Origin of the sequence: Pelomonas sp. Root1237 (assembly GCF_001425055.1) — a bacterium.
Lineage (GTDB): Bacteria > Pseudomonadota > Gammaproteobacteria > Burkholderiales > Burkholderiaceae_C > Pelomonas.
Genome location: NZ_LMDK01000016.1, coordinates 1 through 55,291, shown reverse-complemented (window position 1 = coordinate 55,291; position 55,291 = coordinate 1). Strand labels below are relative to the sequence as shown.

Sequence of the window (55,291 nt, the reverse complement as noted above, 5' to 3'; positions counted from 1 at the left end):
CTGTGCCCGAGCGCGACGCCCACCATCACCAACACCGGCAGCCCGGTCAACGGCTTCACGCGCGACCAGGTCTGCAACCAGACCATGAGCTACTGGACCAAGTCCCCGGACAACAGCTTCCTCAAGCCCGAGAAGTCCAAGGGCTGGACACTGGGCCTGGCGCTGGAGCCGACCAAGGGCCTGCTGATGACGGCGGACTACTGGGGCATCAGGCTGACCGACATGCTGGGCGCCGTGGCCATCGCCGAGGTGCAGCAGCAGCCGGCCAAGTACGCGACCAACATCATCCGCAAGGCCGACGGCACCATCGACTACATCATCGCCAGCCAGGCCAACCGCGGCGACACCAGCATCCGCGGGCTGGACCTGTCCATGATGTACCGCGTCGCCACGCCCATCGGCCAGGCCAGCTTCATGCTGGACGGCACCTACTACGAGAGCTACCGCTTCAGCGCCGAGAAGAACGGCGAGGTGCTGAGCAATGTCGGCATCATCACCAACGACGCGCGCTACGGTGGCGCCGGCGTCAACTCGGGCCTGGCCGGCATGCCCCAGATCAACCCTCGCTGGAAGCACACCGCCTCGGTGGGCCTGCGCAACGGCCCGTGGTCGGGCCTGGTCTCGGTGCGCTACAACACCGCGCTGACCGACATCACGCCGCGCGCCGGCTCGACGGTGAACCGCGTCAGCCCCTACAGCCAGTACGGCGCCAGCCTGGCCTACTCGGGCTTCAAGGGGCTCAAGCTCAGCCTGGCGGTCAACAACATCACCAACGCGACGCCGCCGATCACGGCCAACAGCCTCTACGTTGGCTACATCACCAGCATGGCCGACGTGCTGGGCCGGGCGTACAAGGTCACCGCCGACTACAGCTTCTGAGCATGAGGCATCTTCATTCTCCGGGCCGTCGCGGCCTGCTGGCCGGTGCTGGCGGCCTGGGTCTCATGGCTTGGCTGCCTTCGGCCGTTGCGCAGGCCCCGGCCTCGGCGGGCATCGTCACCCGCGGCTGGACCGAGACCCAGGGCGGCCGCGGTGGCCGCGTCATCAAAGTCACGACGCTCGCGCCTGCAGGCCCCGGCAGCCTGAAGGAGGCGATCGAGGCCAGCGGCCCGCGCATCGTCGTCTTCGAGGTCGGCGGCGTCATCGACATGGGCGGCCAGCCGCTCAAGATCACGCAGCCCTTCCTGACGCTGGCCGGCCAGACGGCGCCCGACCCTGGCGTCACCGTCATCAAGGCCGAGACGACGATCTCGACCCACGACGTCGTCATCCAGCACCTGAGCTTTCGGCCCGGCGAGTTCGGTCGGCCCAAGAGAGGCGGCGGCGACCAGGACGGCATCTCGGCATTGGGCGGCGCACACGACGTCATCGTCGACCATTGCAGCTTCTCCTGGGCCACCGACGAGAACCTGTCCGCGAGCGGCCCGCGCTTCGAGGGCAAGACGCTGGAGGACTGGCGCAAGGCCACGTCCCACCGCATCACCTACACGCACAACCTCATCTACGAGGGGCTGGGCAATTCGGTGCACGAGAAGGGCGAGCACAGCAAGGGCAGCTTGATCCACGACAACACCAGCGGCGTGCTGATCTACGGCAACGTCTACGTGTCCAACCGCCAGCGCAATGCCCTCTTCAAGGGCGGGGCGCAGGGGGCGATGGTCAACAACTACATCTTCAACCCCGGTGATCGGGCGGTGCACTACAACCTGCTCGCCAACGAGTGGGAGGGCCAGCCTTATCAGAGCGGCCGCCTCACGCTGGTGGGCAACGCCATGCGCCACGGCCCGAGCACGGTGGCGGGCACGGCCTTCTTCATGCTGCTCGGCCAGGGCGACCTCGAGCTCTACATGGCCGACAACCTCGCCCACGACGCGCAGGGCACGCCGGCGCCGCTGCTCGGCCGCAATGCGACGACGACGGCCAAGCTGATCGTGGCCAGCCAAGCCTATCTACCGCCTGGCCTGCCGCCGCTTCGCGCTGCCAACGCACTGGCGCATGAGCTGCCCGCCCTCGTGGGTGCACGCCCATGGGCGCGCGACCCGCTGGATGCGCGGCTGCTGGCGGACATGGCGCAAGGCAAAGGCAAGCTGATCGACTCCGAAGTCGAGAACGCCCTCGGCTACCCGCGCCACGCGCCAACGCGCCACGCCTTCAAGCCCGAGGACTGGAACCTCGACGACATGAGCCCCAAGGCTGGTTGGCCAGCCCTCGCAAAACCATGAAGCTGTCCGCCTTGTTCCTTGCCCTGCTGCTGACCGGCAGCGCCGTCGCTCAGACGCCGGCTTCATCGCCGGCTTCCGCGCCGCGCGGCGAGACCACCGCCAATGTCGCCACCGACCCCCGCCTCATCCTCGTCGGCGACTCGACGATGGCACCGCGCAGCGGCTACGGCAATGCGCTGTGCGCGCGTTTCCAGCAGGTCGCCTGCGTCAACCTCGCGCGCGGCGGCCGCTCCAGCATGAGCTTCCGTGCCGAGGGCCTGTGGTCCACGGTGCTGGCCCTGCTGAACGAGGGCGGCCCCAGCAAGCAAAAGACCCTGGTGCTGATCCAGTTCGGCCACAACGACCAGCCCGGCAAGCCCGGCCGCTCGACCGACCTTGCCACCGAGTTCGGACCCAATATGGCGGGCTATGTGAAGGACGTGAAGGCGGCCGGCGCCGAGGTGCTGCTCGTCACGCCGCTGACGCGGCGCACCTTCAGGGACGGAGAGCTTGGCAACGACTTGCGCCCCTGGGCAGAGGCCGTCATCAAGGTCGCGGCGGAACAGGGCGTGCCGGTGCTCGATCTGAACGCCATCAGCCACGCTGCAGTCGCCGCCATGGGCCAGCCGGCCGCCGACACGCTGGCCGAGGCACCGCCGCGCTTCGATCGCACCCACCTGGGCCCCAAGGGCGCGGCGCTGTTCTCGGAGCAGGTCATGGAGGGGCTGTTGAAACTCAGGCCGGAGCTGGCCACGGCGCGCACGCTCGAGAGGTGAGTCAGGGCAGCACGACGGTCACGAGAGCCATGGCGTCCTCGAGCGCCAGCACGTCGTGCACGGCCTCTCGGTCCAGGTAGAGCAACTGGCCTGCCTGCAACTGATGGCGGCCGGCGTCGGTCGTCACGGCCAATGCGCCAGAGATGCACTGGATGGTGATCTCGTGCGCCACCTTGTGCGGCGGCAGCGCCTTGCCGGCGGTCAGCACGAGGCGCATGACCTCCAGGTCGCGTGACTTGAACAGCGCCACCGTCCGCGCACCATCGGGGTCGTCAGCGCTGGGGCGGATGTCGATGGCTTGACCGGGGGTGACGTGCGGGATGGCCATGGCAGCGAGTATGCGCCTCGTGCCGCCGCCGCCGCCATGGGGCAGCCGGCCGCTGACGCGCTCGCCGAAGCACCGCCGCGCTTCGATCGCGCCCACCTGGGCCCCAAGGGTGCGGCGCTGTTTTCGGAGCAGGTGATGGAAGGGCTGATCAAGCTCAAGCCGGAGCTGGCCAGCGCCAGGACGCTGGCGCCTTGAGCGAGCGGCGTCGACCGGTCAGTCCGCCTTGGGCAGACAGGCCTTGACCTGCGCCAGCGCCTGGTCCCTCAGCCGCTCGTAGTCGGCATAGGTGGCGAAGTCGCGCTGCGCGGCCGGCTGGTTCAGCAGATAGGCCGTCACCACCATGTCGGCATGCGGCAGGAACAGCGTATAGAAGCCCAAGGGACCCCCGCCGTCCAGCGAGGGTTGGTCCAGCCCCAGGGTTTCCACGCCGCCGCCTTGTTCGCGCTTGAGGGGTGGGCTGCCGGCCGGTGCCTGGCTTACAAAGCCCTGCATCTGCCGGCGGATTGCGTCACGGTCTGCTTCGGCCTTGCCGGGCGCTGAGCGTTCGAGCTTCAGGTTGACGAAAAGCTGGCCCTGCGCCGTGGCCATCAGCACGCGGTAGCCGTCCAGCACCGACACCTGCAGTTCCGCTCCTCCGGGGACGGTGATGGATCGCGCCGTGGCCGGGATAGACCGCTTGGTCTCCACGCCCTTGATCGGGCCCGCAGATATGCATCCAGCAATGGCCTGCAGTTCGATGGTCGACGAATTCGCCGAGGCGGTGGTGGCAGCCAGCAGCAGGCTGGTGATGGCAGCAGTGATCAATAGGGGCCTCCATGAAATGCTTGCGGCGCAACTATGCGGCAGGAATCGCCGGTGGGCTTTGAAGGCAGGACGTGAAGATGCACGGCAGGTCAGGGAGCAAGCGCTGTTGCCCGGCGGCGGGCCATGACATCGACCCGATCCAGTGCCCGTCTTGGAGTCCGCTAGCGTCCGGTGACGGGTGCAGGCAGGGCCTCATGCTCGCAGAGCGGTCCGGTCAACCTGGCCCAGGGCGGCCGCTGCCCAACGAACAACGCGTCCGTCGGTGCGAATGCGCCCGGGTCGTCCAAGCTACCCGCGTAGATCGTCACCATCTCGGGCGCCGATTCGGGCGTGCCGAACAGCAGGCTGCCACAGTCGCCACAGAAATTGCGCACGGCTGGCAGCCCGCTGCCGCCGGCGATGCGCGACTGCTTCACCGGGCCCTGGCAGGTGAATGAGGGCTTGGGCACTCCGAGGATCGGGACGCCACCGCTGCCGGAGGCACGCTGGCAGTCGCGGCAGTGGCAGACGACGGCGAAAAGGGCGGGGCCAGGCGAGCCGTAGCGCACGGCGCCACACAGGCAGCCGCCGCTCAGCCGAGTGCCATCACTACTGGCTTCGCGGTCAATGGTCAGGTCCATTCACCGGCACTTTCACCCCGCGCTTGAAGCGGGCCGCTTCAGCGAGGCCAGGCGTCGCCAGGCCAGGCCCGTCAGCCCGCCCAGCAGCAGCATTGCGGTCGTTGGTTCCGGCACGGGCGACACATAGGCGTTGCGGAAGTCGAAGCCGCTGCCCAGTCCGATCATTGAGAAGTTCGCCACGGGCGTGCCGCCGGCGTCCCATACCTGCTGCATGCCGCCCCAGGCCAGGGTGTGGCCCATGTCGACCACCGAGTCCGACGTTGCGGCGCCGAGCCCCTGCACGAAGGCACCTGCGAACGAAGCGGCGTTGGCCGTCATCTCAAACACGAGGTTGGTGCCGCTGGGAATCGTGAAGGACAGCTGTGCCGCGCCGGTCGGGTCGCCGACGCAGTTCGATTGGCTGGTGGCCATGGACCAGCTGCAGGCGCCTTGCCGCGCGTACTGAATATGGGTGCCTGCGCCACTGAACAGCCGCAAACCGGCCTGCCACGACGCATTTGCCGTGACGAAGCTCGGCGGCGCAGCATTCAGCAGCAGCCCCTGCGCGGCGTACAGCACCGCAAGGTCGATGGTGGCCGACACATTGAACAGCGTCCCCGGCGCGGCGCCGGGCACGTTGAAGACGACCACGTCGCGGAACAGTGAAGCCACCGACGACGTGCCCGAGCCGTTCGGGTTGGGGTTGCTGAACTCGAATGCGTTGACGGATGCCTGCGCCTGCGTCGAGACATGCAGGCCACCGGTCTGCGCCCACGCGTACGCCACCGCCCGGCCCTGGACGTTGCCCGGCACCAGCGGCCCAGCGATGTCGGCTTGCTGGGTGATGAAGGACGGCAGCAGCGGCATGGGTGAGTTGACGGTGGCGCCCGCGGCAGGCGGCTGCACCGGCGGCGCGAAGCCGAAGGCGTTGGCACTCACGTTGGTCTCGGTGAAGTACAGGCTCTGCGCCGAAACGGCGCAAGGGGCCGAGCAAGCGATGCCAATCAGGGCAAGCAGGGCTCGACCGAGAGGGGTGCGGTGGGTCATGGCGTTACCTTCGGGTTGCCGACAGGGATCGGCTGGCGCCCGCCACCCGAAGGCCGAATGTAGCGGCGGCCCCGGCAGCCGGGCGGTCGGCGCGTCCCCTGGTGGCAGCCGCAGCGCCCCGTGGTCGGGGGGCTCAAGGACTGGCGATCCGGCCCCTATTTCTTCTGCGCTGGCCTGTGGATCATCGTCCGCTGGAACCATGCTTCGTTCATCCGCGCCAGGAATTGCACATTGATCGGAAAGCCACAGCCATCACCCAGCACGGCTTCGGAGCCGCAATGCGGGCACATGGCTGTCTGTTCGCTGATGGCCTTGGGATCGTCGATGTTCTGCACCGTCAGGCCGGTCCAGCCGACGATGTCATCGGGCTTGAAGATGCCGACACAGTTGCAGCAACCGCAGACCTTGCTGGCCTCGATCTGGGCGTAGTTGTTGGTCGTGTAGCGGTAGGCGGCGAGCAGTTCGTTCATGGCAGGTCCGAGGACAGGTTTGAGCTGGAGTGTGGCGCCGCAGCGCCTGATTCGCCATCGCGCTTGTGTGGATCCGCTTTCAAAGATCGGCCGCCGGCGCCACTGATGGGTGCGGCGCGCCTTGCAGCGCCACCAGCGAAGCGTGGATGGCCTCGGCGACCCAGGGTGTCTCGGCCATGGCCGCCTCGGCGATGCCCGATCCGAGCAAGGGAATGCTGACTGACGCCGCCTCGACGATGACTGCCGACATCGTCCTCAGTGTTTCCTTCAGCGCCGCGTCGGCGTGATGCGCCCGTGGCGACGCATTGAGCACGGCGACCGGCTTGCCCACAAAAGGCTCGAAGCTGACCAGCCAGTCCAGCAGGTTCTTGATGGCGCCGGTGACGCAGTGGGCGTACTCCGGGCTGGCGATCAGCAGCGCATCCGATGCGGCGACCTGGGCATGCAACTGGGCGACGCTGGGCGGCAGGTTCGCCTCCAGGTCCGGGTTGAAGAGCGGAAGCTCACCCACCAATGTGCACACACTGACCTCCACATCTGGCGGCGCCAGGCACTGGGCCGTGCGCAGCAGCGCGGCGTTGATGGAGGCGGTGCGCAGGCTGCCGCAAACCGCCAGAACTCTCACGACGCGCTGTCGCGCTTCTTCATGGCGCGCCGACCGGCCATGACAGCGAGCACGGCCAATGCAAGGGCGTAGCCGGCCACTTCGAGCTTGGCGAACTGCCGGGTGGCCACGAGCGTGCCCATCACGAACACGGCGCAGGCAAAGAACAGGGCCGCGATGACAAACCACAGCCCGGGCGTCAACAGCGAGCCGTGTCGATTGGGCCGATTGAAGCTCATGCGACCGCCCACCGAGACAAAGAAGGCCGACAGGGTTCCGATGACCGCGCAGAAGATCAAGGCCGGGGTCAGCGTCGCGCCGCCGCGCGCCGCCAGCGTGAACGTGCTGAAGGCGAGGAGCACCGCGAGCGTGATGCCCAGGAGCAGGGTCACGGCACCGACAGCGCGCTGGACCCACAGGCCGCCGGGTTGATCGGCGATCGGGATTTGGAGGTTGTGGGATGCACGCATTCAATGCTCGCAGCTGTGATGGAAGGACTATGCCAACAAAGTCAGGGTCGGCAGGATGTTGCCGAGGTGAAAACTCCGCCTTGTCGGGCCGCGCCCGGGCCGTGCTGTCCGTCAATGGCGCTGACTTGCCAGCCATGTCGCCGCCGCCCGCTGCTGCTCGACGTCGAACAGGTGCCCACCGGGCGTGGCGCGCGTCTGCAAGCCGGCCCCTCGTCCCCAAGCCTGACCCAACCGTCCCCAAGCCTGCTGCACCGCATCCCACGGAAACAGCTTGTCGTCCGGCGATCCGAACAGCATCAACGGCCTCGGCGCAATCAGCGCTGCCACATCCGGATGATCCAGCTCCGCCGCCAGCCCCGGATGGGCCATGCTGAAGGCGGACTGCCCCACCAGGGTGTGCTCTCCCGGCCGCAGCAGCCCTTCGCGCGTACACATCCAGTGCGCGGCGACGCAGGCCGACACCTCCTCGCAGACGGCCGCCAGCTGCCAGGCGCGGAATGCGCCCATCGAGAAGCCCAGCACCGCGACGCGTTTGCCATCCACTTCGGGCCGCTCGCGCAGCCAGCGGTGCGAGCGCAGGTCGTCGCTGGCGATGAGGCCGGCCCAGCTGTGGCCGAGCTGCATCAGGTGGCTGGCCAGAGCCTGCTGGTCGTCGCGCGCCAGGCCGGGGCGGCTGCGGTCGCCCCAGCCCAATGCGTCAATGGCCAGCACGGCAAAGCCGGCTTCAACCAATGTGTCGCCGACGAAGCTGCCGCCGTAATAGCGCTGCGCCCAGGCCTCAGCCGACGGGCTGGGCTGGAGCGGCCGGATCAGCTTTTCCTTGCCGATGTCGAAACGCGCACCGTGGTCGTGCATGACGGCGACGGCGGGATGTGGGCCGGCGCCCTTGGGGCGCAGATAGAGCGCCGGTACGCGGTCGCCGAGTGCGCCGCGCAGCGTCAGCGCCTGGGCCGTGTGGCTGCCGCGGTCTTGCTCGCCGAGCACTTCAGTCGCGAAGTCGTTTCCGACGTCACCCGGCTGCAGGATCAGCCGACGGGCGTTGGCCAGGGCTTCGGCGCGCCAGCCGGGGCCGGGGCGCCAGGCCAGGCGCGGGTGCCAGCGGCGCTGCAGGCCCGCCAGCGTCTCGTCGAGGGCTTCGGCACGGGCGAACACCGGCCACGTGGCCAGCGCAGCAAACAGTTGGCGACGTGCAAGGTTCATGGTCGCCAGGGGCTGCCAAGCTGGCGGCGCTGTGAGAGAGTCGGGCGATGCGCCTGCGCCGCCGCGATGCCTGTCTGCTGCTCCTGACCCTCCCAGATGCGATGGCGTGGGCCGACGACAGGGCGCCGCTGCGGATCGGCTGGAGCGACTACCCGCCCTTCCAGAGCAAGGGCGCTTCCGGCAACCCGCAGGGCCTGGACGTGGAACTGCTGGAGTTGATGGCCCAGGCTTGCGGCGAGCATCTGCAATGGTCGCGCCGGCCCTGGGCGCGGCAGGTCCCGGACATCGCCCAAGGCGAACTGGACCTGATGTCCTCGGCCACGCACACGCCGGAGCGGCTGGCGTTTGGCGACTTCACGCTGGCCTACCGCAACGAACGCGTGGCGCTGATGGGCTTGGCGGGTGCAGCGAATCGGCCGCGCCGGCTGGCCGACCTGAAGGGCCGCGCGGTCAAGATCGGCATGATCCGCGGCGTGTCCTTTCCGCTGGCCGTGCGCCGCGAGCTGGAGGACCCGGAGCTGGCGGGCCAGCTGGTGCCGCTGCATGCCAATGACCTGACGCTGTCGGCCCTGCGCGGGCGGCGCGTGGACTACGTCATCGACGACCCCGCCACGCTGCTCTACCGCGCCGCGCGTGAGCCCGGTGAGGCGGTGGAGGTGGTGCTGGAGTTGGCCGTGAGCCCGGTCCATGTCTACGTCAGCCGGCGCACGCTGGAGCGGCGGCCGGACCTGATGCAGCGCCTCAACCTGGGCCTGCAGCGGGCGCGCCAGCAGCCCGAATGGAACCGGGTGCTGGCGCGTTATCCAGGCTACTAGCCACCCACCCATGCCGGTAGCGCCATCGACAGCGCGGGGATGTAGGTGACGGCCAGCAGTGTGGCCAGCAGCGCGCCGTAAAAGGGCGCGATCGAGCGCATGACCTGGCCGACGCTGACGCCACCGATCGCGCAGCCGACGAACTGCGTGCTGCCCACCGGCGGCGTGTTCAGGCCCAGCGCGCAGTTCAGCAGCATGACGACGCCGAACTGCGTCGGGTCCATGCCGGCCTTCATGCAGATGGGCAGGAAGATGGGTGTGCAGATCAGGATGGTGGCCGCCATGTCCAGGAAGGTGCCGAGCACGAAGAGCAGCACGTTCACCCACAGGAAGATCGCCCACGGTCGATTGCCGCTGAGTTGCTCCAGCCATTCACCGGTCTTCTGCGGCACCTCGTACAACGCCATGAAGTAGCCGAACGCGGCCGAGATGCCGATCAAGAGCAGCACGACGCCCGTCGTCTTGCAGGCCTTGGCGCAGGCCTCCAGGAAGCCGCGGCGGCTCAAGGATTTGTAGGCCAGCCCAGTGACGATCAGCGCCCAGCAGACGGCCGTGGCGGCCGACTCGGTGGCCGTGAACACGCCGCTGAGGATGCCGCCCAGGATGATGACGATGACCAGCAGGCCCGGCAGTGCCGCGACAAAGGCCGAGAACACGGCTCCCCAGCCGGGAAAGGCGCCGTGCGTCGGGTATCCGCGCTTCACCGCGACGCCATAGGCCGCGGCCAGATTGGACAGCGTCAGCAGCACCGCCGGGATCAGGCAGGCGAGGATGAGGTTGAAGACGCTGACCGCCGCAATGCCGGCCGTGGCCAGCACATAGATGATGAGGTTGTGCGAGGTGGGCATCAGCGCGCCGACCAGGGCGGCGTGCGTGGTCACGTTGACCGCGTAGTCGGCGTCATAGCCCTCGCGCTTCATCAGCGGGATCATCACCGAGCCCATCGCCGACACATCGGCCAACGGTGAGCCGGCCACGCCGCCGAACAGCGTGCAGCCCAGCACATTGCTCATGCCCAGGCCGCCACGTACATGGCCCACCAGCCGGTTGGCGAAGTTGACGATGCGCTCGGCGATGCCGCCGTGCAGCATCAGCTCGCCGGCAAAGATGAAGAACGGGATGGCGAGGAAGGAGAAGATCTGCATGCCGCCCACCATCTTCTGGAAGACGATGGCCATGGGCAGGTCGGCCGCGAGCGCCGTCGCCACGGACGACAGTCCGATGGCAAAGGCCACCGGCACGCCCAAGAGCAGCAGCAGCACGAAGCTGCCGCACATGATCCAGAGTTCAAGACCCTCCACCTCAGACTCCCGCTTCTTCTATGGTCTGGTCGCGCCACAGCGCGATCAAGTGCTCGATGCAGAACAGCACGATGAGCACGCCGGAGATGACCAGCGGCAGATAGTCCAGCCCCTCGGACATGCCGAGCATGGGCTTGGGCTCGGCCCATTTCAGCGTCAGCCACTCCCAGCCCGCGACGGCCATCAGCACGGCGAAGACGATCACGCAGAGGTGGATGAGCGCCTCGGCCACGCGCTGCGCGCCCTTGGGCAGCAGCACCACGATGGACTCCATGCCCAGGTGGCCGGCATCGCGCACGCCCACCGCCACGGCCAAGGCCGTGATGTAGAGCACCAGCAGCAGCGCGAAGGGCTCGGTCCAGGTGGGCGAGTCGTTCAGCAGGTAGCGGCCCACGACCTGCCATTGCACGCAGATGACGAGGACGACGAGGCCCAGCACGGCGGTGCGCAGCGACCAGCGCGACAGCGCCGCGCAGAGCTTGGTGTAGGCGTTCATTTGGTGTCTTGAATCGCTTTGACGAGGGCTTGGAGTTCCGGCGTGTTGACGAACTTGGCGATGACTGGCTGGACGGCCTGGCGGAAGGCTTCGCGGTCCGGCTCGACGATCTGCGCGCCGGCGGCCTTCACGGCGGCCAGGGCCTTGGCTTCCTGCGCGTCCCAGCGTTCGCGCTCGACGGCGACCGAGGCCTTGGCGGCCTCGCGCAGCTGCTTCTGCTGGTCGGGTGTCAGCTTGTCCCAGATGCGCTTGCTGATGAACAGCCCCTCGGGCGTCATCGAATGCTCGGTGCGGCTGTAGAACTTGGCCGCCTCGAAGTGGCGGAAGCCCTCGTAGCTCGGCACGTTGTTCTCGGCCGCATCGATAAGGCCGGTCTTGAGCCCCGTGTAGACCTCGCCGATGGGCATGGGCGAGGGGTTGGCGCTCAGCGCCGTCATGGCGGCCACCCACAGGTCGGTCTGCTGCACGCGGATCTTCAGGCCCTTCATGTCGGCCAGTGCCTTGATGGGCTTGCGGGCATAGACCGAGCGGGCGCCGGAGTCGTACAGCGCCAGGCCCACCAGCCCCGAGTGCTCGCAGGCCTTGAGGATCTCCTCGCCGGCCGGGCCGTCGAAGGCATGGCGCATGTGGGCCGTGTCGCGGAACAGGAAGGGCAGGGAAGGCACCAGCGTCTTGGGGCACATGGCCGTCAGCGGCGCGAGGTTGACTCGTGTCATCGCCAATGCGCCGAGCTTGACCTGGTCGATGGTCTCCTTCTCGCTGCCGAGCGCGCCCTTGTTGAAGACCTTGACCGTCAGCGCGCCGCCGCTGCTCTTGGCGAGCAACTGGCCCAGGTGCTTGACGGCGACGACGGTGGGGTAGTCGTCGCTGTTGTGCACGTCGGCGGACTTCAGCTCCAGGGCCCAGGCTGCGGGGCTGAGCAGCGCCGCAGCGATCAGCGTGGTTTGGATCTTCATGAGGTCTCCTTAGTCGAGAGCGCGATAGCGCAAGTTCGAGAAGCGTGCTTCGCCTTGACCCGCCGCGTAGATCGCCGGGCGCAGGCTGGCGAAGCCGCCCGCTGTGTTGTGGTGGTAGCCGCTGACGTCCATCTGCACCGGGAACTTGGCCCAGGGCTGGCCGGCGTCGGCACGCGAGTACAGCGTCAGCACATGGCGCACGCAGCGCAACCTCAACTGCATGCGCCGCGAGATGCCAGCGGGCTTGGGCACGGCGCGGATGTCCTGGCCGTAGCGGTGCAACTGCAAGCTCTTCGCATTGGCGCCCATGCCGGCGTACAGGCGCGGGCTGTAGAACATGACGAGGCCGGCTTGCACGCCTTCGTCGAAGTCGAGATCGAACTCCAGCTCGAACGCCGGGTCGCCCTGGATGAAGCCCAGCGGTGGGCTGTCGGCCGGGCCTTTGCCGGTGGCGGTGAGGCGCAGCTTGCCGTCCGCAACGCGGGCGCGCTGCGCCTGGTTGCTGCCGCTGAGGAATTGCCAATGGGTTTTCAGCGTCGTGCCGGAGAAATCGTCCGACAGCGCCAGGCCATGCGGTACGGCGTCGCCGCCCTTGGGTTTGGGCAGCGGCGCGCCGTCGTCGGCATCGACATGGAACCAGCCATCGGCACTGAAGCGCGCCGGTGCCAGCAGCATCTGTCGGCCCAGCGTGTGGAAGCTGTTCTCGTAGCCGTGATACAGCATCCACCAATCGCCCGCGGGGCCTTGGACCAGGCTGCCATGACCGCGCGACCACCAGCGCTCGCGCGGTGAGCGGGTGCGCATCAGCGGGTTGTGCGGCGCCTGCTCCCAGGGGCCGTCAAGCGTGCGGCTGCGCGCGGCGATGACCATGTGCCCGGTCGGTGGCCCGGCGGTGCCGCCCACCGCCAGCAGCATGTGCCACCAGCCGCCATGGCGCAGCATCTTGGGCCCCTCGGGCGAGAAGCTTTCGACGTCCCAGTCTTCGGGATAGCGCCAGGGGTCGTAGACATGCTCGATGGAGCCGGCAAGCTTGAGCCCGTCCTCACTGAGGCGCACGCGGTCGCCACCACTGAGAAAGAGCCAGCGTCGGCCGTCTTCGCCGACGACATGCGTCGGGTCGATGTGCTTGCTCAGCCCGAGCGGCACAGGCTGGGACCACGGCCCCTCGATGCGATCGGCCCAGCTGACGAGGATGTCGTTGGGCGAGGCCTTGACGGGCAGATAGAGGTAGTAGCGATCGCCGTGCTTGCACAGGTCCGGCGCCCAGACGCTGCCCACCGCCTCGTGCAGCGCGTTGGCCACCGGCCGCCAGTTGACCAGGTCGCGTGAATGCCAGATCAAGAGGCCCGGCACGGCCTCGAAGCTGGAGTGGGTCAGGTAGTAGTCGCTGCCGTCCTTCAGCACCGTCGGGTCGGGCCTGTCGCCGGCCAGCACAGGGTTCAGGAAACGACCATCACCCAGGTCGGCCTTGCGCTGGCCCTCAATGCCCTTGGGCCAGGGCTGGCAAGGCGGCAGGTAGGGCTGGCCGGGCGCGTCGGAGCAGTCGGCGGCGCCCCAGGCCGGTGGGACCGCCAGCAGTGCCAGCAAGCCGCGGCGGTCCAGGCTCACTTCGAGACCTGCGTGAACAGCGATTGCCAGCCCGCCTTCGGCGCCATGTCGGCGAGATTCCAGTCGGCCTCGACAAAGGTGCGCTGCGTCGGCTTGCGCTTGGGCAGGCCCTCGGGGTTGTTCTGGGTCTCGTCGTCGATGAGCTGGCCGCGGTCCTCGGCGATGTCGGACAGCTGCTTGAAGTCCAGCGGATCGCGCGCCCAGGGCCGCGAGCCGACGTACAGCGGCAGCAGCTTCTCCAGCTCGCGCGGTGGCAGCCAGTTCAGGCCGGCAGGCAGATAGGGCTGGCGCACGGGAATGATCTCGGCGCTGGTTGTGTAGCGGCCCGTCATCGGCAGGGGTTGGCCCTGGCGGTCGACGGCGAGGTTGTCCTGTTCGTAGAGCTGCACGTCGCCGACGCCGCCCAGTGTGAAGAAGGGCAGGTTGAGCGCCGTGCCAGGGCCGGCGCGGTAGACGTTGCCGGCCAGCGTGATCTTGCCGACCTGGTAAGGCCGGCCCACCCATTCGTGGGCGATCAGGTTGTAGTGCACCGCCCGCCAGCCGGGGTTGTAGATCAGGTTGTTGACCATGGCACCCCAGACGCCGCCCTTGAACAGCGCGTTGCGCTCGCGGTTGGACGCATAGACGTTGCCCAGCAGCAGGATCTGCGTGGCGTTGTCGTGGATCAGCGAGCCCTTGCTGTGCTCGCCCTTGATGTGCACCGCCTCGTTCAGCCCCTCGTAGATGAGGTTGTGGCTGTAGGTGATGGCATGCGAGGTGTGGGCGCGCCAGTCGTCGGGGGTGGCGCCCTCGAAGCGATGGCCGCCGACGGAGAGGTTTTCGTCCGTTGCCCAGGAGAAGCTGCAATGGTCGACGATGACGCGCTCGGCGCCGTCGCCGGTGGAGAAGCCGTCATGGTCGTTGCCGCTGCGTTTCGGCCGCCCGAAGGCGCCGGGGCGGATGCTGATGTGCTGCAGGATGACGTCCTTGGCAAACACCTCCAGTTCGCCCTTGACCAGCGTGATGCCGGGGTCGGGCGCCGTCTGGCCGGCGATGGTGATCCGACCCTCGTGCAGCTTCCAGCTCTTGCCCGCCAGGTCGATGACGCCGCCCACCTCGAAGACGACGATGCGCGGCCCCGGCGTATCCAGGGCCGCCTTCAGGCTGCCCGGGCCTTCCGCCGCCAGCGTCGTCACGCGGATGATCTTGCCGCCCTGGCCGCCGGTGGTCTGCGCCCAGCCGGCGTGCACATAGGTGGCCGGATGCAGAGGTGCCGTGTTGGTCTGCGCATGGCCGAGCCCGGCCGCCAGGGCCAGCGTCCAAAGAATTCGCATATCGCTTCTTTATCCCATCAGGTCTTGCATCGCCTCGCGCGGGATCAGCGCGCCCGGATGCTGGATGACACGGGCCGCCACTCGGTTGCCGAATGCCGCGCCTGCTGCCGGCGTGGCACCGCGCAGGCGCTGGCTCAGGTAGCCGGCCGCGAAGGAGTCGCCGGCCGCGGTGGTGTCGATGACGCGCGGCACCGCTTCGGTGGCCACGTCCTGCCAGACATGGTTGAGGCCGACGCGGGTCGACAGTGCGCCGCGCTTGATCGCGATCTCGGCCACCGGCAGCGCCTGGGCTGCGGCCACGGCGGTGTCCAGGTCGGCCAGGCCGTGCAGGGCCTGGTGGTCGTCGGCAGTGATGAGGGCGACGCTGGCGGCCGCGAAGGCGCGTTGGTACCAGTAGCGCGCATCGGCCAGCGAATCCCACAGCCGCGGGCGGAAGTTGTTGTCGAAGGCGACCAGCTTGCCCGCGGCACGCATGCGTGCCATCAACGCCAGTGCACGCTCGCGTCCGGCCTGCGGCAGGATGGCCAGGCTGATGCCCGACAGGTAGAGGGCGTCCAGCCCGTCGGCCTGCTCCTCCAGCGCCGTCGTCGCGGTATCGAAATAGGCGCGGGCTGCGGCCTGGCCGCGCCAATAGTGGAAGCGTCGCTCACCGCCCTCGTCCAGCTCGATCAGGTACAGGCCCGGCAGCCGGCCGGGCAGGCGCTGCACGAGACCGGTCTGCACGCCTTCGGCGGCCCAGCGCTCGAGCAGGCCGGCGCTCAGGGAGTCATCCCCCAGGGCGGTTGCGTAGCGCACGCGCAGGTTCGCCCCGCCGCAACGGGCCAGGTAGACGGCGGTATTCAGCGTGTCGCCGCCAAAGTTCTGGCGCAGCTGGCCGAAGGCCTGACCCTGCAGTTCGAGCATGCATTCGCCCAGGGCGGCGATGGACACCGGCCGGGAGGCGGGCGAGGAAAAAGTGTTCACGGATAAAAATGAAACAGCGGTTCAATAAAGATAGCTTACCCAGTTCATTCCGGGCCACATGGTTTACCCCGGCTGGCGCTGAGGTCGCCCGGCCTGCCTTAGAGTGCGCGCCGCGCGCTCTAAGGCGTGCCAGATCATGAAGCCAGGGAGAGCAGATGAAGATGAACCAAGTGCGCGCCGCATGGGCGCTGCTGGCCGCAGCCTTGAGCGCCGCGCCGGCCTGGGGTGACTGCAAGCTCAGCCAGCTGGAGATCCCGGTCCGCATCGTCAACCATCGCCCGGTCGGCACGCTGAACCTGAACGGCACCGAGGTGCCCATGCTGATCGACAGCGGCGCCTTCTTCAGCTTCCTGACGCCGTCGGTGGCGGCCCAGCTCAATCTGCGGCTGAGGAGCCTGCCCGCCGGCCTGCGCATCTGGGGCTATACCGGCTCCGTCGAAGCGCGGGCGACGCGCGTGGAGAAGGTGATTTTCCAGGGCACCACACTCAACAACGTCGAGTTCATCGTCGGCGGCAACGAGCTGGGTTCGGGCATCCAGGGCGTCCTGGGGCGCAATTTCCTGTCCATGGCCGATGCTGAATATGACCTGGCCCACGGCGTCGTGAGGCTGATGTTCCCCAAGGGCGATTGCGACAAGACCAACTTTGCCTACTGGGCCGGCGAGGCACCCATCATCGTGCTGCCGCTGGAGGGGGGCTCGCGCGGCCATGACACGGCCATCCAGGTGACCGCCCGGGTCAACGACCGGGACGTGAGGGCGCTGCTGGACACCGGCGCGCCGCGCACCTCGCTGAAGCTGCGCACGGCCAAGCGTGCCGGCGTGAAGGAGTCCGACCTCACGGAAATCGGCCGAGTCGGCGGCGCCGGCTCGGGCAAGGCAAAGGCGTGGACCGGGCCGATCGAGACCTTCGAGTTCGGCGGCGAGAAGATCCACAACAGCCAGTTCGTCATCGATGAGGCCAGCGGGGCCGACCAGGACATGCTGCTGGGCCTGGACTATTTCCTGTCGCACCGCATCTATGTGTCGCAGCTGCAGCGCAAGCTCTACGCGACCTGGAATGGCGGCGCGGTGTTTGCTCGCACCACGCCCGGACAGTACGACCCGCGCTATGCGGCGCGGCCTGATGACATCTCGCCCGACGACGCGGCCGCCCTGGCGCGGCGCGGCGAGGCTTCGGCGGCCCGCGGTGAGTATGAGCGCGCGCTGGAGGACCTGAACCGCGCCTGCGAACTCGAGCCCCTTGCCGAGGCTCACTTCCTGGCGCGGGCGCGGGTGCATCTCTCCATGCGCCAGTTCGCCAAGGCCCAGGCCGACCTCGACGAAGCCCTGCGGCTGCACCCTGCGCTGGACGAGGCTCTGGCCCTGCGCGCCGCACTGCGGGTGTCCAAGGGCGAACGCGACGGCGCGCTGGCCGACTTGCAGGCTCTGGACGCGGCACTGCCGCCGTCCTCGCATCTGCGTGCCGGCATGGCTGACGTCTACGCCAGGCTGGAGCTGGTGCCCGCGGCCCTGCGCCAGTGGGAGCTGTGGATGCCCAGCCATCGCTCGGACAGCGGCATGGCCCGCGTGTTGAACAATCGCTGCTGGTTGCGCGTGCGCCTGGCACTGGACCTGAAGCTGGCCCTGGACGATTGCAAGGAGTCCGTGAGCCTGGACGGCGGCGCCGTGTCGGCCCGCGACAGCCTGGGCTGGGCCTATCTGCGCCTGGACGACGCGTCGCGCGCCCTCAAGGCCTTCGATGCGGCCATCGAGATCAAGCCCCTGCCCATGGCCCTCTACGGCCGCGCGCTGGCGCAACGCCGCCTGGGCAACGAGGACGCCGCCAGGCGCGACCTCGAGGCGGCGCGCAAACAGCGTCGCCACATCGACGACGAGGTCCGCAAGCAGGGCCTGCCCGTCGCCGAGGACGCGCCGGCCTCGGCGAGCGCGGCAACACCCTAGGCTGATATACCCCGCCAGGCCGCCTCGGCCAGCAGCCCCGCATAGGCCGCCGGCTTGGCCTCGCGCCGCCCGGCCAGCCAGCCGCGGCAGTAGGACTCCGCACCGCCCAGCACCAGGGCCGGGATCAGCTCGGCCGGCAGCTCGGCGAGGAGGCCGGCGCGCACACTCTCGGCCAGGCGGGCATCGATGGGGGCATAGCGCGCCTCCAGCCGCTCGCGCAGGGCATCGCCATGCGGCCCCTGGGCCACGGTCTCGCGGGCCATGAAGAGAAAGGCCGCCAGCTCGGGCAGGGCGGTCACCCAGTCCACGTAGGCGGTCACCAGCTCAACAACCACTGCCTGTGCATCGGCGACGGCCTCGGTGCGTGTGGCGATGGCGCGGCTCTGATCATCGAAGCCGGCGAAGAACAGGGCCGCCGCCACGCCTTCCTTGTTGCCGAAGTGGTGGTAGATCGTGCCCACGCTCTGGCCGCTGCGCTGGCGCAGGTCCTCGATGGTGGCGGCCTCGATGCCGCGGGCGTTGAAACAGGGCAGGGCGTGCGCGAGCACCGCGCGCCGGCTGGCACCGCGCTCGCCGGGCGAAGCCAGCTTGAAAACCTGGTTCAGGCGGCTGGTGGAACCACGGGGCTTGCTCATTAGAACAATATTCTAGAATCGTTCGGCGTTCACGCGAAGAGGATGACAGGCGATGCAACTGCCGAATCTGCTGGCGTCCCGACGGGGGCGTATCGCGGCGTTCTTCCTGATGTACCTGACCGAGGGCCTGCCCATCGGCTTCGCGTCGACCACCGTTGCGACCCAGCTGCGCCGCCAGGGCGCCAGTGCGGGCGAGATCGGCGCCTTCATCGGCTTCGTGCTGCTGCCCTGGGCCTTCAAATGGGCCTATGGCCCCTTCGTCGACCTGATCGCGTCCAGGCGCCTGGGCCCGCGCCGTGGCTGGATCCTTGGCGCGCAGCTGATGATGGTGCTGACGCTGCTGGCCCTGACCGGGCTGGACCTGACCACCCAGCTCGGCCTCTTCACGGCAGTGCTGGTCGTGCACAACCTGTTTGGCGCCGTGCAGGACGTGGCCGTCGATGCGCTGGCCGTGACGACGCTGCCCGAGCATGAGCGTGCTTTCGCCAGCGGCATGATGTTCGGCGGGCAGTCGCTGGGCGTGCTGATCGGCGGCGGCGGGGCCTTGTTGCTGATCGGGCGCATCGGTTTCGACACCAGTATCGTCCTGCTGGCCCTGGCGATCCTGGCGGTGATGACGCTGGTGGTGTGGCCGATGCGCGAGGAGGTGCCGGCGTCCGCCGCGCGCGGCTCGTTGGCCGCGGCGGGCCGCGAGGTCCACACCTTCCTGCGCGAGGCGCTGCAGGCCCTGCTGGGTTCGCGCCTGGCCTTTGCCGGCCTGCTGTTCGGCCTGCTGCCCATCGCGGCCATGGCTCTGTCGCGTGGGCTGCAGGCCAACCTGGCTGTGGACCTGGGCCTGTCCAACGAGCGCATCGGCTGGCTGGCCACGGTCTCGCAGGCGGCCACCGCCGTGACCTGCATTGCCGGGGGCTGGTTGTCCGACCGAGTGAACCTGCGCCGCGCGATGGCGGTCTACGTGGCGCTGCTGAGCCTGCCGGGCCTGTACCTGATGGCCGAGCTGCAGCGCCACGGCTGGGGGCCGGGCCAGGCCGCACCCGCTGCGCTGGTGACGACCTTCTTCGCCACCGTCGTCATCTACCACCTGCTGTTCGGCTTCATCTACGGCGCGCGGGTGGCCCTCTTCATGGGCATCACCCAGCCCGCCGTGGCGGCCACGCAGTTCGCCGCCTACATGGCGCTGACCAATCTCTCCATCACCTACAGCGTCGTCTGGCAGGGCTATGCCGTCCAGCATTGGGGTTATGCCGCGACGCTCGGCCTGGACGCCCTCGTCGGCCTGAGCTGCCTCCTGCTGTTGCCATTTCTAAAGCCGAAGTCTTCATGAATCTCGTCATCAACGCCCTGGGTGTCCTCGACAACCCCAACATCCGCATCCAGCCCAGCGCTGGCGACCGCAGCGCTATGGCCTACACCAGCACCGGCCAGAGCGTCGACGAGCGCTCGCTGGGTGACGCTCGCGCGGCCGGCCTCACGGCCGTCAACATCACGTTGGGCCATGTGGCCGGCAGCGCCGAACCCTTCGAGGCGACGGTGGCCGACATCGCCGGCTGGGACGCCTTCATCCGCGCCAGGCCTGCGGTGCTGCGCAAGGTACATACGGCGGCAGACATCGACGCGGCACGCGCGGGCGGCCAGATCGGCGTCATCTACGGCTTCCAGAACACCGAGATGCTGGGCGACAAGGCCGAGCGCATCGCGCTGTTCGCCAAACTCGGCGTGCGCGTCATCCAGCTGACCTACAACGGCCGCAACGCCGTTGGCTGCGGTGCGACGGTGCCCGACGACACCGGCCTGAGCGGCTTTGGCGCCGAGGTCGTCGAGCGGCTGCAGGCGCAGAGCGTGCTCATTGACCTTAGCCACAGCAGCGAGCAGACCTGCCTGGACGTGCTGCGTGTCGCACGCCGGCCGCTGGCCATCACCCACAGCGGTTGCCGCGCCGTGGCCGACCACCCGCGCAACAAGAGCGATGCCGAGCTGCGCTTGCTGGCCGACAAGGGCGGCGTCGTCGGGCTGTACTTCATGCCCTATCTGCGCCTGGCCGGCCAGCCCATGGCATCGGATCTCATCAATCATCTGGAGCACGCCATCGACGTCTGCGGCGAGGACCATGTCGGCCTCGGTACCGACGGCGGCACCACGGCCATCGACGACCTGGACGCCTACCGCGCCATGCTCGCCGCCGAGACCGAGCTCAGGCGCAGCATGGGCATTGGCGCGCCGGGCGAGACGCCCGATGTCAGCCTCTTCCTGCCCGACCTCTGCGGGCCGATGCAGTTCATCGAGCTGGCCCAGTTGCTGGCCGCCCGTGGACACCCGGCGAGCCGCATCGACAAGATCCTGGGCGGCAACTTCCGCCGCCTGATGGGCGAGGCCTGGCAATGAAGTGGTTCGCCGTCGCGCTTGTCTTCATCGCCGCGTCGGTCAGCGCACGTGACGACCAGGTCCAGATCCACGGCAACCCGGCCGGCACGCAGACGCTGACCCAGCCTGAGCCCGGCGTCACCGCGGCTGACTACCGCTTCAACGACCGCGGCCGTGGCGATGTCATCCAGGCGCGTTGGCGGCTCGACGCCAATGGCCTGCCGATACGCTACGAGGCCAGCGGCAACGACTACTGGAAGGTCGAGTTCAGCGAGCATTTCGAGCGCGATGCGGCCGGCCTGGCGCGCTGGAAGAGCCGCATCGAAACCGGTGAAACGCGCTCGGCCGGTTTCTACCTGCCGGCCAATCCACCACCCGAATTCATGGGCGTGCTGACCCGCGCGCTGCTGAAGGCGCCGGGGCGTCGGCTGAAGCTGCTGCCCGCCGGCGAGGCCTGGCTGGAAGGCGGTGCCGACGTCGACGTGGTGGGGCGCAAGCTGACGCTCTATCGCATCGGCGGCATCGAGTTCACGCCGGTGCCTGTCTGGCTGGACGATAAGGGCGATACGGCCGGCGTCATCGACGACTGGTTCGAGGTGCTGGAGACCCCGCTGCTGCCGGCGCTGGCGGAACTGCAACGCGCCCAGCAGGCCGCCGACCAGGCCTGGCATGCGGCGCTGGCGCGGGCGCACACGCACAAGCCGCCGGGCGCGCTGCTGATCCGCGGTGCACGCCTGTTCGATCCCGTCACGGGCGGCGTGCGCCCCGGCATGAGCGTCCTCGTGCGCGGCGAGCGCATCGTGCGTGTTGAGCCCGATGCCGATCTCGACGTGCCGCTCGGTGCCGAGGTCATCGCCGCGAATGGCCGCTTCCTGATGCCCGGGCTGTGGGATGTGCACCAGCACTTCAGCAATGTCGATGGCGTCTTCGACCTGATCGCCGGCGTGACCAGCGCACGCGACATGGCCAACGACAACGAACCCATGCTGGCCCGCGTCAAGCGCTTCGACGCCGGCACGGAGCTGGGCCCGCGCGTGACCCTGGCCGGCATCATCGAAGGCATCGGTCCGCTGGCCGGCCCGACTGACGTGAAGGTCGACACGCCCGAGAAGGCGCGGGCTGCGGTCGACTGGTACGCCGACCACGGCTATGCCCAGGTCAAGATCTATTCGTCCTTCAGCCCGGCGCTGGTGGCGACGGTGGCTGACCGCGCCCACGAGCGTGGCCTGCGTGTCAGCGGCCATGTGCCGGCCTTCACCTTCGCGCGCGCCTTCGTCGAGGCTGGGGCCGACGAGATCCAGCACCTGAACTTCATCCTGCTGAACTTCTTCCCCGATGTGAAGGACACGCGCACGCGGGACCGCTACACGGTGCTGGCCGACCGCCTCGCGCAGTTCGACTTCAATGACGGCCGCTTCACGGATTTCGTCGCCTTCCTGCGCCAGCACCAGACCGTCCTGGACCCGACCATGGTCGTACTGGAGGGCCTGTTCTCCGGCGAACCCGCGCGCGCCGCGCCGGCGCTGCGGCCGGTGGTGCAGCGCTTTCCCACGGTCGTGAAGCGCCGTCAGTTGTCTGGCGCCGTCGCCGTGCCGGCCGGCAAGGAGGCCGCCTACGCCCAGGCGCTGCCGGGCCTGCTGCGTATGCTCAAGCGCCTGCACGACGGTGGCGTGACCATCATGCCGGGCAGCGACGGCTTTGCCGGCTACAGCCTGCACCGCGAGTTGGAGCTGTACTCGCAGGCCGGCATCGCCAACGCCGAGGTGCTGCGCATCGCCACGCTGGTGCCCGCGCGCGTGCTCGGCGTCGAGAAGGAGCGCGGCAGCATCACGCCGGGCAAACTGGCCGACATGATCCTGGTCGACGGTGATCCGCTCGCCAACATGAGCGACATCCGCCGCGTCTGGCGCACCATCAAAGGTGGCCAGGTCTATGACCCCGCTGCACTGGAGCAAGCAATGGGAATGACGCCACGATGAAGATCGAACGATTCAACAGCGGCCAGGTCGTGCCCGCCACCGTGCCCTTTCCCGAGGGTGTGCGCGTCGGCAACATGCTCTATCTGTCGGGCCAGCTCGGCAACGTGCCCGGCCAGCTCAAGCTCGTCGATGGCGGCCTGCGGGCCGAGGCGCGCCAGACGCTGGAGAACATCCGCACCGTGCTGCGCGGCCAGGGGCTGGACTTGCAGCACCTGGTTCGCTGCACCGTGATGCTGGCCGACATGGCCGACTGGCCGGCCTTCAACGAGGTCTACCGCGAGTTCTTCGGCAGCACGCCGCTGCCGGCGCGCAGTGCACTGGGCTGCAACGGTCTGGCCTTGGGCGCGCGTGTCGAGATCGAGTGCATCGCGGCGGACGAGTCCTGACGACTTAGGGGTCATCCTCAAGTCAGCTATTGGTCCCGGGCGGCGCCGGGTTCATGCTGAGCGGGCTGCAATGGGCAGTGACGCTCGATGGAGGCATCCATGGCAAGCAAGCCGAAAACAAACAAGTCAAAACTGGCGGCGCGGCCGGCACCCAGGCCGCTGTGCAACACGCCGCCGCGCATCAAGCCCAGCCTGCCGGCCGTCATCGCCAACGATCCACGCCGCGCACGTGCCATATTGAATACCCGAGGCAAGTGGCTCAACGGCACGGTGCTGCACTATTGCTTCTTCAAGAGCGGCCACTACGCCGTGGCCAAGAAGCAAGCCGATGCGGTGCGCGCCGCCTTCGCCGAATGGAAAGCCGTCGGCATCGGCCTGGTGTTCCAGGAGGTCACGCAGATGAGCGAGGCCGAGGTGCGCATCGGCTACTCCGAGCCGGATGGCAGCTCGGCGTCGGCCGTCGGGCGCGACGTGCTGCATGTGCCGACGACCGAACCGACCACCGTCTATGGCTGGGACCTGACCACGGAGTATGGCCGCGGCACCGCATTGCACGAACTCGGCCATGTGCTGGGCATGGAGCACGAGCACCAGAACCCCTTTGCCGGCATCAAGTGGCATGAGGAGGCCGTCTACACCTCGCTGGGCAAGCCGCCCAACAGCTGGACGCGCGAGACGACCTTCCACAACATCCTGGAGAAGCTCGAGCCCAGCCAGGTGCAGGGCTCGAGTTGGGACCCCGACTCCATCATGGAGTACGAGTTCGAGCCTGGCCTGATCGACGAGCCCGAGCAATATGACGTCGACGGCCTGGTGCCGCCCGGCAAGCTGTCCAAGGCCGACAAGGCCTGGTTGTTGAAGTGGTACCCGGCGCAGGCGGCCCAGACGCCGACGCTGGAAGCCTTCAAGGCCGTGGCCGTGCCCCTTGCGGCCGGGCAACAGGTGGACTATCTGTTCAAGCCCACCGAGTCGCGCAGGTACACCATCGCCACCAAGGGCGCATCGGACACGCTGCTGGGCCTGTTCGAGGACGTGAACGGCACGCCGCGCAATTTGGCGGCCGACGACGACAGCGGCGAAGACCGCAATGCCAGCATCGTCTACAAGCTCTTTGCCGGTCGTCGCTACTTCGTGCGCCTGCGGCTCTACCACCCGGGCCAGACCGGCATCACTTCGTTGATGGTGTCTTAGGGCCTGTCAACGCTACGGCACTGCGGCCGTGACGACGTCCGACGCGCAACTCAGCCCTCGGTCGTCAGGCTCAGCGGGCCGTCGGCAATGAGGCGGTACTGGCCGCGGCCGGCGCGTTCGATGTGCAGGCCGAAGTCGCGCTCGGCCAGGCGGCGCTCCAGCAGCAGGAGGCGCACGCCGAGGTTGTCCTGCACCTCGGGCAGGCGCAGGTCGCCGCCGGCCAGGCGCAGCTCGCGCGTGCTGAAGGCCTCGCGGCCGCTGTCGATCTGGTCGCGCACGAGCTTGGCGATGATGGCGCCGGCCACGCCCTTGATGAGGTACTCGTCATTGATGAAGACGCTGTGGTCACGCGGGTAGTGGCGCAAGCGCAGCGGCGTGCCGCCGGCCGCCTGTTCGGCCGCGGGGGCCGCCGCCACGGGCTCTTCCACGAGCTCCGTCGTGCGCAAGGCTGCCAGGCCTTGCGCCAGCTGAGCGCCAACGGCCGTCAGCGCGTCCTCGTCGTCATAGCTGAAGAACTGATCGTGCTCGCTTTCCACCAGCAGCGCGCCGACCGTGCGGCCACGGGCGCGCAGCGGCACAGCGAGCTGGCTGCGCGGGCTGGCCAGGCCGGGCATGGGGATGGTGTCAGCCATGGCGGCCTGCAGGCCAAGCTGCTCGGCCTTGGCTCGCCAGGACATGCCGTAGCTGTACATCTGGCTCATGTGGCCAATGCGGATGGGCACGTTCTCGCGCAGCGCGACGCCGGCGAGGCCGGCTTCCGCCAGCGGCAGCTCGGCGCCGCTGCCGGCCTGTTCGTAGCCGATGCTGGCCAGCGTATAGAGGCCCTGGCGCTGCTCGTCCAGCAGCCAGATGATGGCGTGGCCGATGCACAGGTCGCGCTGCAGGCCGGTGGTGAAGGCCTGCAGCAGGCTGCGCAGGTCGGGCGCCTCGGCGAGTTGCTCGCTCAGGCGCCGCACACCGGTGGCGAGATCGCAACGCGGCGCCATCGCCGGCAGCGGGTGCACCGGGTCGAGCTTGCGCAGCGATTCGACGCGGTAGACGTCGGCGCCGCGCAGGTGGAAGACCTTCTCCATGCCCGTCTGCGCGGCGATGCCGGCGAGCTTGGCGCGCAGGCGCTCAAACACAGGGCCTTCGGTGTCGGTGCGCTCGTAGCGCAGCTGCAGCAGCACCGACACGCCGGTGATCGGGTCCTCGACGCTGAGCGCGACGCGGCCGGTAGCCAGGATGTTGACGCGGGCGCGGTTGAGGAACTGGTAGGTCAGCGCGACATGCTCGTCGTCGATGTACTCGGCGTGCGACAGGTAGTTGACGTGCGGCATGCCGTCGGCGCCCACCGAGCACATGGCCGGCGGGATCACGCCTTCGAGCAGGCGGCGCACGTCGCGCAGCTTGAGCGCACGACGTTCAGTTTGAGGAGTGGGGGTGTCGGTCATGGCAACAGGTCGATGGCTTGGCCGGCGCCGGGGCCGGGTGTCTGGTCCCAGGCGGCCAGCGGCGTGAAGCGCACGCAGCTGAGGTCGGCCAGGGTGAGGTCGCCGAGCACGGCGTTGACCTGCCGGCGGTCGGCGCCGAAGAGTTCGATCTGTCGCAGCCAGGCCTCGAAGCAATGCGCGAACTTCGGCCCCTGCTCGGCATAGGCGGGCAGCACCTCGGCGTCCACGCCCTTCACATGCAGCACGCGGCAGGTGCTGGGCAGGCCAGCGGAGACAGCGACGCGGCCGGTGGCGCGGATCGCGTCGAGCAACTCGGCGCCCGCCTCGCTGCGTGCGAGCAGTTCGATGCGACCGTCGGCCAGGGCCCAGGCGCCGTGCGCGAAGGCCAGCTCGGGCTGCCCCTCGGGCGTGCTCGAGCCCACGCGCAGCGTGACGCCCTGCTGCAGGTGATCGATCCAGATGCCGGGAAGGCGGGCCATCAGCGCAGCAGTTCCACGGGGTTGCCGGCACCTGGGCCGGGCGTCTGGTCCCAGGCGCCGCAGGGCGTGAAGCGGATGCCGGCCAGGCGCTGCACGCCCAGGTCGTACCAGATCGCCATGATGGCTTCGCGGCTGAAGCCGTAGGGCTCGACCTGGGCGATGAATCGTTCACGGCAGCGCTCGAACAGCGGTGCATGGCCGGCCGTGGGCGTGAAGACCTCGGCGTCCAGCCCTTTCACGTGCAGCGTGCGATGGCTGCCCGGCTGCGCCGCGACGTAGGCGATGCGCCCGCTCGCCTGGACGGCGGCCAGCAGCCGGTCGGCGATGTCGGCCGCCAGCAGCACTTCGACGTGGCCGTCCGCCAGCGCTTGAGCGGCCAGGCCGCGGCAGATCTCGGGCTGGCCGTCGGCATGGCTGCCGCCGAGGCGGTGGGAGACGCCGCTTTCGAGATGAGCGGCCCAGTCGGGGGGGAGTTGCGGCAAGGTGCGGCGCGGTGGTTGGGTCGAGGTCGGAATGATAGGCAAGCAGGCCATCGCGTCGCTGTTAGCAAAGACTTAACAAACCCTTAGTGGAGAACTAGCAGCGCGAAAAGCGCTCGCCGACCACAGTACAGCCCATGCCGGACAGACCCGGCGCGAGACACGCATCCCCCAAGGCATCAACCGGCCGAAGCCCACCAGGCAGCGGCGCGGCGCAGCCTTGCCCGAAACCGCCGAATCAGGAGAGCTATCCATGAAAGCATGTTCCGACCCCTCGCTGAGCGCCCAGGCCGCCGCCGCGCTGGTCTCAGGGTGGCTGCTCGCCGCTGGCGTCGCCCAGGCCGGTTGCTGGGCCGCCAATGCGGCCGGGCCGATCAGCAGCGACGGCCTGCCCATCAGCCATGCGTCGTTCAAGCCGCTGCATGCGGTGATGGATCACTTCGAGGCGCAGGCCCGGCTCAACCCCGGCCTGCTGGCCCTGCCCGAAGTGAGGCTGCGCCTGACCCGCCAGGTGATGGACTCCGACGAGCCCAGCCGCCGCCCGCGCGAGGCTGTCGTCCATGCCCAGGGCTTCGGCCCCAAGACCTGGATAGGCAAGGGCTGCGGCATTCACGCCGAAGCCGCCCAGCGCATCGGCCCGCGCGCCGGCTTCAGTCTTTTCATCAACTCGCCGCTGACGACGCTGAACCGCTGGGCCCATGACGAGCAGCTCAGCGCCTACCTCGAAGGCGAGCGCGGCGAGGCCATGCAGGGCTGGCCAGTGTTCCGCGACTGCGCCGTCATCGGCTCGGAGCGTCGCCTGCCCTGGGTGCCCGTCACCGTCGGCGAGATGCTCGGCCACTTCGAGCGCGAGCAGCAACGCAAGATCGAGGACTGGGACCACCGCAACGAGCGCGCGCTGCAGCCCTTTGACCTGGCTGCCGCCGAGCGCCGGGCCGAGCAGATCCGACCGCAGAACGCCAAGGCCGCCGACGCGCTGCTGATGGCGGCCCGCCAGCGCAAGGCTGGCGAGGCGAGCTATCACGCGCAACTGGCACGTGGCCGCCAGGGCCTGGTCGACGAGCTGGAGAGCCTGCGCACCACCCGCGCCGCGATGGATGCCGGCCAGCTCGGCGAGCCCTACCGCCTGGGCAGCGGCCGCCATCGCCTGCCCGGGCCTGCCGACGCCGGACGGCCGCTGAAGCGCCTCGTCAAGCTGGACCCGGGCTTCCCCTGGGACGCCCGCCACCGCACGCGCATCCAGCTGCTGACCGTCTGCGCCAGCACCCACCCCAACAACCCCGCCTATGCGACCCCGATGCGCGACGCCGTCGCCGCGCTGGATCTGTCGCGCCTTGCCGCATTGCTGAACTGAGAAAGACCGACATGAGTACGAACACCCTTCCCACGCCGCGCGAACTGCCAGCAGCACCCGTTGGGAACGCCGCCACCGCCTCGACCGTGTCCTCCCGCCTGGACGCCATGCTGCAGATCCGTGCCTACGAGCAGCAGCTCATCGTTGCCGCCTCGCCCAGCAACCCCGGTACCTGCACCTCGGTCGGCCAGGAGGCCTGCGCCGTCGGCGTCGTCGCCGCCCTGGGCCCGCAGGACAAGCTGCTCACCAACCACCGCAGCGCCGGCCACCTGCTGGCGCGCGGCGCCGACCCCGAGCGCCTGTTCGCCGAGGTGCTGGGCCGCGCCAGCGGCTATTGCGGTGGCCACTCGGGCTCGCTGCACATCTCGGTCAAGGCACTGGGTGTGGTGCTGACGTCCACCATCGTCGGCGGTGGGCTGTCGCTGGCGCCGGGCGTGGCGCTGGCTCAGAAGCTCGGCGCCCAGCCCGAGGGCATCACAGCCGTGTTCTTCGGCGACGGCGCGGCCTGCCAGGGCATCTTCCACGAGGCCATCAACCTGGCCGCGACCTGGCGCCTGCCGATTCTCTTCGTCTGCGAGAACAACCAGTGGCAGGCCTATGTGCACCGCCGCGAGACCATGCCCGGCGAGCACGTGGCCGACTGGGTGCAGGGCCATGGCCTGGTGGCCGAGGTGGTGGACGGCAATGACGTCGAGGCCGTTCACGCCGCCGCCGTGCAGGCCGTGGCCGCCATCCGCGACAGCGGCCGCCCGCGCCTGCTCGAGCTGACGACCTACCGCCAACGCGGCCACTTTGAGCCCGACGACCAGGCCTATGTCTGTGCCACCGAGCATGCCCAGTGGCTCAAGCGCGACCCCATCCAACGCCAGGCCGAACGGCTGATGTTGAGTGCCGATGACTTGGCCCGCCGCGAGGCCGGGGTGCGTGGCGCCATCGAGCAGGCCCATGCCGCCGCGCTTGCGGCCCCCTGGCCCCAACTGGCCTGAAGGAGCACGAGAGATGCAAACAATGACTTCCCAGCAAGCGCTGATGGCAGCGCTGCGCCGCGCGATGGCGGCCGACGAGCGCGTCATCTTCATCGGCGAGGGCGTGGCCACCAAGAACCCAGAACTGCTGGCCGCCTTCGGTGCCGAGCGCGTGCGCAACACGCCGCTGGCCGAGGCCAGCATCGTCGGCTGTGCCGTGGGCGCCGCGGCCATGGGCCTGCGCCCCGTCGTGGACCTGCTGTTCTCGCCCTTCCTGATGCTCGCCATGGACGCGTTGGTCAACAGCGCCGGCAAGCTCGGGGCGCTGAGCGGGGGGCAGTTCGAGTTCCCGATGGTGGTGCTGGCCCAGACCGGTGCCGGTTGGTCCATCGGCGGCCAGCACAACCACAACCTGGAGGCGCTGTTCGCCCACGTGCCCGGCCTGCAGGTGTTGATGCCCAGCACGCCGGGCGACAGCGCCGGGCTGCTGACCGGTGCCTTGCGTCAGCCCCTGCCCAGCCTGCTGTTCAGCGACATCGGCCTGGCCCATGCGCCGGGCGACGTGAATGGCGACGAACTGCTGCTGCCCGGGCGCGCCGCGGTGCGCCGGCGCGGCGACGCGCTGACGCTGGTGGGCTACGGCAAGACCGTCGGCCATTGCCTCACCGCTGCGCAGGCCTTGCAGGCGGATGGCGTGGAGGCCGAGGTCATCGACCTGCGCAGTCTCAAGCCGCTGGACACGGCCACCGTGCTGGCCTCGGTGCGCAAGACCGGCCGCCTGCTGTGCGTGACCGAGGCCAGCGGCCTGTGCGGCCTGGCCGCAGAGTTGTGTGCGGTCGTCGCCGAAGAGGCCTTTGCCGGATTGAAGGCCGCGCCCCAACGCCTGACCGGCCCCGACGCCCCGGCCCTGGCCAGCTGGCCGCTGGAGCGGGCCGCCGTGCCCCAGCCCGAACACATCGCCGCCCGCGCGCGGGCGCTGATGAACACCCAACCCCTGAATGTCTGAACTTGAGACCACCATGAACAAGACCTCGATGACTCTCGCGCTGGCCCTGGCCAGCGCCACCCTGCTGACCTTCACCGCGCAAGCCGCGACGCCCAACTACGGCAGCTACGCCGGCACGACGGGCGGCACCCGCAGCGGTGGCGAGGGCAGCTTCTCTGCCATGGCCAACACGCCGTCGTATTACAAGTACTCCTATGCCTGGGGCATGGCGGCCTTGAGCGACGGCACGCTGCACGCGGCCTCCAGCGCCACGCCATGCCCGGGCTGCCGTGCCCAGACGGGCGCCGAATCGTTGGCCCGTTTCTGGGACACGGTGGCCTTTCACAACGGCCAGAACCTCGGCCTGGCCAACCTCAGCGTCAGCATCGACGGCACGCTGACACCCGGCGGATATGCGCAGGCCTGGGCGCGCTTCTATGTCGGCGACCCCAAGGCCGACTTCTTCGATCACCTGAACGACTACGCCCCGGCCATGCAGCTGAAATCCGGCACGACGGTCCTGGGCGATGAGCTGGCCATCCCCCTGGGCAACAGCAAGGTCTTCATCTATGCCGAGCTCCACACCTCGGCCGTGGCGCTGCCCTATGCCGGCAGCCCCAACACCGCCGCCGACTTCGGCAACACCCTGCACTTCAACTGGACCCTGCCCGACGGCGTCACCACGAGCTCGGCCTCGGGCCAGTTCATGACGGCGGCGGCCGTGCCCGAGCCGTCGAGCTGGATGATGGCCGGCGCCGGCCTGCTGGTGCTGGTCCGCTTGCAGCGCCGCCGCGCTGGCCCATCGACCGCGCGGTAAGGCCTGGACTCGCCGCCCGTGCCGGATTCAGCGGCAGGCGGATGCCGCCAGCCAGTCGGCCAGTTGGGGCAGCATTTCGTCCACCGCCTGGGCCATGGCGCGCACGGCGCCGGGTGCGTCGGGTGTGGCGGCGGCGCGTTCGATGCGCCAGTGGCGTTGCACTGGCGGGCTGGTGGCGCCGGCGGGCCACAACGTCGCGTGCAGGCGCAGCACGACCTGGCTGCTGGCCGGGCTGGCGAACACCTGCTCGAACTCGTCCAGGTTGATGGCCAGCAGCGCCGCCGGCCGGCCAGCGCAGGCGGGTGGCGTGACGAGCTGTTCGCGCAGCCGCTGCGTCAGCAGGGCCGCGGGCGGTGCGGCCCAGAAACTGTCGCGGTAGTGCTCCAGGCGCTGGGCCTGCTGGAAGCTGAGGCGATAGGCGATGCCGTCGCCCGACAGCCAGGGCGGAGCCGTCACATCGGCCACGCGCCAGGCCAGCGCACCACCACTGGCGGCCGCCGCAGGCGCGGGGCCGAGGTCGTAGACGGCCCGGGGTGCCGCCGTCGGTGCGAGGGAGCAGGCACTCAAGGCCAGCGCGACGGCCAGCAGGATCGATGCTGTTTTCATTTCTTCAGCCGTTCGGCAAAACCCGTCTCGCCAGGCCCGGGCGGCCGCGCGCTGCGGCCGAACAGCAGGCTCTGCGGCTGGTCGCCGAGGTCATTGGCGGCACGCTCGATGCTGCGGCTGGCGGCCGAGACATCGGCCAGCACAGGCCGGTTGCGCGGCGGCGTGTCGCCCACCAGCGCGAGTTCGAGGCTGCGGCTGGTGGCCTGCACCTGAGCGGCGGCCGCCTCCAGCTGGTCCAGCGCCTTGGCGCGGGCCTTCAGATCCTGGGCGAGCAACTGGCCATCGGCGGCGAGCGCCTCGATGCGGGTCAGCGCGGCCTGGGCGCGCTTGGCGGTGGCATCAGAGTCTTTCAGCAGCGCCGGCAGTTCGCGGGCGCTGGGTTGCAGGGCAGCCATCAGCTTGCTGGTGTCGCCGGCGGCCTGTTGCAGCTCGGCGAGCGTCTTGCCGAGCTGGATGCGGTTGTCGTCGCTGAGCAGGGCGTTGAGCCGGGTGGCCGTCTCGGCAAAGCCGGTCACCAGGCCCGGGCCGCTCTCGGCCAGGCGATCCAGCAGCGTCGGCCGTAGCGCGAGGCGGGTGCCGGGTGCGGCGCGCTGCAGGGGTCCCTTGGTATCGGCCTCCTCCAGGCCGACAAAGGACAGGCCGGTCACGCCCTGCAGGCCGAGCTGGGCATAGGTTTGGGTCGACACGGGCGCGGCCGCATCGACGGCAATGCCGACGAGGATCTGGCGCGGGTCGGCCGAGTCGAAGCCAATGGTCTCGACGTAGCCCACCTCGACACCGCGCAGCTTGACCGGTGCCTTCAGATTCAGGCCGGGAACGCCGCTGCGGGCGACGACGGTGTAGCGCACGCGCTCGGTGCGGTCGCCCTGGAACCAGGCGACGCTGGCTGCCAGCATGAGGCCGAGCAGCAGCAGAAAGAGGCCGGCGGCCAGGGCGTGGGCTTTGTTTTCCATGCGGCTTTTCAGGCGGTTTGTTCTTCGCGAAGGACGGCGGGAATGCCGCCCTCATCGCTCGTGTCGTCCAGGCTGAGGCGGAAGCGCCGCACATCCTCCTCGGCGCAGCGCTCGACATGGCCGAGGAAGAAGTTGCGCACAAAGGAATGCGGCAGGCGCGCGACCTCGGCCAGCGGACCGCTGGCGATGATGCGCTGGTCGGCCAGCACGGCGACGCGGTCGACGACGGCGAACAGCGTGTCGACGTCATGCGTGACCATGACGACAGTCAGGCCGAGCTCCTGGCGCAGCCGGCGCAGCAGCTTGACGAACTGCTTGGCACTGTCGGGGTCCAGGCCGGCGGTGGGTTCGTCCAGGAACAGCAGCTGCGGGTCGAGGATCAGCGCCCGCGCCAGCGACACGCGCTTGACCATGCCGCCCGACAGCTCGGCCGGGCGCTTCAACGCGTCCTCGGGCTTGAGGCCGACCTGGGCCAGTTTCAGCATGACCAGCGGCTTGACGAGGTCGGCCGGCACGCTCTTGAGCTCGCGCAGCGGCAGGGCGACGTTGTCATACACGCTCAGCGCCGAGAACAGCGCGCCGGCCTGGAACAGCACGCCCCAGCGGTAGCGCACGCACTCCAGGTCGCGCACCGCGCAGCGGCCCAGCGGGTGGCCGAAGATCTTCACCGTGCCGGCCTGGGGCACTTCCAGGCCGAGCAGCAGGCGCAGCAGCGTCGTCTTGCCCGAGCCCGAGCCGCCGATCAGCGCCACCACCTCGCCGCGGTGCACGGTCAGGTTGAGGTTGCGATGGATGACATGGCCGCCATAGGCCGTGGTCACGTTCTCGACTTCGATGATGGGTTCCGGATCGTTCATTTCAGACCCCGAGGTTGGAGAAGAGAACCGCGAACACCGCGTCAACGACGATGACCAGCGTGATGGCCGTGACGACCGACTGCGTGACGCTCTGGCCCAGGCTTTCGGTATTGGGCTTCACGCGCAGCCCGAAATGGCAGGCCAGCAGCGCGATCAGCCCGCCGAAGAGGATGGACTTGACCCAACCCAGCCACAGGTTGACCGGCTCGACGACGCTGGGCAGGGTGTGCACGAACTGCATCGGGTCCAGTTTGAGCTGGGCGTTGGCTGCCGCCATGCCACCCAGCAGCATCAGGGCGCTCGTCCATACCGCCACCAGCGGCAGCGAGATGGCCAGGGCGATGACCTTGGGGGCCACCAGACGCACGGTGTGCGAGATGCCCATCACCGACAGCGCGTCCAGCTCCTGCGTGACCCGCATGACGCCGATCTGCGCCGTCATCGCCGAGCCCGAGCGGCCGGCCACGATGATGGCCGCCAGCAGTGGCCCCAGCTCGCGCAGCACGGCCAGGCCCAGGATGTTGATGACGAAGATGTCGGCGCCATAGGCCTTCAGCTGGCGCGAGATCAGATAGGACAGCGTCAGGCCGACGAGAAAGCCCACCAGGGCGGTGATCGGCAGCGCCTGGGCACCGGTGCGATAGACATTGGCCGAGATCTCGCGCCAGCCGATCAGCGAGGGGTGGCGCAGCATCTGCACGAAGTCCAGCAGCAGGCGGCCGATGAGGGCGACGATGTCGACGCCATGGCGGGCGAAGGCCAGGGTCTTCAGGCTGGCCAGTTCCAGCCCGGGGCCGAGGCTGCGCTTGCGCTTCGGGAAGGCGCCGGGCTGCATGAACTGCGAGAACAGCGTCACATGCTCGGGCAGCCACAGCAGCCGCCGCGGCGGCTTGCGGCCCCAGCCCTGCCACAGCGTCAATGCGCCGGCGGTGTCCAGCCGCCCCAGGGCACGCAGGTCCCACAGCGCATCGGGGGTCTCGCTGACGGCGGCGGCCACGCGCTGGCGGAACTCCACATAGCGCTCACGCAGGGCCAGCACCGTCCAGTCACCGCTGACCCGCCATTCACGGCCGCTGCCGGTCTCGCCACCGCCGGACTGCAACTGCGGCTCGGCGTCGGATGCGCCGCCGGCCCAGGCCGAGGTCAGGGTGTCCAGGGGCAGGGCGCCGGCTTCGCTCATGGTGCAACGATAGCGCCTCCCAAGGCTTGATGAGGCGGCGGGGGCCGGGGCTTGATAGCGTCCGGCCGTTGATCCGCCCTGCGAAAGACCCTATGGACCGCTTCATCCGCCGCGCCGACCCGCGCACCCTGAGCGTGCGCGACCTGCTCGAGGCGCGCGACCAGTACCACGTCCACATCGCCAACCTGCCCACCGTCATCGGCACGGCCATGGGCCGCTACCGCATCCGGCTGGACGACCCCAACTACGCCGATGAACATGCCGAGCAGACCGGCAAGGAACTCGGCCCCCGCACCTTGGACAACAGCAATTTCCGGCCCTGGTCCTGGCCCTGCGTGCTGGTCTTCGTCACCGAATGGCTGGACCGCAAGACGCTGTCCCGCCACCCCGAGCTGGCGGTGCCGCCGGTGCTCTACCTGCCCGACGGCCGCCAGGTGCGCACCTGCCCCGTGCTCGTGCAGCGGCGCGTGGCCAACCTGCCGCCGGCCGACACGGCTCTCTATGCGGCGGACAAGTTCGGCCCCAATTTCCAGGTCCATGTGGCCGACCAGGGCGCGACGCGCATGGGCGTCGCCTCGGCCATCGTCGAGGACGGCGCCTGCGCCTTCGCCCTCGTCAGCCGCCACGTGACCTCGGGCACCGAGCCTGGCGCGCCAGTCTTTGCGCTGCCGCGTGGCAAGAAGGTCGGCATTGGGCACATCACGTTGCGCAGCGTCGACGCGCTGCCGCTGGCCGACATCTACCCCGGCTTTGCCGGCCGCGATACCCGGCTGACGCTGGACGCCGCCCTCGTCAAACTCGACAGCATCGGCTCGACCAATTCCCAGTACCTGGGCGTCGGTGGTTTCGGCCCCGTCATCGACCTGAGCTCCGACAAGATGAGCCTCAACCTGATCGGCTGCCCGCTGTTCACGGAGCTGCCGGGTGGCATCCGCACCGAGGGCTGCGTGCATGGGCTGTTCTACCGCCATGCCAGCGTGGGCGGCGTGGATGCGCTGGCGGAATTCCTCATCGGCCCGCGACGGCCGGGTCAGACCGTGCAGACGCGCCCGGGCGACTCCGGTGCCGTGTGGTTCTGGGACGAGGTGGCCGACCGCGCCGCCAAGGATCAGGGGGCTGCACCACCGGTGAACTTCCGGCCGCTGGCCGTGCAATGGGGCGGCCATGGCTTCGGCGCCCTGCATTCGAACCGCGCCACCGAATTCGCGCTGGCCACCGGCTTCAGCTCGCTGTGCAAGGCGCTGAATGTCGAGCTCGTCGAGGACTGGCGCAGCGGCCAGAGCCGCTACTGGGGCAAGGTCGGCCACTACAACATCGGCTATGCCGCCTGCTTCGCGCTGCAGACGGCCAAGGCCAAGGCCGTCTTCAAGGCCAATGCGACGGCCATCGGCGTCAGCGACGAGGACATCACCGCTGGCAAGCTGCCCGGCGCCACGCAGACATCGAAATTCATCGCTCTGGCCGATGTGCCCGACCTGGTCTGGCGCAGCACCCGAGGCAAGGACAAGGCCAACCACTTCGCTGACATGGACGAGCCCGGCCGCGGGCCCGCCTTCCAGGGCAGGACGCTGATCCAGCTCTGGCAGCAGGACCCGGCGTCGCGCGACCCGCAGGTGTGGGACCAGTTCTACAGCAGCATCGACCCTGCCCGCAAACCCGCGCACCGTGGCGCGCTGCCGTTTCGCGTTGCCGAGCTCTACAAGGTCATGGTGCAGGCCGCTGCCGCCAAGCAGCTCGACGCCTACGTCTGTGCCGCCGGCGTGCTGGCCCACTACATTGGCGACGCCTGCCAGCCCCTGCATGTCTCGCAGCTGCACCATGGCCAGCCGGACGACGCCGACGACGACAAGGTGCATGCCGTCTACGAGGACGACATGCTGAACCAGGCCGCCGACGAGGTGGTGGTCGGCGTCAAGCAGCGCGTGGGTGCGGCGGTGAAGCGCCCGTTGTTCACAGGCCCCATGGCGGCGGCGGACGCCGTCGTGCAGCTGATGCGCCGCACCATCGAGGAGTTGCCGCCCGAGGAGGTGCTCGAGGTCTACCGCCGGGTGCATGGCCGTGGCCAGTCGGCGGCGATGTGGGCCGCACTGGGTGAGCGCACCATGAACCGCATGGCCGACGGCGCCCTCACGCTGGCGACGGTCTGGCAGTCGGCCTGGAAGGAAGGCAAGGGCGAGCAGAACTTCACCGCGGCCGCCTGCAAGCTGCCCGTGCCCACCGTGCGCCTGAAGAAGCTCTATGACACCAAGGGCTTTGCCGAATCGCACTGGCTGCATGAGATGACGTTGGCCGGCCTGGCCTAGCCCCCTGAGCCGGGGGCTCGCTACCATCGCTTTGAACCTCCTGGCACCGAGCCGGGACTCATACGCAATGGAACCCCGTGTGGCGAGCATGTTGAAGTGGCCCAGCATCAGAAAAAAGCGCGATGACGCCCCGTCGGCCCCGTCGGCCCCGTCGGCCCCGGCTGCTTCTGCCCGCGGGCCGGCGGCCGAGGTGCTGGAACTGGCCTTGCTGGAGGGCATCAAGCGCGGGCAGCGGGCGGAATTCGACGCCCTCTATCGGGTTTACCACCCCCGGCTGTGGCGCTTTCTGTCGCATCTGATGCGCCAGCCGGAAGCCATCGAGGAGGTGCTGAACGACACCCTGATGGTCGTCTGGCAGCGCGCCGACAGCTTCGACGGGCGCAGCAAGCTGTCGACCTGGATCTTCGGCATCGCCTACCGCAAGGCCCTGAAGGCGCTCAGCCGCCAGGACCTGCCGGTGGACGGCGACAGCGTCGAGGAGCCGACCGACCCCGGGCCAGGACCCGAGCAGCGCCTGGGGCTGGAGCAGCTGCGCGGCCGGTTGCGCGCAGCGATGGCCGAGCTGTCGCCGGAGCACCGCGCCGTCGTGGAGCTGTGCTATTTCCATGACATGGCCTATGCCGAGATCGCCGATGTCGTCGGCTGCCCGCCCGAGACCGTCAAGACACGGATGTTTTATGCCCGGCGCCGGCTGCGCCTCCTGCTCGACGATCTCGCCGGGTTGGAGCAAGGAGAACTGTGATGAGTGTGGTGATTCCGATGGAACATGACGAGCATGCCGCCGTGCAGGCGCTGCTGCCCTGGTATGCGCGCGGCCAGCTGGGCGAGGATGAGACCGGCCAGGTGCAACGCCATCTGCTGCATTGCACCGCCTGCCGCAACGAGCTGGCAGCCGAGCAGCCCATGCAGACGCTGCTGAACGTGGCCGGTACGCCGCTGCAGGGCGGTGACGTCGAGGCGGGGCTGGCGAAGATGCATGCGCTGATGCAGCTTGCCAAGCCAAAACCTGCCCGTGCGGCGCGTTGGATGCCCTGGGCCCTGGGCCTGCAAGGTGCGGCCGTCGCGTTGTTGCTGGCCCTGGTGCTGGCGCCGCGCTCCGACGAGCCGGCCTACCAGGGCCTGTCCGCCAGCGGCGGCGTGCCGGTCGTGGCGGATGCCTTGGTGATGTTCAAGCCCGGCACCACCGAGAAGGCGGTGCGGGAACTGCTGCAGGCCCAGGGCGCCGGTGTCGTCGCCGGGCCCACCGAGACCGGCGCCTGGCTGCTGCGTGTCGACGCCCGGGGCCTCGCCGCCCTGCGCACGGCTCCCATCGTCGCCCTGGCCGAGCCGCTGCAACCGGGGCCGGCTCAATGAGACTCTGGCTGCGCTTGCTGGTGCTGCTGGCCTGCTGCCTGACCGGCGGTGGCGCCCATGCCCAGGCCGAGGACGCCCAGCGCCAGGTCCTCGTCATGCTGCAGCTGCCCAAGGCTCATTACCGGCCCGACGGCAGCTATGCGGGCACCTATGGCGAGGGCGTGGGCCGGCAGTCGCGCCAGCAGGTCGCCCAGTCGCTGGCCCAGGCCCACAAGCTGGAGATACGCAGCGAATGGGCCATGCCGCTGGCCGGCGTGGACTGCTTCGTCATGCGCCTGCCCGAGGGGGACACGCGCAGTTCGGCGAAGGTCGCCGAGGCTGTGGCCGAGGATAGGCGCGTCGCCTGGGCCCAGCCGGTCAGCCTGTACCGCGCCCAGGGCAGCCAGCAGGAACCGCTCTACCAGGCCCAGCCGGCTGCACGCCAGTGGCATCTGGCCGAGTTGCACCAGTTGGCCACCGGCCGCGGCGTGCGTGTGGCCATCGTCGACAGTGGCGTGGAGGCCGGCCACCCCGACCTCGCCGGCCAGGTCGCCCTCAACGAGAACTTCGTCGACGACAAGGCACCGCCGGCCGAGGGCCATGGCACGGCCGTGGCCGGCATCATCGCGGCGCGGGCCGACAACGGCCTGGGCATCGCCGGCATCGCGCCCCAGGCCCGGTTGCTGGCCCTGCGTGCCTGCTGGCAGGCGGCAGGCGCCCAGACGCTGTGCACGAGCCTGGGCCTGGCCAAGGCCTTGTACGCGGCCATCCAGCAGGGTGCCCACATCATCAACATGAGCCTCGGCGGGCCGGACGACCGGTTGCTCGCGCTGCTGCTGGACCAGGCCCAGGCGCGCGGCGCCACCGTGGTCGCGGCGATGCCGAGCGAGAACGGGCCCTTTCCGGCCAACCATCCCGGCGTGCTCGTCGTCGGCCTCGCGCCGCCACTGCCCGCAGGCGCCGTGATCGCGCCGGGGCGTGACGTGCCCAGCACGGCCGTGGGCGGTGGCTGGTCGTTGGTATCGGGATCGTCCTTCGCGGCCGCGCATGCGACCGGCCTGCTCGCCCTGGTGCGCGAGCTCGACGGCACACGCGGCACCCTGGCGCTGAAGACGGCCCTGGTCAACACCACCCAGGGCCGCATCGACAGCTGCGCGACGCTGGCCCGCCACGCCGGCACTCGCGGCCCAACCTGCACGATGCTGGGGCAAACTGCCGATTGATGTTTCCCCCCGCGCACCTGGCCCGACTGACGACGCTGGTCGCCACGCTGCTGGCCGGCGCGGGCGCAGCCTGGGCCGACGTGGGCGGCACGCTGTCGCTGCAGACGGATGCGCGGGAGCGCGGCATGTCGTACAGCGCCAACCGTCCCAGCGCCCAGCTTGGCCTGGCCTGGGACGGCGAGGCTGGCTGGTATGGCGGGGCACAGCTGGCGCATGCCCGCTTTTCCCAGCGGCGTGGCGCCGCGCTGCAGCTCTATGGCGGCCGGGTCTTCGGCCTGGCACCGGGCCTGGACGGCGAGGCCGGCATCGTCGCGCATGCCTACGAGAACGTGTCGCGCTACGACTACCAGGAGGTCTATGCCGGGCTGCTGGGGGAGCGTTGGAACCTGCGCGCCTATGTCTCGCCCGACTACTACGGCATCGGCCAGCGCAGCGTCTATGCCGAATTCAACCTGCGCTGGCCATTGGCGCGGGGCGTGGCGGCCTTGGGGCATGTCGGCCTGCTGCACGGCCGCGGCGGCCGGGCCTCGCCCTATGCCGAGCCGCATGGCGCGACGCGTGCGGACCTGCGCCTGGGTGCGTCCTGGCAACTCGGCGCGAGCAGCGATCTGCAGCTTGCCTGGACAGCAGCCGGCCGCGGCGGCCCCTACACCTGGACGGACGCGACACGCCGGCGCGCGCTGGTGCTCGGCCTGACGACCGCGTTCTGAATCCCTAGCTTGCCTTGAACCTGCGCTGCAGGCGCTGGCACTCACGCCGCAGTGAAGCCAGGAAAGGGCAGTGATGAGGATCTCGAAACCATGGGTGGCTGCGCTGGGCGCTGCAGCCGCTTTGATCGCGGGCTGCGGCGGCGGCAGCGGTGAAGGGCTGGACGCCAACGGCCGGCCGCTCGGCGAGGGCGACGACCCCAGCGGCCCGATGACGGCCAGCTTCAGTTCCATCCAGTCGCATGTCTTCACGCCCGTCTGCACGGCCTGCCACGCCGGCGCGGCCGCGCCCCGCGGCCTGCGGCTGGACGCGACCAACAGCTTCGCGATGCTGGTGGGTGTATCCAGCGGCGGCGTGCCGGCGCTCAAGCGCGTGGCGCCGGGCGATGCGGACAACAGCTACCTGATCCACAAGCTCGAAGGCCACCAGGCCGTCGGTGCGCGCATGCCGCTTGGCGGCCCTTATCTGGATGCCCAGACCATCGGGCTCATCCGCCAATGGATCAACAACGGAGCCCAGAAATGATGGCCGCACGACTGCTTCTCGGCCTGGCCCTCGCGCTGCTGTTCTCGGCCGTAAAGGCCGAGCCCTATCTCGCCATCCGCGCCGGCCTCAAATGCGTGGCCTGCCATGTGAACCCCTCGGGCGGCGGCCTGCGCAATGCGGTGGGCAACACCTTCGCGCAGAACGTCATCCCGGCCAACGCTTTGCCCGACGCACTGCAGGGCTGGACCGGCTCGCTGCTGGATGATCGCCTGCGCCTGGGTGGCGACCTGCGCACAGCGACGACGCGCACCTCCGTCTCGGGCCAGCCCACGCGCAGCGTCGGCGGTACCGAGCAGGTGCGCCTGTACGCCGACGTGCAGCTCATCAAGGACTACCTCGGCGCCTACCTCGACCAGCAGGTCGCGCCCGGCAAGTCCGAGCGCCAGGAGGCCTATGTGCGCCTGCAGACGCCCGGCCTGGGCTGGTATGCCAAGGCCGGCCAGTTCTACCTGCCCTTTGGCTGGCGCCTGCAGGACAGCCTGGCCTTCGTTCGCCAGCTCAGCGGGGTCAGCATGACCGTGCCCGACAAGGGCCTGGAGCTGGGGCACGAGAGCGATGACTGGTCCCTGCAGCTCGTGCGCAGCAACGGCCCTGGCAACACGGGCAATTCCAACGGCCACCAGACGACGGCCCAGGCCATCTGGATGCAGCCCTGGGGCCGCGTCGGCGCAGCGGCCGCGCAGGTCAAGTCGGCGGCAGGCAACCGCCAGGCTTACGGCCTCTTTGCCGGCACGACGACCGGGCCGGTGGCCTGGCTGGCCGAGATCGACATGGTCAGCGACGCCGGCTACCCCGAGGGCAAGCGCAAGCAATACGCGACGCTGCTGGAGGCCAACTGGCTGGTGCAGCAGGGCCACAACCTCAAGCTCACCGGCGAGTACCTCGACCCTGACCGCCGTGTGGCCCACGACAACAAGGTGCGCTACAGCCTCGTCTACGAGTACACGCCCTTCGCCTTCGCGCAGCTGCGCGCGGGCTATCGCAAGTTTGGTGGCATCCCGCAGAACGCCATCGACAACCGGCGGCAAAGCTTTGTCGAACTGCATGGAATGTTCTAGCGTCATCGGCCCAAAGACGGCGGGCGTGAGTGCCGATCCCGAGGTGCAAGCGGCGGTGGGTGTGCCGATGCATTTCTACGGGAGGCGCAAAGGCTCGTCGCCGGCGGTTGGGGGTGCCGCTGCCTCCGCCGCCGTCCCGACGCTGCGGCCTAAGCCAGCCATTCTGCTGTTTAACCCCTGGGCGACCCGCACAGGCCGCGTACCCAACAGCTTGCTGCACATTGCGGCGGCGCTGGGCGACGGCTATGACGTCGAGCTGGTCGACGGCAACCTCGAGCCAGATCCCTGGGTGGTGATCGAGAGGCTGCTGGCTTCCGGGCGATTCGGTTTTTTCGGCTGTACGGTGATGCCTGGACCGCAGTTGCGGCAGGCGGTGCCGATCACTCGCCAGGTTAGCGAGCACTTTCCCCTGGTCGTCACGATCTGGGGCGGCTACTTTCCATCCAACCATCCGCAGGCCGTCCTTCAGTCGGGCTGGGTGGACTACGTCGTGCAATCGGCCGGCGAGGGTTCACTGCCGGCATTGCTGGCGGCGTTGTGCGCGGGCCGTTCGCCCGACCAGATCCCCGGGCTGATTTTCCAGCGGAGTGGCGAAGTGGTGCGCACCGGCAAGGCCCCGCTGCCGAACCTCGACAGTCAGCCATCACTGCCGCTGAAACTGCTGGCCCGGCGTCATCCGATCAAACGCTACCTGCCGCGCACCTTCCTTGGCCGCCGGACCCATGCCATGCACACCAGCATGGGCTGTCCGTTCATGTGCGCGTTCTGCGCCGTGGTGCCGCTCTACCAAGGCCGCTGGGTGGCGCGCTCGGCCGAGCTTGTCGCCGACGACGTGCTGCAGATGCGCGACATGCATGGCGTGGATGCCATCGAATTCACCGACAACAACTTCTTTGTTGCCGAGAAACGCGTGCGCGCCTTCGCCGAGCGCATGCGTGGGCAGGGCGTGACCTGGTGGGGCGAAGGTCGCATCGACACGCTGGACCGCTACAGCGACGAGACGTTGTCGCTGATGCGCGAAGCGGGCTGCCGCATGATCTTCTTCGGCGCCGAAAGCGGCGACGACGAAGTGCTGGCCATGGTCGATAAGGGTGGGCGCCAGTCAGGCGAGCAGATCCTGCGGTTCGCCGCCCGCCTGCTGTCGTTCGGCATCATTCCCGAGTATTCGTTCGTGCTGGGCTTTCCCCGGCCCACCGAGGCCGAGGTCTGGGCGCAGATCCACCGCGACATCAGCTTCATCCGGCGCCTGAAAGACCAGAGCCCGGCGACCGAAATCATCCTCTACATCTACAGCCCGGTGCCCACCGAGGGCAGCACGCTGCAGCAGCACAGCCAGGCCGCGGGATTCCGCTTCCCGAGCACGCTGGAGGAATGGGTCAGCCCGTCATGGGAGTCCTTCGACTTGCATCGCAATCCGCTGACGCCGTGGCTGACGACCGCAATGGTGCGCCACATCCATGACTTCGAGACGGTGATCAACGCCCGCTACCCGACGCGCACGGATTTCACCCTGGGCGAATGGGGCCGCCGAATGATGCAGTTGGCGTCACTGCCGCGGTACTGGAGCGGCCTGTACAGGCGGCCGCTGGAATTGAAGGCGCTGCAGCGCCTGCGCCGATACACGCGTCCCGAGGTGGAGGGGTTCTATGCTGAAGCCAACTGAAGCCGTGACGGCACAGATACCATCGCTGGATGCGGCCCAGCAAGCGGTGCTGAGGGCACTGGCATATCGCCAGGTGTTCAACAGCCCGCTGTCCGCCGATGAGGTCTGGCGATTTCTTGACACGCCGGGCGTGCCGATCAGCGAGGTGGCGAGTGCGCTGCAGCGGTTGCAAACGGCTGGCCTGGTGGCCAGCCATGACCGATGGTTTTGGATCGCCGAGATGGACGATCCGATTGCGCGCTGGTCAGCCAACCGCGACCGTGCCGACGCGGCCATGCCTCAAGCGCTGGAAGTGGGCCGTGGCCTGATGCGCCTGCCCTTCGTGGATGGCGTGGCCATTTCCGGATCCTTGTCCAAGCGGTCGCTGGCCGAGGACGGGGACTTTGACTTCTTGATCATCACGCGGCCGGGGCGGTTGTGGCTGGTCTACGTCTTGTTGCGCTTCTACCGCCAGAAGTTGCCCGCACCGCAGATGCTGTGCTCGAACTACCTGCTGGCTGGCCACAAGCTGGCACTTGAGCGGCGCGACGTCTTCACGGCGATGGAGCTGGCCACGCTGTATCCCGTGGCGGGGTGTGATTCGCTGACGCACCTGCAAAAGGCCAACTCTTGGGTGGACGACTACCTGCCGAACCGGGCAGTGCTGCAGAGGCCGGTAGAGCCAGCGCGTACGACTGGTCGCCGTTTCAGCGAGATGGCATTGGGAGGGGTGCTGGGCGCGTTGCTGGACTGGTGCGCGTGGAAGCTGATCCACCGACGGCTCCGTCGCAATATTGCGCAGCTGTCATCTCTGACGGCGCGGCGGAGCATGGAGCTCAGCCGCGATGTGGCCAAGCTCCATACCGCGGAGTGGAAGTACCGCATTCTTGAGCGCTATCAGGCGAATCTGGACCGATTGCAGCGGCAGGCGGGCGGGGCCATCACGCGCCACACCGTCGACGACACCGTATTGGTCGCCTCGGCCTACTACTACCGGCTCGATCCCAAGCAGTGGCAGGCGGGCAAGCCGTATCCGCCCCTGGGCACCTTGTATGCGGCCGGGCTGGTGCGCAGTCTGGGCTTCAAGACGCATGTGTTCGATGCGGGGCTCGCTGAAAGTGAACTGTCCTTCCTCTGTCGGTTAGAGCAGGAACGCCCGGAGTTCGTGGTGCTGCAGGAGGACGGCTTCAACTATCTGACCAAGATGTGCCTGGACCGCATGCGCGAAGCGGCCTTGCAGATGGTGCGCCTGGCGCGTGCCTTTGGGGCACGGGTCGTCGTTTGCAGTTCTGATGCCACCGACTTCCCCGAACCCTATTTGCGCGCCGGCGCGACCGTTGTGGTGCGCGGCGAAAGCGAGGCCACGCTGGCTGACGTTCTGGGGGCCTGGCGTGACGGCCGACCGTGGGCCGACATCCCAGGGCTGGCCTATCTGGAGGACGACCGTCTGGCGCGATCGCCGGTGCGCGCACCCATCACCGACCTCGATCACCTGCCTCCTCCGGCATGGGACCTGGCCGATCTGGAGCCTTACCGGGAGGTCTGGGAACGTCGGCATGGCCACTTCTCGCTGAACGTCGCCACCACACGCGGTTGCCCCTACGCGTGCAACTGGTGCGCCAAACCGCTCTATGGAAAACGCTACACCGTCCGTTCCCCGGAGCAGGTGGTTGATGAGCTGGAGCTGCTGGTGCGACGCTACGGTGCCGATCACTTCTGGATCACCGACGATCTCTTCGGGCTGAAGCCGGGCTGGGCGCAGCGCTTCGCCGCGCTGGTGCAGGAGCGCCGCCTGAAGATGCGCTACACCATCCAGACCCGCGCCGATCTGGTGCTGCGCGATGCCGACGACCTCCAGGCATTGTCCCGCTCAGGCTTGGAGACGGCCTGGATCGGCGCCGAGAGCGGTTCGCAGCGCATCCTCGATGCGATGGACAAGGGCATCAAGCGGCCGCAGATCGACGGCGCTGTGCATGCGCTGAAGCAGCAGGGCGTGAAGCCCGCGTTGTTCCTGCAGTTTGGCTACCTCGGCGAGACGGCCGACGACATTCAGCTAACGCACCAGATGTTGGACGATCTGCAGCCCGATCAGATCGGCATTTCGGTGTCCTACCCGCTACCAGGCACCGTCTTCCACGACCGCGTCAAGGCGCAGATGGGACATAAGACCCACTGGCTTCACAGCAACGACCTCGCGCTGATGTTCCCCGGGACCTTTTCTCCGGCGTTCTACCGGCACTTGCATGTCTACACGTCGCGGCGCTTCCAGATCGGGCGTTGCTGGGCAGTGTTGCGCGGGCGGCTACCGGCGCCCAGCCGCGGGGGCAGGCTTCGTGCGCTGGCCTCGCTGCTGCGCGCCACGCCCGCGCTGCTGACCGCCCGAATCGGCATGGGGCGCGAACAGCGTCTGCCGGCACCTGCACCGGCGGTGGCACCATGAGTGCAGCCGCCTTCGACGTGATGGCGGTCGACTACGACCGTGATTTCACCCACAGCCTGGTGGGCGCCGCGCAGCGCCGCATGGTCTGGGAGGTTCTTGACGACTGCCTGCGCCAGCACGGTCGGCCCTGCTCGGTGCTTGAGCTGAACTCCGGCACGGGCGAGGACGCTCTGCACATGGCCCGCGCCGGTCATCGCGTGGTAGCCACCGACGTGTCGGGCGAGATGTTGCGAGTGGCCCGCGACAAGCTCGAACGTGGTGGTCTCGGTCTTCTGGTGCAGACGCGGCAGCTGGACCTGCAAGCGCTGGCGTCCGGTGAGGTGAGGGCGCAGGACCTGGGTGGCCCGTTCGACCTCGTGTTCTCCAACTTCGGCGGCCTGAACTGCGTGTCGCCCGAGGCGCTGCGGGCGCTGGCCGCGCCGCTGGCTGCCTGCCTGGCGCCACAGGGGCAGGTCATCGTCGTCGTGATGCCGCGCTTGTGCCTGTGGGAAACCGCGTGGGCCTTGTTGCACCTGCAGCCGCGCCGCGCCATGCGGCGTTGGCGCGGCGGGCCGGTGCCGGCCCAACTGGGCGCCGGCCAACCGCCGCTGTCGGTCTGGTACCACGGTGTGGGCGACATGCAGTGCGCGCTGGGTGAGCACTTCCGGCAAGAACGGGTGCGCCCGGTCGGGCTGGCGGTGCCGCCGTCCTACCTGGAGCCGCTGGCCCGCCGTGCACCGCGCTGGCTGGCGCTGATGGAACGGATCGAGCGCCGCTGGCTCACGGCGGCCTGGGGCGCCCATCTGGCAGACCATGCATTGATCCAATGGCGCAGGCGGTGACGATGAGCCTGATCCTCACTCACGGGTATTTCATTGCCGATGACGCGATTGAGCAGCGCATCATGCGGCCTTATCCGCCGCTGGGCCTGCTTTCCATCTCGGCATGGCTGGACCGCGAAGGCGTCGACCACCATGTCGTCGACGCCACGTTTCTCGATGCCGACACCTTCGTCCAGCGTGTGCGGGCGCTGCGCCCGCGCATGATGGCCTTCTACGTGACGTTGATGACGCGGCACTCGGTGCTGCGGCTGATCGCGGCGCTGGGCGGCGCAGAAGATAGCCCGGTCATCGTGCTGGGCGGGCCCGACGTGCGCCACAACGCCGCCGACTACCTCAGCCATGGTGCTCACCTGCTGGTGGTCGGCGAGGGCGAGCAGACGATGGCCGATGTAGCACGGCTGCCTGCAGCCGCCTGCAGGGATGCCGCGGCGCTGGCGGCCATCCCCGGCCTGATCCATGCCGATGCGCAGGGGCAGCCGGTGTTCACCGGCGAACGCCGCTTCGTGCCTGAACTGGACGAACTCCCCGAGCCGGCACGGCATCGCATCGATCTGCGGCCATACCTCAAGGCTTGGCGCGATGCCCATGGCCAGACCTCGCTGAACGTCAGCACCCAGCGCGGCTGTCCCTACAAGTGCGCCTGGTGCAGCCGGGCCGTGTACGGCACCAGCTACCGCCGCCGTTCGCCGCAGCATGTGGTGGCCGAGCTGCGCACGCTGGTGGATCGCTACGCACCCGATCAGTTCTGGTTCGTCGACGACGTGTTCACGATCAACCACAACTGGCTTGCCGGGTTTGCCGAAGCGCTTGATGCCGCGGGCCTGCGCATCCGCTACGAATGCATCACGCGGGCCGACCGCATGAACGAGCGCGTCGTGGAGTTGCTCTCGCGCACTGGCTGCGTGCGCGTGTGGATCGGCGCCGAGAGCGGTTCGCAGCGCATCCTGGATGCCATGCAGCGCCAGGTCCGCGTCGAGCAGGTCACCGCCATGATCCGCGCGGCCTCGGATGCGGGCATGCAGACCGGCACCTTCCTGATGCTCGGCTACCCGGGTGAAACCGAAACGGACATCGTCGCCACCGAGCGCTATTTGCGCGATGCGCGGCCGGACCTGTTCACCGTGACGCTGGCGTATCCCATCCGCGGCACGCTGTTCCACGACCAGGTGGCAGACCAGACCACGTCGCCGCCGTTCGATCAGGGCAGCGACCGCGACCGGCGCTACCCGCGCACCTACAGCGATGACTACTACCGCCATGCCGTGCGCCTGCTCACCCACACCCATGCCGTGAGCACCGCGCCGCGCCCCTTCGGCGCCCGCGCACTGGCCCATCGCGTGGCGTGGTGCCGCTCGCGTCTGGGCATGTGGTGGCATCGTCGCAATGGGATGCAACCCGCGTGAGCGGCCCCGAAACGCGCTGGGGCCTGCCGCCCCATGGCCTGCTGGCACGCCTGCTGCGCGGCCCGGTGCGGCGGGCCGTCTCGCCGTGGCTGCGGGGCCGCATGGCGCGTGCCGGTCGCACCGCGCAGCATTGGCGCCTGGGCCGCTTGCGGCTGCGCATCGACCCGGGCGTCTTCCCACCGGGGCCGACGCTCAGCTCGGCCGTCTTCGTCCGCTGGCTGCTCTCGGACGAGGGTCCTGGCCCATGGCCGGGCCGGCGCGTGCTCGACATGGGATGCGGCAGTGGCGTCATCGGCCTGGCACTGGCGCAGGCCGGCGCTCGCGTCATCGCGTCGGACATCAATCCCGTTGCGGCGGCGAATGCCACAGCCAATGCGCAGGCCAACGGGCTGGCGCTGACGGTGGTGGTGGCCGACCTGCTGGCAGGCATCCGCACGTCCACGCTGGATTGCGTGGTGATCAACCCACCCTACTACGCACGCTCACCGCGCTCGATGCCGGAGCGCGCTTGGTTCTGCGGGGTGGGGTTCGAGTACTTTCATGCGCTGTTCGAGCAGTTGGCGGCACTGGACCTGACGCACACGGAGGTGCTGATGGTGCTGTCAGAAGATTGCCAGGAGGATGGCATTCGCCAGGCGGCCAAGGTGCATGGGCTGCAGTTGAAATTGCGGGGTAGGCGCCGGAGCTGGTTGGAATGGGCGGCCATGCTGCAAGTGGTGCCGGCGTTGGAGGACGTCCGGTGAGCGCACGCGGGCTGATCATCCAGATCCACGTGGTGTTGTCATGCGGGGCGATGCTCTGCTGGCTGGCCGCGCTAGCGGCCTATGCCGGTGCCTGGCGCCGGCATCACAGGCTGATCGGCCGCACCTTCATGGGGTTGGTCGTGGCCAGCATGGTGTTGGCCGTGGGCATTGCCGTGGACGCCCGCAACCCATTCGGCGCCGTGACCTCGTTGCAACCTCTGGTGCTGTGCCTGAGTGCCGGTGCTCAGTTCCTTCGTTCGCGCTGGGTCGTGCGCGCACTCGGCTGGGTGGGTTTGTTGGTGGCGGCCGGCGTGCTGGCAGGCACTTGGGGCCTGCTGAACTCGCACCGGCTCATCGACGTGATCGCCTTTCCCTGGTCTGCACTGACGCAAGGTGCACTTGCGGTCAATGATCTGCGCACGGCGCCGGGGCCGCGCTGGCGAGCCCACGGCCATCGCATGCTGGCGGCGGGTTGGTTCTACCTTGCGGAAGTGGGCATCTTGACCCTGGATCCGCATCCCAGCGTCATTGCCTGGATGATCGCGGCCATCATGCCGATCGGCGGGGTGTTGTGGATGCGCCGGCAACCGAGGAGCTTTGGACCGGCTGGGCCGGCCTTGGCAGCAGGAGGGGCGAATGGAGCCTCGACTTCATCGCTCAGCGCCTAGCCCGGACCTCGTCGATGAGCTGCACCGCGCGGTGCAGACTGGTGTGATCCCGGTACACCCGCTCCAGCGCGCGACCGGCGACGCGTTCACGCGCCGGGCGATCATCCAGCCAGCGATCAAAGGCATCGCGCATCGACGTCGGTCCTCGCGGCACGGCAATGAGTTCATCCTCATCGAAATGCTGTCGGGTCAGGGGACTGAGTTCGGTGATCTGGAAGGTGGCGCTGGCCGCCGCTGCATAGACGCGCTGGGTCAAGTCTGCGGCGCTGTCGAGCAGCGGAGCAACCAAAGGGGCAAGCGACACGCGAGCCATCGCTTGGTGGCGAGCATGCTCATCGACCGGCAGCCGCGGCACGCCGAACCCCCACGTCTCGAGCTCACCGAAAAGGCCGTGGTGCCGCGCGAGGATATGGCGCATCGTGTGCCACACGGCACGGACCCGCTGTGGATTGGCCACCGACAAGTGCGCGTAGTCGAACACGCGCTCGCAGGCATGTGGCCGGTCGCGGAACGGGCTGGCCGCCTGAGGCAGCCATACGAAAGGCTTGCCCAGGCGCATCCATGCAACTGCCGAACGCTGCATGAAGGGCTCGGCATGCAGCGACAGCAGCAGGTCTGCGCCGGCACCGCTGGCCGTGCGATCAAGCCGCCGCGCCTCGGCCGCACTCAGCGGTGCGCACGATTCGGCCACGTCGCGCGCGGGAATCAGCAGCCGCGTGCAACGCGACGGGTGGTCCATGCCGGTGGCCTGAAAGCGTTGATGCAGCCGGTCGGTGTCCAGCCCCAGCAGCAGCGTCGGCCGGAAGTCGGCCGCCAACGCCGGCGTCAGCCTCTGTTCATCGTCGATGCGCAGCACCACCACACCGATGTGTTGCAGCGCGCATCGCAGATCCTCGAACCACACCCACCCGGCCGGCGATGGCGGCGTCACCAGCAACACCCGTTCGCCGCAGGCGGCCCGAACCCGGCTGAAGCGGGCCAGCGTCTGCGCTTGCAGTTCAGCGCCGCGCTGATGCAGTCCGGCATCGGGATGTTCGGGTGGCCGGGGCTTGTTGCGCCATTGGCCAGCGGCGAGGCAGGCCTGGATATGGCGGCGCATGAAACGCAACTGCACTTTGCCGCCCATGTCCTGCCATCCCACTGTCTTGTCCGCCTCGCCCAGCTGTTTCCACTATGCCATCGCCGAGCCCGGCCTCGGGCCGAGATTTGATGTCCGAACACTCCTTCAATGCGCAGACGACGACGCCACCCGACGTCGCCTCGCTGGCTCGCCGCCCCCGGCAGGTTGCGCCGCAGCCCGCCTGGCAGCCGGGGCGGGTGGTCCGCTCGCTGTGGCGGCTATTCGCGGTGCGACCGGTGGCCTTGTGTGGTGGGCTTTTGGCCACCTTGCTGCGGGCGGGCACGCTGCTGCTGGTGTCGATCGCCATCGGCCGCGCCGTCAGCGGCAACGCAGTCGCGGTCTGGGCGGTGGTGGCCTGCCTGGCCTTGCTGGCGGCAGCAGCACTGGGCTATGTCGGGCAGCGTCTCGTCATCGATGCCGTGCAGGACGGGCTGACCCATGTGCGCGAGCGGCTGGTCGAGCGGCAATTGGACTTGCCGGTGGACATCGTGCATCAACAGGGCGTCGAGCCTTTCGTGATGGCGATGACGCGCCATGGCGAGCTGCTCGGTCAGATGGCCCGGGCCTGTTTCGGCACCCTGCTGCCCGGAGCCATGCTGGTGCTGCTGTGCCTGGGCGGCATCGCGGCGATGCTGCCGGCGCTGGCCGTGCCGCTGATCCTCGCACTGGCGCTGCTGGGGCTGACACGGCGACAGCTTTCACGTCGCCTGGCAGGCCAGATGGCTGGCGCGCACGTTGCCATCGACCAGTTGTATGAGCAGTTGGGCGGCACCGTCCTGCGCCACGAGCTGGCGGTCAGCCAGGCGAACGAACATCACGAGCGTCAAGCCTGCCGGCAGAGCGTTGCGCGCACCCATGCGTTGACGCGTGCGCTGGCCAGGATGCAGACCTTTGCAGCCGAGCTCGACGCGCTGGTGCTGGGCCTGGCGCTGCTGGGCCTCGTCGTCTGGTTGACCATGGCCGGCGGTGCCGCAGTGTCGGGCGCGCAGCTGGCGTCGGTGCTGTTCCTGCTACTGGCGCTGCGCGGCGCCTTGCAGAGCCTGTTGCGCGCGTCGCAGGAGATGGCTCAGGGCGTGCCGGCGCTGGACAGCATCGAGCAGCTGCTGGCCATGCCGCCTGGGCCGGCGCATCACGGCCGTGTGCCGCCGACGCACTGGCGCATGACGCTGGAAGGCGTGAGCCACCGCGCCGGCAAACGAATGCTGGTTCGCGACGTCGATCTTGCCCTGGAGCCCGGGCGCGTGACCGTGGTGACCGGCGCCAACGGCGCGGGCAAGACGACGCTGTTGCGTCTGCTGCTCGGTCTGGCCGAAGCCGACGGCGGCGCGATCCGCGTCGATGGCGTGCCGTGGGCGCAGATTGATCGGTCGGCGTTCCGGCGCGGCGTGGGCTACCTGCCGCAGAACGCCGTGCTGTTCGCCGGCACTGTCTACGACAACATGGCCTATGCGGCGCCCGGTGTCACGCCACAGGCCGTGCAAGGCATGGCGCATGCGCTGGGTCTGGACGCGCGGCTGAGCGCGTGGGCCGACGGTCTGCACACCCGGTTGGGCCCGGGCGGCAGCCCGCTGTCCGGTGGCGAGCGCCAGCGGGTGGCCCTGGCCAGGGTGCTGCTGCGCGCGCCGCGGCTGCTGATCCTGGACGAGCCGACCAACCACCTCGACGGCGCCAGTTCACAGGCCCTCGTCAGCCTGCTGCGCCAGGCGCCCGGCCGCCCCGTGGTGTTCATCGTCAGCCACGATCCAGCCCTCATCGCCCAGGCGGACCAAGTATTGGAGATGGTCGCCGGGCGGTTACAAGCGCGAGGTCCCGTGCCCGGCAATTCGCCAGCCGGGTAGCACGTGCCGCAATGCATCTCCGGCTCGTCAAAGTGACGAACTTCCTTCCCGTTGTGGCGCTCTACAAGGGCGCCAGCACTTCGCAGCCCCGCTGACTGCGCCGCAGCCATTCAATGTAGGTCCCGCTCATGTGGGCGAGCTGCCGCCCTGAGAGCCCGGCTTCGTGCTCGATGCGAGCCATGAACAATACATGCGAGCCGATTCGCTCGACCCTCTCAACGGAGAGTTCACGAACGAGCCCTGCCTGATCCAGCACGGGAAGCCCGAATAGCGGCGACGACGAGATCGGCACGGTCAACTTGTTCAGGTCAAGCGTGGGCTGGCGATGCCGGTTTCCGAGGGCGTAGACGGCCTCAAGCAGCTCGGCGGGCGCGCTGCTCATGGCAATGCGCTTGGAGGCTTCGATGAGCGCAACGCCCGGACTCGTTGCGCGCAGGGCCAGCAGGTACTCGCCCGACGACAGCGCGCCCACGAGGTCCATGGGGAACAGGTCCTCCCGCTTGTCGTGCCCCACGCCCACGAGAAAAACCGGCCTCGCCACGATGTAGTAGGCATTCAGCGCGCGCAGGTCTCGCGCAGACATGCGAAGCGCATCACCTCGCCGAGCAGCGGTCCGGGCGTTTTGCCAGGCCAGCAAATACCGGAGCCACAAGGTGGGTCGCGGCAGGCAGCGGTTCATCGTGCGCGCCACTTCGAAAAGGTACAGGGCGCCCTGATTCATCGGCAGCATTCCGACCGATTTCAATGCCAGCCGCGCCAAGGGTGTGGTTTCAGAATTCGGGGGGTAGATCTCTAGCCATGGGCACGGCGCAAGGGCACCTTGATCGACATTTTTCGCCGCCAAGCGGACCCCCAGAACGAAGGGGCGCATGGACACGGGACAGTGGTCGCCACTGACGTCAATGGGCCCGCTGGGCAGCCCTCGCAGCACCACTCGAAGTGCAAACTCCGCAGAATCGGCATACACCACAGGCGCGTAGCGCAGGCCCTTGCCGCTGCGCAACAAGGACAGCAAATGCCTCATGGCCGCCTGCGGAGAACGACAAACAGGAAGTTTGAATCGAGCGCCCCTAGCAGCGCGCTACGACTGGCTGCGCGAACCTCCACAAGGGCGAAATGAGGCTCCGCCGCTTCGCGTATGGCGCTGACGAAATGCCGGTAGGAGGTGACCTTTCCCTTCAACTCGATCGCTCCCGTCCGGACCGAACGCAATGCGCTTCGCCACCACCAGGCGTGCCGCATGTCTTGTCGGTAGAACGGATTGAGGACACTCGCCACCAGTGCCCCTTCCGGTTTCACATGCGACGCGAGCCGTTGCAGCAGCGGCTTGAGCTCGCGCACGTGGCTCAGCACGGCAAAGTTGGCGGAAATGGCTGCAACCGGAGGGCTTCCCTGAAGCGCGGTTTCCATTGCGGCCAGCGGGCCCACCGCCGGCGTGATGCGCCCAGCCGCAATCTCGTTGATACAACGCGCTCTCAGCACATCCACCATGCCGGGCGAGACGTCGTAGGCGATGACGCGATGCCCACGCGCGGCATACCACGCCGCATCGGTGCCAGTGCCGCAACCGAAATCCAGGATCACCCCGCCCGGCCCAGCGATGGACACCACGCGCTCACAGAACGACAACCGCACCGCCACGTTGTCGTCTCGGCCATCAACCAGGGCATCGTAGCCAGCCGCCGCACCATCGTAGAAGCGGGCCGTCGCGTCGGCGGGAGCGCCGCAAGGTGATGACAAGTCGGTTTTGAGTCGCGCCATGCGGGACATTTGGAGAGGAGCGTTGGGGGCGTGGGTTCCGCCGCGTTGACCAATGGTTCAACGCCTCGTGATGGAGAAGCCGCCGCCGCGCGCAAAGGCTTCGAAGGCGCGCTGCACTTCGGCGGGCCAGCCCGCCTTGCTGCCCACGTTGTTGTAGCCAGAGGACCACGTCGTCCGTTACTTGGCTGGTCGGAGACGCCGGACGGGATTCCGGCGTCCACCCTTCGACGAGGCAAAGTGCTAGTGATGGTCCACCTCACGAACGCCGTGACCGACGCTTCACCAGCCACGGCAGCAGTGCTCCGCCGGCCGCGAGCAGGACCCACGAGCCGGGCTCGGGCACGGGTGAGATGCTGACGATGAAAGCCACGCTGTCGATGCTGGCACTGCCGGTCCCGTACGACAGCGCCGTGCCGTCCTCTCCCTCGACGTAGCTGGCCGCGACCGTGAAGCCGGTCTGGAAGTCAGCGGCGGCCGGATCGAGCGGGACCATGGCGGTGAAGTTCTGGTCGACCCACTGGAGCGGGCCGGGCAAGGACAGCCCCCCATAGCCGTTGCCCACCAGGGAGAAGCTGCCCTTCACCACGGCCTGAAGGCCGGTGATCTGGTAGCCCGGTTCCGCAGTGAATGACAGACCGGTGAACTGCAGCGTGGCCGCGACTTCAAACAATCCCTGGATACCACTGCCACCCACGCTGGCGTACATCTGCGGCAGGAATGTGAAGCCGTCGCTGCCCGCCGTGTGCGTGACCTGCAGCGTTGGCAGGAACTGCGGGTTCACGCCGTAGTAGGCATCCGTGCCATTCACCAGCACTGCTTCGGCGTAGTAGGACGCGGCGCCGGTTGCGAAATTGGCCGACGCACGGCCGAGGTCGATGGTGCAGGGGTCGCTCGACCCGTCGCAGGGCGCTGCCGCTGCTGAGGACGCCACGAATTGCAAGCTCAAAAGCAGGGCGATTGAGGGCAGTCTCCAGGATCTATGCATATGAATTCCTTCGGTTGCGGCGTTACGGTCGGGCCGAGGGAATCTAGGGCCTGTTAACACTACCGCAGGCCATCTGCGATGAGTGCGAAGCAGATGAAGGCGATGAACATGACGTCGAGCTTCTCGAATCTGGAGAAGATGCGGCG

At 68.7% G+C, this 55,291-nt stretch carries 55 protein-coding genes and 1 pseudogene (1 of these 56 cut by a window edge); 29 read left to right on the top strand and 27 right to left on the bottom strand.

All coding sequences use genetic code 11. The annotated features are described in order from the left end of the window. The 3 genes in view from ASC91_RS13080 to ASC91_RS13070 are tightly spaced (at most 2 nt apart) and all read left to right on the top strand, a layout consistent with a single transcriptional unit that may run on beyond the window. Positions 1-879 carry the 3' portion of a TonB-dependent receptor domain-containing protein gene (locus ASC91_RS13080; protein WP_235531979.1) on the top strand. Its footprint begins 2,007 nt before the window's first position, so the window shows 879 of its 2,886 coding nt (coding positions 2,008-2,886); its start codon lies off the left edge, out of view; its stop codon occupies positions 877-879. Between the two features lie 2 nt (positions 880-881). Next, positions 882-2,222, top strand: a complete 1,341-nt coding sequence (locus ASC91_RS13075) for a polysaccharide lyase family 1 protein (protein ID WP_056197374.1) — start codon at positions 882-884, stop codon at positions 2,220-2,222. Continuing rightward, entirely contained in the window at positions 2,219-2,977 is a 759-nt protein-coding gene (locus ASC91_RS13070; protein ID WP_056197371.1) for a rhamnogalacturonan acetylesterase, read from the top strand. Before ASC91_RS13075 ends, ASC91_RS13070 begins: the two co-directional genes overlap by 4 nt. Before the next feature lies 1 nt (position 2,978). Here ASC91_RS13070 and ASC91_RS13065 read toward each other — a convergent pair whose 3' ends face one another. Continuing rightward, the gene (locus ASC91_RS13065; protein ID WP_056197368.1) at positions 2,979-3,305 is read right to left on the bottom strand and encodes a cupin domain-containing protein; all 327 of its coding nucleotides are present in this window, start codon (positions 3,303-3,305) and stop codon (positions 2,979-2,981) included. Positions 3,306-3,341: 36 nt separating this feature from the next. Here ASC91_RS13065 and ASC91_RS29400 point away from each other — a divergent pair, with 36 nt between their 5' ends. After that, positions 3,342-3,500, top strand: coding sequence for a hypothetical protein (locus tag ASC91_RS29400; protein ID WP_157281575.1), 159 nt, complete (start codon positions 3,342-3,344; stop codon positions 3,498-3,500). An 18-nt stretch (positions 3,501-3,518) separates the two neighbouring features. On the opposite strand, the gene ASC91_RS13060 is transcribed toward ASC91_RS29400, so the two are convergent. From ASC91_RS13060 to ASC91_RS13030, 7 genes are all read right to left on the bottom strand, one after another. Beyond that, entirely contained in the window at positions 3,519-4,109 is a 591-nt protein-coding gene (locus ASC91_RS13060) for a hypothetical protein (RefSeq protein ID WP_056197367.1), read from the bottom strand. Between the two features lie 161 nt (positions 4,110-4,270). Continuing rightward, positions 4,271-4,729 (bottom strand): GFA family protein, encoded by a 459-nt coding sequence (locus ASC91_RS13055; RefSeq protein ID WP_082532661.1) that lies wholly within the window; start codon positions 4,727-4,729, stop codon positions 4,271-4,273. A gap of 12 nt (positions 4,730-4,741) precedes the next feature. Next, a complete protein-coding gene (locus ASC91_RS13050; RefSeq protein ID WP_056197364.1) occupies positions 4,742-5,755 on the bottom strand; it encodes a PEP-CTERM sorting domain-containing protein in 1,014 nt (337 codons plus the stop codon). A 155-nt stretch (positions 5,756-5,910) separates the two neighbouring features. Further along, positions 5,911-6,225, bottom strand: a complete 315-nt coding sequence (locus ASC91_RS13045) for a hypothetical protein (protein ID WP_056197362.1) — start codon at positions 6,223-6,225, stop codon at positions 5,911-5,913. Between the two features lie 79 nt (positions 6,226-6,304). Further along, the gene (locus tag ASC91_RS30295) at positions 6,305-6,850 is read right to left on the bottom strand and encodes an NADPH-dependent FMN reductase (RefSeq protein WP_056197360.1); all 546 of its coding nucleotides are present in this window, start codon (positions 6,848-6,850) and stop codon (positions 6,305-6,307) included. Next, on the bottom strand, positions 6,847-7,299 hold the full coding sequence (locus ASC91_RS30290) for a hypothetical protein (protein WP_056197359.1): 453 nt from the start codon (positions 7,297-7,299) through the stop codon (positions 6,847-6,849). The genes ASC91_RS30295 and ASC91_RS30290 overlap by 4 nt, the downstream gene beginning before the upstream one ends. 111 nt (positions 7,300-7,410) lie before the next feature. Continuing rightward, entirely contained in the window at positions 7,411-8,499 is a 1,089-nt protein-coding gene (locus ASC91_RS13030) for a dienelactone hydrolase family protein (protein ID WP_056197358.1), read from the bottom strand. Positions 8,500-8,546: 47 nt separating this feature from the next. Here ASC91_RS13030 and ASC91_RS13025 point away from each other — a divergent pair, with 47 nt between their 5' ends. Then, on the top strand, positions 8,547-9,314 hold the full coding sequence (locus tag ASC91_RS13025) for an ABC transporter substrate-binding protein (protein ID WP_056197355.1): 768 nt from the start codon (positions 8,547-8,549) through the stop codon (positions 9,312-9,314). On the opposite strand, the gene ASC91_RS13020 is transcribed toward ASC91_RS13025, so the two are convergent. Genes ASC91_RS13020 through ASC91_RS12995 form a run of 6 tightly spaced genes read right to left on the bottom strand, consistent with a single transcriptional unit; the run spans position 9,311 to position 15,951 of the window. Next, entirely contained in the window at positions 9,311-10,591 is a 1,281-nt protein-coding gene (locus ASC91_RS13020; protein ID WP_056197352.1) for a TRAP transporter large permease, read from the bottom strand. The two genes, ASC91_RS13025 and ASC91_RS13020, sit on opposite strands and share 4 nt — an antisense overlap. A gap of 25 nt (positions 10,592-10,616) precedes the next feature. Next, the gene (locus ASC91_RS13015; protein ID WP_056197349.1) at positions 10,617-11,111 is read right to left on the bottom strand and encodes a TRAP transporter small permease; all 495 of its coding nucleotides are present in this window, start codon (positions 11,109-11,111) and stop codon (positions 10,617-10,619) included. After that, positions 11,108-12,067 carry a TRAP transporter substrate-binding protein gene (locus ASC91_RS13010; RefSeq protein ID WP_056197347.1) on the bottom strand — a complete coding sequence of 320 codons (960 nt, stop codon included), beginning with the start codon at positions 12,065-12,067 and terminating at the stop codon, positions 11,108-11,110. The genes ASC91_RS13015 and ASC91_RS13010 overlap by 4 nt, the downstream gene beginning before the upstream one ends. A gap of 9 nt (positions 12,068-12,076) precedes the next feature. Next, the gene (locus tag ASC91_RS13005) at positions 12,077-13,675 is read right to left on the bottom strand and encodes a family 43 glycosylhydrolase (protein WP_056197345.1); all 1,599 of its coding nucleotides are present in this window, start codon (positions 13,673-13,675) and stop codon (positions 12,077-12,079) included. After that, on the bottom strand, positions 13,672-14,988 hold the full coding sequence (locus tag ASC91_RS30285) for a polysaccharide lyase family 1 protein (protein ID WP_056197344.1): 1,317 nt from the start codon (positions 14,986-14,988) through the stop codon (positions 13,672-13,674). The genes ASC91_RS13005 and ASC91_RS30285 overlap by 4 nt, the downstream gene beginning before the upstream one ends. Before the next feature lie 9 nt (positions 14,989-14,997). Beyond that, positions 14,998-15,951 carry a sugar kinase gene (locus ASC91_RS12995; RefSeq protein WP_082532660.1) on the bottom strand — a complete coding sequence of 318 codons (954 nt, stop codon included), beginning with the start codon at positions 15,949-15,951 and terminating at the stop codon, positions 14,998-15,000. A 155-nt stretch (positions 15,952-16,106) separates the two neighbouring features. Between ASC91_RS12995 and ASC91_RS12990 the strand changes: the two genes are divergently transcribed. Next, positions 16,107-17,894, top strand: a complete 1,788-nt coding sequence (locus tag ASC91_RS12990; protein WP_056197341.1) for an aspartyl protease family protein — start codon at positions 16,107-16,109, stop codon at positions 17,892-17,894. Here the strand turns inward: ASC91_RS12990 and ASC91_RS12985 are convergent. Then, on the bottom strand, positions 17,891-18,529 hold the full coding sequence (locus ASC91_RS12985) for a TetR/AcrR family transcriptional regulator (protein WP_056197339.1): 639 nt from the start codon (positions 18,527-18,529) through the stop codon (positions 17,891-17,893). The two genes, ASC91_RS12990 and ASC91_RS12985, sit on opposite strands and share 4 nt — an antisense overlap. Positions 18,530-18,581: 52 nt before the next feature. Between ASC91_RS12985 and ASC91_RS12980 the strand changes: the two genes are divergently transcribed. The 5 genes from ASC91_RS12980 to ASC91_RS12960 all read left to right on the top strand — a co-directional run bounded on the left by ASC91_RS12980 (position 18,582) and on the right by ASC91_RS12960 (position 24,446). Next, the gene (locus ASC91_RS12980) at positions 18,582-19,853 is read left to right on the top strand and encodes an MFS transporter (RefSeq protein WP_082532659.1); all 1,272 of its coding nucleotides are present in this window, start codon (positions 18,582-18,584) and stop codon (positions 19,851-19,853) included. Beyond that, entirely contained in the window at positions 19,850-20,911 is a 1,062-nt protein-coding gene (locus ASC91_RS12975) for a dipeptidase (RefSeq protein WP_056197335.1), read from the top strand. The genes ASC91_RS12980 and ASC91_RS12975 overlap by 4 nt, the downstream gene beginning before the upstream one ends. After that, on the top strand, positions 20,908-22,869 hold the full coding sequence (locus ASC91_RS12970; RefSeq protein ID WP_056197333.1) for an amidohydrolase family protein: 1,962 nt from the start codon (positions 20,908-20,910) through the stop codon (positions 22,867-22,869). Before ASC91_RS12975 ends, ASC91_RS12970 begins: the two co-directional genes overlap by 4 nt. Continuing rightward, a complete protein-coding gene (locus ASC91_RS12965; RefSeq protein ID WP_082532658.1) occupies positions 22,866-23,255 on the top strand; it encodes a RidA family protein in 390 nt (129 codons plus the stop codon). Before ASC91_RS12970 ends, ASC91_RS12965 begins: the two co-directional genes overlap by 4 nt. A gap of 99 nt (positions 23,256-23,354) precedes the next feature. After that, positions 23,355-24,446, top strand: coding sequence for a hypothetical protein (locus ASC91_RS12960; RefSeq protein ID WP_056199502.1), 1,092 nt, complete (start codon positions 23,355-23,357; stop codon positions 24,444-24,446). A 50-nt stretch (positions 24,447-24,496) separates the two neighbouring features. Here the strand turns inward: ASC91_RS12960 and ASC91_RS12955 are convergent, their stop codons facing one another. From ASC91_RS12955 to ASC91_RS12945, 3 genes are read right to left on the bottom strand one after another with little or no spacing between them, the layout of a single operon-like run. Next, positions 24,497-25,879, bottom strand: a complete 1,383-nt coding sequence (locus ASC91_RS12955; RefSeq protein ID WP_056197332.1) for a GAF domain-containing protein — start codon at positions 25,877-25,879, stop codon at positions 24,497-24,499. After that, positions 25,876-26,358, bottom strand: coding sequence for a hypothetical protein (locus ASC91_RS12950; protein WP_056197330.1), 483 nt, complete (start codon positions 26,356-26,358; stop codon positions 25,876-25,878). Before ASC91_RS12950 ends, ASC91_RS12955 begins: the two co-directional genes overlap by 4 nt. Beyond that, positions 26,358-26,840, bottom strand: a complete 483-nt coding sequence (locus ASC91_RS12945) for a hypothetical protein (RefSeq protein WP_157281569.1) — start codon at positions 26,838-26,840, stop codon at positions 26,358-26,360. The genes ASC91_RS12950 and ASC91_RS12945 overlap by 1 nt, the downstream gene beginning before the upstream one ends. A gap of 250 nt (positions 26,841-27,090) precedes the next feature. On the opposite strand from ASC91_RS12945, the gene ASC91_RS12940 reads away from it, so the two are divergent. From ASC91_RS12940 to ASC91_RS12925, 4 genes are read left to right on the top strand one after another with little or no spacing between them, the layout of a single operon-like run. Then, on the top strand, positions 27,091-28,191 hold the full coding sequence (locus ASC91_RS12940) for a hypothetical protein (RefSeq protein ID WP_056197327.1): 1,101 nt from the start codon (positions 27,091-27,093) through the stop codon (positions 28,189-28,191). Between the two features lie 11 nt (positions 28,192-28,202). Beyond that, positions 28,203-29,177 carry a thiamine pyrophosphate-dependent dehydrogenase E1 component subunit alpha gene (locus ASC91_RS12935; protein ID WP_082532657.1) on the top strand — a complete coding sequence of 325 codons (975 nt, stop codon included), beginning with the start codon at positions 28,203-28,205 and terminating at the stop codon, positions 29,175-29,177. A 22-nt stretch (positions 29,178-29,199) separates the two neighbouring features. Beyond that, entirely contained in the window at positions 29,200-30,162 is a 963-nt protein-coding gene (locus tag ASC91_RS12930) for an alpha-ketoacid dehydrogenase subunit beta (protein WP_235531978.1), read from the top strand. Between the two features lie 13 nt (positions 30,163-30,175). Then, complete coding sequence (locus tag ASC91_RS12925) at positions 30,176-30,958, top strand: PEP-CTERM sorting domain-containing protein (RefSeq protein ID WP_162247788.1); 783 nt, start codon at positions 30,176-30,178, stop codon at positions 30,956-30,958. 27 nt (positions 30,959-30,985) lie between these two features. Here the strand turns inward: ASC91_RS12925 and ASC91_RS12920 are convergent, their stop codons facing one another. Genes ASC91_RS12920 through ASC91_RS12905 form a run of 4 tightly spaced genes read right to left on the bottom strand, consistent with a single transcriptional unit; the run spans position 30,986 to position 34,554 of the window. Beyond that, on the bottom strand, positions 30,986-31,564 hold the full coding sequence (locus ASC91_RS12920) for an ABC-type transport auxiliary lipoprotein family protein (protein ID WP_056197320.1): 579 nt from the start codon (positions 31,562-31,564) through the stop codon (positions 30,986-30,988). Beyond that, complete coding sequence (locus tag ASC91_RS12915; RefSeq protein WP_056197318.1) at positions 31,561-32,517, bottom strand: MlaD family protein; 957 nt, start codon at positions 32,515-32,517, stop codon at positions 31,561-31,563. The genes ASC91_RS12920 and ASC91_RS12915 overlap by 4 nt, the downstream gene beginning before the upstream one ends. Before the next feature lie 8 nt (positions 32,518-32,525). Next, positions 32,526-33,374, bottom strand: a complete 849-nt coding sequence (locus ASC91_RS12910) for an ABC transporter ATP-binding protein (RefSeq protein ID WP_082532656.1) — start codon at positions 33,372-33,374, stop codon at positions 32,526-32,528. A gap of 1 nt (position 33,375) precedes the next feature. After that, on the bottom strand, positions 33,376-34,554 hold the full coding sequence (locus ASC91_RS12905; RefSeq protein WP_082532655.1) for an ABC transporter permease: 1,179 nt from the start codon (positions 34,552-34,554) through the stop codon (positions 33,376-33,378). 92 nt (positions 34,555-34,646) lie between these two features. Here ASC91_RS12905 and ASC91_RS12900 point away from each other — a divergent pair, with 92 nt between their 5' ends. The 13 genes from ASC91_RS12900 to ASC91_RS12840 all read left to right on the top strand — a co-directional run bounded on the left by ASC91_RS12900 (position 34,647) and on the right by ASC91_RS12840 (position 49,441). Then, positions 34,647-36,857, top strand: coding sequence for a hypothetical protein (locus ASC91_RS12900; RefSeq protein ID WP_056197317.1), 2,211 nt, complete (start codon positions 34,647-34,649; stop codon positions 36,855-36,857). An 88-nt stretch (positions 36,858-36,945) separates the two neighbouring features. After that, the gene (locus tag ASC91_RS12895; protein WP_082532762.1) at positions 36,946-37,599 is read left to right on the top strand and encodes an RNA polymerase sigma factor; all 654 of its coding nucleotides are present in this window, start codon (positions 36,946-36,948) and stop codon (positions 37,597-37,599) included. Next, positions 37,599-38,210, top strand: a complete 612-nt coding sequence (locus ASC91_RS12890; protein WP_056197314.1) for a zf-HC2 domain-containing protein — start codon at positions 37,599-37,601, stop codon at positions 38,208-38,210. The genes ASC91_RS12895 and ASC91_RS12890 overlap by 1 nt, the downstream gene beginning before the upstream one ends. After that, on the top strand, positions 38,207-39,412 hold the full coding sequence (locus ASC91_RS12885; RefSeq protein WP_056197312.1) for a S8 family serine peptidase: 1,206 nt from the start codon (positions 38,207-38,209) through the stop codon (positions 39,410-39,412). The genes ASC91_RS12890 and ASC91_RS12885 overlap by 4 nt, the downstream gene beginning before the upstream one ends. Further along, positions 39,412-40,122 (top strand): TorF family putative porin, encoded by a 711-nt coding sequence (locus ASC91_RS12880; protein ID WP_056197309.1) that lies wholly within the window; start codon positions 39,412-39,414, stop codon positions 40,120-40,122. Before ASC91_RS12885 ends, ASC91_RS12880 begins: the two co-directional genes overlap by 1 nt. A gap of 73 nt (positions 40,123-40,195) precedes the next feature. Next, positions 40,196-40,645 (top strand): hypothetical protein, encoded by a 450-nt coding sequence (locus ASC91_RS12875; protein WP_056197307.1) that lies wholly within the window; start codon positions 40,196-40,198, stop codon positions 40,643-40,645. Further along, on the top strand, positions 40,642-41,724 hold the full coding sequence (locus ASC91_RS12870; RefSeq protein ID WP_056197306.1) for a hypothetical protein: 1,083 nt from the start codon (positions 40,642-40,644) through the stop codon (positions 41,722-41,724). The genes ASC91_RS12875 and ASC91_RS12870 overlap by 4 nt, the downstream gene beginning before the upstream one ends. Positions 41,725-41,749: 25 nt before the next feature. Further along, a complete protein-coding gene (locus ASC91_RS12865) occupies positions 41,750-43,387 on the top strand; it encodes a B12-binding domain-containing radical SAM protein (protein WP_200955280.1) in 1,638 nt (545 codons plus the stop codon). Continuing rightward, on the top strand, positions 43,371-45,806 hold the full coding sequence (locus tag ASC91_RS12860) for a radical SAM protein (protein ID WP_200955279.1): 2,436 nt from the start codon (positions 43,371-43,373) through the stop codon (positions 45,804-45,806). Before ASC91_RS12865 ends, ASC91_RS12860 begins: the two co-directional genes overlap by 17 nt. Continuing rightward, entirely contained in the window at positions 45,803-46,627 is an 825-nt protein-coding gene (locus ASC91_RS12855) for a bifunctional 2-polyprenyl-6-hydroxyphenol methylase/3-demethylubiquinol 3-O-methyltransferase UbiG (protein ID WP_056197299.1), read from the top strand. Before ASC91_RS12860 ends, ASC91_RS12855 begins: the two co-directional genes overlap by 4 nt. Positions 46,628-46,629: 2 nt before the next feature. Then, positions 46,630-48,030, top strand: coding sequence for a B12-binding domain-containing radical SAM protein (locus tag ASC91_RS12850; protein ID WP_162247787.1), 1,401 nt, complete (start codon positions 46,630-46,632; stop codon positions 48,028-48,030). Continuing rightward, complete coding sequence (locus ASC91_RS12845; protein WP_056197296.1) at positions 48,027-48,773, top strand: methyltransferase; 747 nt, start codon at positions 48,027-48,029, stop codon at positions 48,771-48,773. The genes ASC91_RS12850 and ASC91_RS12845 overlap by 4 nt, the downstream gene beginning before the upstream one ends. After that, complete coding sequence (locus tag ASC91_RS12840) at positions 48,770-49,441, top strand: hypothetical protein (protein ID WP_157281566.1); 672 nt, start codon at positions 48,770-48,772, stop codon at positions 49,439-49,441. Before ASC91_RS12845 ends, ASC91_RS12840 begins: the two co-directional genes overlap by 4 nt. On the opposite strand, the gene ASC91_RS12835 is transcribed toward ASC91_RS12840, so the two are convergent. After that, positions 49,431-50,567: a glycosyltransferase gene (locus ASC91_RS12835; RefSeq protein ID WP_056197291.1), complete on the bottom strand. Its 1,137-nt coding sequence runs from the start codon at positions 50,565-50,567 to the stop codon at positions 49,431-49,433. The two genes, ASC91_RS12840 and ASC91_RS12835, sit on opposite strands and share 11 nt — an antisense overlap. 83 nt (positions 50,568-50,650) lie before the next feature. On the opposite strand from ASC91_RS12835, the gene ASC91_RS12830 reads away from it, so the two are divergent. After that, positions 50,651-52,399, top strand: a complete 1,749-nt coding sequence (locus tag ASC91_RS12830) for an ABC transporter ATP-binding protein (RefSeq protein ID WP_162247786.1) — start codon at positions 50,651-50,653, stop codon at positions 52,397-52,399. A 61-nt stretch (positions 52,400-52,460) separates the two neighbouring features. Here ASC91_RS12830 and ASC91_RS12825 read toward each other — a convergent pair whose 3' ends face one another. The 4 genes and pseudogenes from ASC91_RS12825 to ASC91_RS12810 all read right to left on the bottom strand — a co-directional run. Further along, entirely contained in the window at positions 52,461-53,423 is a 963-nt protein-coding gene (locus ASC91_RS12825; RefSeq protein ID WP_157281563.1) for a hypothetical protein, read from the bottom strand. After that, positions 53,420-54,160 (bottom strand): bifunctional 2-polyprenyl-6-hydroxyphenol methylase/3-demethylubiquinol 3-O-methyltransferase UbiG, encoded by a 741-nt coding sequence (locus ASC91_RS12820; RefSeq protein WP_162247785.1) that lies wholly within the window; start codon positions 54,158-54,160, stop codon positions 53,420-53,422. Before ASC91_RS12820 ends, ASC91_RS12825 begins: the two co-directional genes overlap by 4 nt. 256 nt (positions 54,161-54,416) lie before the next feature. After that, positions 54,417-55,106, bottom strand: coding sequence for a PEP-CTERM sorting domain-containing protein (locus tag ASC91_RS12815; RefSeq protein ID WP_056197285.1), 690 nt, complete (start codon positions 55,104-55,106; stop codon positions 54,417-54,419). Positions 55,107-55,204: 98 nt separating this feature from the next. Beyond that, positions 55,205-55,291 (bottom strand): annotated as a pseudogene (locus tag ASC91_RS12810) (IS5/IS1182 family transposase); the annotation flags it as partial.

Excerpts from the sequence above, each read along its gene's own strand:
- ASC91_RS12910 (WP_082532656.1), bottom strand. The coding sequence starts at position 33,374 with ATGAACGATCCGGAACCCATCATCGAAGTCGAGAACGTGACCACGGCC.
- ASC91_RS12990 (WP_056197341.1), top strand. The coding sequence starts at position 16,107 with ATGAAGATGAACCAAGTGCGCGCCGCATGGGCGCTGCTGGCCGCAGCC.
- ASC91_RS12920 (WP_056197320.1), bottom strand. The coding sequence starts at position 31,564 with ATGAAAACAGCATCGATCCTGCTGGCCGTCGCGCTGGCCTTGAGTGCC.
- ASC91_RS13015 (WP_056197349.1), bottom strand. The coding sequence starts at position 11,111 with ATGAACGCCTACACCAAGCTCTGCGCGGCGCTGTCGCGCTGGTCGCTG.
- ASC91_RS30285 (WP_056197344.1), bottom strand. The coding sequence starts at position 14,988 with ATGCGAATTCTTTGGACGCTGGCCCTGGCGGCCGGGCTCGGCCATGCG.
- ASC91_RS12950 (WP_056197330.1), bottom strand. The coding sequence starts at position 26,358 with ATGGCCCGCCTTCCCGGCATCTGGATCGATCACCTGCAGCAGGGCGTC.
- ASC91_RS12855 (WP_056197299.1), top strand. The coding sequence starts at position 45,803 with ATGAGTGCAGCCGCCTTCGACGTGATGGCGGTCGACTACGACCGTGAT.
- ASC91_RS12830 (WP_162247786.1), top strand. The coding sequence starts at position 50,651 with ATGTCCGAACACTCCTTCAATGCGCAGACGACGACGCCACCCGACGTC.
- ASC91_RS13050 (WP_056197364.1), bottom strand. The coding sequence starts at position 5,755 with ATGACCCACCGCACCCCTCTCGGTCGAGCCCTGCTTGCCCTGATTGGC.
- ASC91_RS12900 (WP_056197317.1), top strand. The coding sequence starts at position 34,647 with ATGGACCGCTTCATCCGCCGCGCCGACCCGCGCACCCTGAGCGTGCGC.
- ASC91_RS12880 (WP_056197309.1), top strand. The coding sequence starts at position 39,412 with ATGTTTCCCCCCGCGCACCTGGCCCGACTGACGACGCTGGTCGCCACG.
- ASC91_RS12860 (WP_200955279.1), top strand. The coding sequence starts at position 43,371 with ATGCTGAAGCCAACTGAAGCCGTGACGGCACAGATACCATCGCTGGAT.
- ASC91_RS12960 (WP_056199502.1), top strand. The coding sequence starts at position 23,355 with ATGGCAAGCAAGCCGAAAACAAACAAGTCAAAACTGGCGGCGCGGCCG.
- ASC91_RS12850 (WP_162247787.1), top strand. The coding sequence starts at position 46,630 with ATGAGCCTGATCCTCACTCACGGGTATTTCATTGCCGATGACGCGATT.
- ASC91_RS12820 (WP_162247785.1), bottom strand. The coding sequence starts at position 54,160 with ATGGCGCGACTCAAAACCGACTTGTCATCACCTTGCGGCGCTCCCGCC.
- ASC91_RS29400 (WP_157281575.1), top strand. The coding sequence starts at position 3,342 with ATGGGGCAGCCGGCCGCTGACGCGCTCGCCGAAGCACCGCCGCGCTTC.
- ASC91_RS12890 (WP_056197314.1), top strand. The coding sequence starts at position 37,599 with ATGAGTGTGGTGATTCCGATGGAACATGACGAGCATGCCGCCGTGCAG.
- ASC91_RS13065 (WP_056197368.1), bottom strand. The coding sequence starts at position 3,305 with ATGGCCATCCCGCACGTCACCCCCGGTCAAGCCATCGACATCCGCCCC.
- ASC91_RS12975 (WP_056197335.1), top strand. The coding sequence starts at position 19,850 with ATGAATCTCGTCATCAACGCCCTGGGTGTCCTCGACAACCCCAACATC.
- ASC91_RS12905 (WP_082532655.1), bottom strand. The coding sequence starts at position 34,554 with ATGAGCGAAGCCGGCGCCCTGCCCCTGGACACCCTGACCTCGGCCTGG.
- ASC91_RS30290 (WP_056197359.1), bottom strand. The coding sequence starts at position 7,299 with ATGCGTGCATCCCACAACCTCCAAATCCCGATCGCCGATCAACCCGGC.
- ASC91_RS12915 (WP_056197318.1), bottom strand. The coding sequence starts at position 32,517 with ATGGAAAACAAAGCCCACGCCCTGGCCGCCGGCCTCTTTCTGCTGCTG.
- ASC91_RS13075 (WP_056197374.1), top strand. The coding sequence starts at position 882 with ATGAGGCATCTTCATTCTCCGGGCCGTCGCGGCCTGCTGGCCGGTGCT.
- ASC91_RS13070 (WP_056197371.1), top strand. The coding sequence starts at position 2,219 with ATGAAGCTGTCCGCCTTGTTCCTTGCCCTGCTGCTGACCGGCAGCGCC.
- ASC91_RS13055 (WP_082532661.1), bottom strand. The coding sequence starts at position 4,729 with ATGGACCTGACCATTGACCGCGAAGCCAGTAGTGATGGCACTCGGCTG.
- ASC91_RS12885 (WP_056197312.1), top strand. The coding sequence starts at position 38,207 with ATGAGACTCTGGCTGCGCTTGCTGGTGCTGCTGGCCTGCTGCCTGACC.
- ASC91_RS12825 (WP_157281563.1), bottom strand. The coding sequence starts at position 53,423 with ATGAGGCATTTGCTGTCCTTGTTGCGCAGCGGCAAGGGCCTGCGCTAC.
- ASC91_RS13045 (WP_056197362.1), bottom strand. The coding sequence starts at position 6,225 with ATGAACGAACTGCTCGCCGCCTACCGCTACACGACCAACAACTACGCC.
- ASC91_RS12970 (WP_056197333.1), top strand. The coding sequence starts at position 20,908 with ATGAAGTGGTTCGCCGTCGCGCTTGTCTTCATCGCCGCGTCGGTCAGC.
- ASC91_RS12935 (WP_082532657.1), top strand. The coding sequence starts at position 28,203 with ATGAGTACGAACACCCTTCCCACGCCGCGCGAACTGCCAGCAGCACCC.
- ASC91_RS12965 (WP_082532658.1), top strand. The coding sequence starts at position 22,866 with ATGAAGATCGAACGATTCAACAGCGGCCAGGTCGTGCCCGCCACCGTG.
- ASC91_RS12870 (WP_056197306.1), top strand. The coding sequence starts at position 40,642 with ATGATGGCCGCACGACTGCTTCTCGGCCTGGCCCTCGCGCTGCTGTTC.
- ASC91_RS12985 (WP_056197339.1), bottom strand. The coding sequence starts at position 18,529 with ATGAGCAAGCCCCGTGGTTCCACCAGCCGCCTGAACCAGGTTTTCAAG.
- ASC91_RS12930 (WP_235531978.1), top strand. The coding sequence starts at position 29,200 with ATGACTTCCCAGCAAGCGCTGATGGCAGCGCTGCGCCGCGCGATGGCG.
- ASC91_RS13020 (WP_056197352.1), bottom strand. The coding sequence starts at position 10,591 with ATGTGCGGCAGCTTCGTGCTGCTGCTGCTCTTGGGCGTGCCGGTGGCC.
- ASC91_RS12940 (WP_056197327.1), top strand. The coding sequence starts at position 27,091 with ATGAAAGCATGTTCCGACCCCTCGCTGAGCGCCCAGGCCGCCGCCGCG.
- ASC91_RS12875 (WP_056197307.1), top strand. The coding sequence starts at position 40,196 with ATGAGGATCTCGAAACCATGGGTGGCTGCGCTGGGCGCTGCAGCCGCT.
- ASC91_RS12835 (WP_056197291.1), bottom strand. The coding sequence starts at position 50,567 with ATGGGCGGCAAAGTGCAGTTGCGTTTCATGCGCCGCCATATCCAGGCC.
- ASC91_RS13025 (WP_056197355.1), top strand. The coding sequence starts at position 8,547 with ATGCGCCTGCGCCGCCGCGATGCCTGTCTGCTGCTCCTGACCCTCCCA.
- ASC91_RS13010 (WP_056197347.1), bottom strand. The coding sequence starts at position 12,067 with ATGAAGATCCAAACCACGCTGATCGCTGCGGCGCTGCTCAGCCCCGCA.
- ASC91_RS12955 (WP_056197332.1), bottom strand. The coding sequence starts at position 25,879 with ATGACCGACACCCCCACTCCTCAAACTGAACGTCGTGCGCTCAAGCTG.
- ASC91_RS12895 (WP_082532762.1), top strand. The coding sequence starts at position 36,946 with ATGTTGAAGTGGCCCAGCATCAGAAAAAAGCGCGATGACGCCCCGTCG.
- ASC91_RS12980 (WP_082532659.1), top strand. The coding sequence starts at position 18,582 with ATGCAACTGCCGAATCTGCTGGCGTCCCGACGGGGGCGTATCGCGGCG.
- ASC91_RS13030 (WP_056197358.1), bottom strand. The coding sequence starts at position 8,499 with ATGAACCTTGCACGTCGCCAACTGTTTGCTGCGCTGGCCACGTGGCCG.
- ASC91_RS12925 (WP_162247788.1), top strand. The coding sequence starts at position 30,176 with ATGAACAAGACCTCGATGACTCTCGCGCTGGCCCTGGCCAGCGCCACC.